At 38.2% G+C, this 57671-nt stretch carries 47 protein-coding genes (2 of these 47 running past the window's edge); 14 read left to right on the forward strand and 33 right to left on the reverse strand.

Annotated elements, in window-relative coordinates; all coding sequences use genetic code 11:
- The 10 genes from ACIFUW_RS13435 to ACIFUW_RS13480 all read right to left on the reverse strand — a co-directional run.
- A protein-coding gene (locus ACIFUW_RS13435; protein ID WP_010729277.1) for an ABC transporter ATP-binding protein crosses the window boundary here: on the reverse strand, positions 1 to 725 show its beginning. 1018 nt of this gene lie to the left of the window's left edge; the window shows 725 of its 1743 coding nt (coding positions 1-725); its start codon is at positions 723 to 725; its stop codon lies off the left edge, out of view.
- Positions 709 to 2463, reverse strand: coding sequence for an ABC transporter ATP-binding protein (locus ACIFUW_RS13440; protein WP_010729813.1), 1755 nt, complete (start codon positions 2461 to 2463; stop codon positions 709 to 711). Before ACIFUW_RS13440 ends, ACIFUW_RS13435 begins: the two co-directional genes overlap by 17 nt.
- A 109-nt stretch (positions 2464 to 2572) precedes the next feature.
- A complete protein-coding gene (locus ACIFUW_RS13445; RefSeq protein ID WP_002302405.1) occupies positions 2573 to 3142 on the reverse strand; it encodes an MptD family putative ECF transporter S component in 570 nt (189 codons plus the stop codon).
- Between the two features lie 17 nt (positions 3143 to 3159).
- On the reverse strand, positions 3160 to 4575 hold the full coding sequence (locus ACIFUW_RS13450; protein ID WP_002303655.1) for an ABC transporter ATP-binding protein: 1416 nt from the start codon (positions 4573 to 4575) through the stop codon (positions 3160 to 3162).
- Between the two features lie 10 nt (positions 4576 to 4585).
- Positions 4586 to 5254 (reverse strand): energy-coupling factor transporter transmembrane component T family protein, encoded by a 669-nt coding sequence (locus ACIFUW_RS13455; RefSeq protein WP_010729275.1) that lies wholly within the window; start codon positions 5252 to 5254, stop codon positions 4586 to 4588.
- 129 nt (positions 5255 to 5383) lie between these two features.
- Positions 5384 to 5968 carry a TetR/AcrR family transcriptional regulator gene (locus tag ACIFUW_RS13460; protein WP_074394433.1) on the reverse strand — a complete coding sequence of 195 codons (585 nt, stop codon included), beginning with the start codon at positions 5966 to 5968 and terminating at the stop codon, positions 5384 to 5386.
- A gap of 330 nt (positions 5969 to 6298) precedes the next feature.
- Positions 6299 to 6532, reverse strand: a complete 234-nt coding sequence (locus ACIFUW_RS13465; RefSeq protein ID WP_002297302.1) for a metal-dependent transcriptional regulator — start codon at positions 6530 to 6532, stop codon at positions 6299 to 6301.
- Positions 6533 to 6546: 14 nt separating this feature from the next.
- The gene (locus ACIFUW_RS13470; RefSeq protein WP_010729812.1) at positions 6547 to 7497 is read right to left on the reverse strand and encodes a metal ABC transporter substrate-binding protein; all 951 of its coding nucleotides are present in this window, start codon (positions 7495 to 7497) and stop codon (positions 6547 to 6549) included.
- Complete coding sequence (locus ACIFUW_RS13475) at positions 7494 to 8336, reverse strand: metal ABC transporter permease (RefSeq protein ID WP_010729271.1); 843 nt, start codon at positions 8334 to 8336, stop codon at positions 7494 to 7496. The genes ACIFUW_RS13470 and ACIFUW_RS13475 overlap by 4 nt, the downstream gene beginning before the upstream one ends.
- 1 nt (position 8337) lies before the next feature.
- Entirely contained in the window at positions 8338 to 9057 is a 720-nt protein-coding gene (locus ACIFUW_RS13480; protein WP_010729270.1) for a metal ABC transporter ATP-binding protein, read from the reverse strand.
- A 453-nt stretch (positions 9058 to 9510) separates the two neighbouring features.
- On the opposite strand from ACIFUW_RS13480, the gene ACIFUW_RS13485 reads away from it, so the two are divergent.
- From ACIFUW_RS13485 to ACIFUW_RS13495, 3 genes are all read left to right on the forward strand, one after another.
- On the forward strand, positions 9511 to 10698 hold the full coding sequence (locus ACIFUW_RS13485; RefSeq protein ID WP_002296840.1) for an IS256-like element IS16 family transposase: 1188 nt from the start codon (positions 9511 to 9513) through the stop codon (positions 10696 to 10698).
- A 380-nt stretch (positions 10699 to 11078) separates the two neighbouring features.
- A complete protein-coding gene (locus ACIFUW_RS13490; protein ID WP_010729269.1) occupies positions 11079 to 11381 on the forward strand; it encodes a helix-turn-helix domain-containing protein in 303 nt (100 codons plus the stop codon).
- A gap of 71 nt (positions 11382 to 11452) precedes the next feature.
- Positions 11453 to 12679 carry a tyrosine-type recombinase/integrase gene (locus ACIFUW_RS13495; protein WP_010729268.1) on the forward strand — a complete coding sequence of 409 codons (1227 nt, stop codon included), beginning with the start codon at positions 11453 to 11455 and terminating at the stop codon, positions 12677 to 12679.
- Positions 12680 to 12766: 87 nt separating this feature from the next.
- On the opposite strand, the gene rpsI is transcribed toward ACIFUW_RS13495, so the two are convergent.
- The 4 genes from rpsI to ACIFUW_RS13515 all read right to left on the reverse strand — a co-directional run bounded on the left by rpsI (position 12767) and on the right by ACIFUW_RS13515 (position 16262).
- A complete protein-coding gene (rpsI, locus tag ACIFUW_RS13500; RefSeq protein ID WP_002287505.1) occupies positions 12767 to 13159 on the reverse strand; it encodes a 30S ribosomal protein S9 in 393 nt (130 codons plus the stop codon).
- Between the two features lie 15 nt (positions 13160 to 13174).
- Positions 13175 to 13603 (reverse strand): 50S ribosomal protein L13, encoded by a 429-nt coding sequence (gene rplM, locus ACIFUW_RS13505; RefSeq protein WP_002323724.1) that lies wholly within the window; start codon positions 13601 to 13603, stop codon positions 13175 to 13177.
- 533 nt (positions 13604 to 14136) lie between these two features.
- Entirely contained in the window at positions 14137 to 14604 is a 468-nt protein-coding gene (locus ACIFUW_RS13510; RefSeq protein WP_002297290.1) for a Dps family protein, read from the reverse strand.
- Positions 14605 to 14723: 119 nt separating this feature from the next.
- On the reverse strand, positions 14724 to 16262 hold the full coding sequence (locus ACIFUW_RS13515) for a gluconokinase (protein WP_002288118.1): 1539 nt from the start codon (positions 16260 to 16262) through the stop codon (positions 14724 to 14726).
- Between the two features lie 79 nt (positions 16263 to 16341).
- Between ACIFUW_RS13515 and ACIFUW_RS13520 the strand changes: the two genes are divergently transcribed.
- A complete protein-coding gene (locus ACIFUW_RS13520) occupies positions 16342 to 17028 on the forward strand; it encodes a prepilin peptidase (RefSeq protein WP_002288144.1) in 687 nt (228 codons plus the stop codon).
- Positions 17029 to 17228: 200 nt separating this feature from the next.
- Here ACIFUW_RS13520 and msrA read toward each other — a convergent pair whose 3' ends face one another.
- The 11 genes from msrA to ACIFUW_RS13575 form a co-directional block, all read right to left on the reverse strand.
- Positions 17229 to 17756: a peptide-methionine (S)-S-oxide reductase MsrA gene (msrA, locus tag ACIFUW_RS13525; RefSeq protein WP_002288119.1), complete on the reverse strand. Its 528-nt coding sequence runs from the start codon at positions 17754 to 17756 to the stop codon at positions 17229 to 17231.
- An 83-nt stretch (positions 17757 to 17839) separates the two neighbouring features.
- Positions 17840 to 18517, reverse strand: coding sequence for a beta-phosphoglucomutase (gene pgmB, locus ACIFUW_RS13530; protein ID WP_002288121.1), 678 nt, complete (start codon positions 18515 to 18517; stop codon positions 17840 to 17842).
- Complete coding sequence (locus ACIFUW_RS13535) at positions 18514 to 19644, reverse strand: glycerate kinase (RefSeq protein WP_002288122.1); 1131 nt, start codon at positions 19642 to 19644, stop codon at positions 18514 to 18516. Before ACIFUW_RS13535 ends, pgmB begins: the two co-directional genes overlap by 4 nt.
- Positions 19644 to 21827: a glycoside hydrolase family 65 protein gene (locus ACIFUW_RS13540; RefSeq protein ID WP_002288124.1), complete on the reverse strand. Its 2184-nt coding sequence runs from the start codon at positions 21825 to 21827 to the stop codon at positions 19644 to 19646. The genes ACIFUW_RS13535 and ACIFUW_RS13540 overlap by 1 nt, the downstream gene beginning before the upstream one ends.
- On the reverse strand, positions 21824 to 22849 hold the full coding sequence (locus ACIFUW_RS13545; RefSeq protein WP_002288127.1) for a Gfo/Idh/MocA family protein: 1026 nt from the start codon (positions 22847 to 22849) through the stop codon (positions 21824 to 21826). The genes ACIFUW_RS13540 and ACIFUW_RS13545 overlap by 4 nt, the downstream gene beginning before the upstream one ends.
- Positions 22850 to 22893: 44 nt before the next feature.
- Positions 22894 to 23721: a sugar phosphate isomerase/epimerase family protein gene (locus tag ACIFUW_RS13550; RefSeq protein ID WP_002288129.1), complete on the reverse strand. Its 828-nt coding sequence runs from the start codon at positions 23719 to 23721 to the stop codon at positions 22894 to 22896.
- The gene (locus ACIFUW_RS13555) at positions 23718 to 24785 is read right to left on the reverse strand and encodes a zinc-dependent alcohol dehydrogenase (protein ID WP_002288131.1); all 1068 of its coding nucleotides are present in this window, start codon (positions 24783 to 24785) and stop codon (positions 23718 to 23720) included. Before ACIFUW_RS13555 ends, ACIFUW_RS13550 begins: the two co-directional genes overlap by 4 nt.
- A 25-nt stretch (positions 24786 to 24810) precedes the next feature.
- Positions 24811 to 25647 carry a carbohydrate ABC transporter permease gene (locus ACIFUW_RS13560; RefSeq protein ID WP_169040313.1) on the reverse strand — a complete coding sequence of 279 codons (837 nt, stop codon included), beginning with the start codon at positions 25645 to 25647 and terminating at the stop codon, positions 24811 to 24813.
- The gene (locus ACIFUW_RS13565; RefSeq protein ID WP_002288134.1) at positions 25644 to 26513 is read right to left on the reverse strand and encodes a carbohydrate ABC transporter permease; all 870 of its coding nucleotides are present in this window, start codon (positions 26511 to 26513) and stop codon (positions 25644 to 25646) included. Before ACIFUW_RS13565 ends, ACIFUW_RS13560 begins: the two co-directional genes overlap by 4 nt.
- Positions 26514 to 26582: 69 nt before the next feature.
- Positions 26583 to 27866, reverse strand: a complete 1284-nt coding sequence (locus ACIFUW_RS13570; RefSeq protein ID WP_002288135.1) for an ABC transporter substrate-binding protein — start codon at positions 27864 to 27866, stop codon at positions 26583 to 26585.
- Between the two features lie 13 nt (positions 27867 to 27879).
- The gene (locus ACIFUW_RS13575) at positions 27880 to 29565 is read right to left on the reverse strand and encodes an alpha-amylase family glycosyl hydrolase (RefSeq protein WP_002288137.1); all 1686 of its coding nucleotides are present in this window, start codon (positions 29563 to 29565) and stop codon (positions 27880 to 27882) included.
- 274 nt (positions 29566 to 29839) lie between these two features.
- On the opposite strand from ACIFUW_RS13575, the gene ACIFUW_RS13580 reads away from it, so the two are divergent.
- Positions 29840 to 30865, forward strand: coding sequence for a LacI family DNA-binding transcriptional regulator (locus tag ACIFUW_RS13580; RefSeq protein ID WP_002288139.1), 1026 nt, complete (start codon positions 29840 to 29842; stop codon positions 30863 to 30865).
- A gap of 704 nt (positions 30866 to 31569) precedes the next feature.
- Positions 31570 to 32865 carry an ISL3-like element ISEfa11 family transposase gene (locus ACIFUW_RS13585; protein ID WP_002297218.1) on the forward strand — a complete coding sequence of 432 codons (1296 nt, stop codon included), beginning with the start codon at positions 31570 to 31572 and terminating at the stop codon, positions 32863 to 32865.
- Between the two features lie 116 nt (positions 32866 to 32981).
- Here the strand turns inward: ACIFUW_RS13585 and rpoC are convergent, their stop codons facing one another.
- Together rpoC and rpoB are read right to left on the reverse strand one after the other, a co-directional pair.
- Complete coding sequence (rpoC, locus tag ACIFUW_RS13590; RefSeq protein WP_002340553.1) at positions 32982 to 36635, reverse strand: DNA-directed RNA polymerase subunit beta'; 3654 nt, start codon at positions 36633 to 36635, stop codon at positions 32982 to 32984.
- A gap of 78 nt (positions 36636 to 36713) precedes the next feature.
- Positions 36714 to 40331 (reverse strand): DNA-directed RNA polymerase subunit beta, encoded by a 3618-nt coding sequence (gene rpoB / locus ACIFUW_RS13595; RefSeq protein WP_002340554.1) that lies wholly within the window; start codon positions 40329 to 40331, stop codon positions 36714 to 36716.
- Positions 40332 to 41058: 727 nt separating this feature from the next.
- Between rpoB and ACIFUW_RS13600 the strand changes: the two genes are divergently transcribed.
- The 4 genes from ACIFUW_RS13600 to ACIFUW_RS13615 all read left to right on the forward strand — a co-directional run bounded on the left by ACIFUW_RS13600 (position 41059) and on the right by ACIFUW_RS13615 (position 44878).
- Entirely contained in the window at positions 41059 to 42027 is a 969-nt protein-coding gene (locus ACIFUW_RS13600; RefSeq protein ID WP_002289394.1) for an ABC transporter substrate-binding protein, read from the forward strand.
- A 17-nt stretch (positions 42028 to 42044) separates the two neighbouring features.
- Complete coding sequence (locus ACIFUW_RS13605) at positions 42045 to 42950, forward strand: ABC transporter permease (RefSeq protein WP_048946534.1); 906 nt, start codon at positions 42045 to 42047, stop codon at positions 42948 to 42950.
- Positions 42947 to 43753, forward strand: coding sequence for an ABC transporter ATP-binding protein (locus tag ACIFUW_RS13610; RefSeq protein WP_002289388.1), 807 nt, complete (start codon positions 42947 to 42949; stop codon positions 43751 to 43753). The genes ACIFUW_RS13605 and ACIFUW_RS13610 overlap by 4 nt, the downstream gene beginning before the upstream one ends.
- A 156-nt stretch (positions 43754 to 43909) precedes the next feature.
- Positions 43910 to 44878 (forward strand): biotin--[acetyl-CoA-carboxylase] ligase, encoded by a 969-nt coding sequence (locus ACIFUW_RS13615; protein ID WP_002297289.1) that lies wholly within the window; start codon positions 43910 to 43912, stop codon positions 44876 to 44878.
- Positions 44879 to 45194: 316 nt separating this feature from the next.
- Here the strand turns inward: ACIFUW_RS13615 and ACIFUW_RS13620 are convergent, their stop codons facing one another.
- Entirely contained in the window at positions 45195 to 45719 is a 525-nt protein-coding gene (locus ACIFUW_RS13620; protein WP_002289384.1) for a DinB family protein, read from the reverse strand.
- A gap of 286 nt (positions 45720 to 46005) precedes the next feature.
- Between ACIFUW_RS13620 and scm the strand changes: the two genes are divergently transcribed.
- The gene (gene scm, locus ACIFUW_RS13625; protein ID WP_014748741.1) at positions 46006 to 47817 is read left to right on the forward strand and encodes a collagen-binding MSCRAMM adhesin Scm; all 1812 of its coding nucleotides are present in this window, start codon (positions 46006 to 46008) and stop codon (positions 47815 to 47817) included.
- 154 nt (positions 47818 to 47971) lie between these two features.
- On the opposite strand, the gene ACIFUW_RS13630 is transcribed toward scm, so the two are convergent.
- The 4 genes from ACIFUW_RS13630 to ACIFUW_RS13645 form a co-directional block, all read right to left on the reverse strand.
- Positions 47972 to 48958, reverse strand: coding sequence for a polyprenyl synthetase family protein (locus tag ACIFUW_RS13630; RefSeq protein WP_002289380.1), 987 nt, complete (start codon positions 48956 to 48958; stop codon positions 47972 to 47974).
- 22 nt (positions 48959 to 48980) lie between these two features.
- A complete protein-coding gene (locus tag ACIFUW_RS13635; RefSeq protein WP_002289378.1) occupies positions 48981 to 49547 on the reverse strand; it encodes a Gx transporter family protein in 567 nt (188 codons plus the stop codon).
- Between the two features lie 13 nt (positions 49548 to 49560).
- Positions 49561 to 49977, reverse strand: coding sequence for a NusG domain II-containing protein (locus ACIFUW_RS13640; protein WP_002294810.1), 417 nt, complete (start codon positions 49975 to 49977; stop codon positions 49561 to 49563).
- A 456-nt stretch (positions 49978 to 50433) separates the two neighbouring features.
- On the reverse strand, positions 50434 to 52368 hold the full coding sequence (locus ACIFUW_RS13645; RefSeq protein WP_002289023.1) for an NAD(P)/FAD-dependent oxidoreductase: 1935 nt from the start codon (positions 52366 to 52368) through the stop codon (positions 50434 to 50436).
- Positions 52369 to 52669: 301 nt separating this feature from the next.
- Between ACIFUW_RS13645 and pplA the strand changes: the two genes are divergently transcribed.
- The 3 genes from pplA (at position 52670) to menA (ending at position 55764) form a co-directional block, all read left to right on the forward strand.
- Entirely contained in the window at positions 52670 to 53605 is a 936-nt protein-coding gene (gene pplA / locus ACIFUW_RS13650) for an extracellular electron transfer flavoprotein PplA (protein WP_002289025.1), read from the forward strand.
- A gap of 89 nt (positions 53606 to 53694) precedes the next feature.
- Positions 53695 to 54798, forward strand: a complete 1104-nt coding sequence (locus ACIFUW_RS13655) for an FAD:protein FMN transferase (RefSeq protein ID WP_002294811.1) — start codon at positions 53695 to 53697, stop codon at positions 54796 to 54798.
- 12 nt (positions 54799 to 54810) lie between these two features.
- Entirely contained in the window at positions 54811 to 55764 is a 954-nt protein-coding gene (menA, locus tag ACIFUW_RS13660) for a 1,4-dihydroxy-2-naphthoate polyprenyltransferase (protein WP_002289029.1), read from the forward strand.
- A gap of 934 nt (positions 55765 to 56698) precedes the next feature.
- Here the strand turns inward: menA and gor are convergent.
- Positions 56699 to 57671: the 3' portion of a glutathione-disulfide reductase gene (gor, locus tag ACIFUW_RS13665; RefSeq protein ID WP_010729809.1), read on the reverse strand. Its footprint extends 374 nt past the window's final position; the window shows 973 of its 1347 coding nt (coding positions 375-1347); its start codon lies off the right edge, out of view; its stop codon occupies positions 56699 to 56701.

Below are 57671 nucleotides of genomic sequence, written 5' to 3' on the forward strand. Positions count from 1 at the left end.
ACTGAAAAAGTACTTAATTCTACCTTTAAATGAATCCTTTCACTCTCTTCCATTTTTTTGAAAAGTCTGTCTTGAACTTTTTTAGATAGATTAAAGCTATTAATCTCTTGCTGCAATTCTATAGTTTCTTGAAATTCTTCCGAGTTTTCTCTCAAAGTATCGTAATATTTAGTATTGGCTTTCGTTTGGGATTTCTTTGATAACAAGATTAAGACAAAACTAAATAACGTTGGCAAAATAACAGCTAATCCCATTTTGACATTACCAACCAAAAGCATCACTGAAATAAAAGGGAAAAACAGAGCCATACCGCCGGCTTTAGGTATTGCATGACTCATCGCATGCTCAATACCTTCAACGTCAGACATGATAGTTTGAGATAAATCTGATAAATTATGTTTTGAAAAATAGGATAATGGTAAATTTGACAAATCGTCTGCAATTTGCACTCTTAAATGCGCACTTTCTTTATAAGTACTATTATATAAGTTTTCATACTCCCTATCTAACAACCAATACATGAAAAGCAAAGTAACAAACGATACGGCAAAATAAAGCCAACGGGGCTTTGTATTTTCTAAAACTAATTCGTCTATCAGCATCATTATAATGAATGCTGGTACCATATTAATGCAGTATACAAAAAAACTAGAAATAGAAGCTTTAGTTAAAGCTTCTGCGCCCTGATCACTTAAAGCAAATTTGTTTTTATAAAAACTTTTCATTGTCAAGCCTCCAATCATTTGCATTCTCATAATTAGTGACCAATTGTTTATACACTTGATGTTTAGCCATTAATTCATTATGATTTCCACGTTCTACTATTTTCCCTTCTGACAAGACAAGAATTTCATCTACAGATTTAATGCTGGATAATCGATGAGCTATCATAATAACTGTTTTTTCTTTTATCAGATGTTGAAAAGCCTTTTGTAGTTCATACTCATTATCTGGATCAATAGATGCACTGGCTTCATCCATAATAACAATCTTTGCATCTTTTAAAATTGCTCTGGCAATAGCTATACGTTGTTTTTCTCCTCCTGACAGATAAACTCCTTTACTACCAATTAAGGTATGCTCTCTTTCGGGAAATTTTTCTAAAATCGATTCGCAACCGGCTAATCTTAGCGCGTCAAATACTTTACTTGCTGGCGCTTGAGGATTTGCTATAGAAACGTTATCGTAAATACTCTGATTGAATAGTTTCGTATCTTGAAAGACAAAAGCAATTGTGTTAATAATTGTGTCTTTTGAATAGTGATTTAAAGGCTTACCACCAATTTTAATCTGTCCCTTATCCACATTGTAGAAACCTGAAATTAGTTTAGCTATCGTACTCTTTCCGCTTCCTGATTTTCCTACTAATGCATAAATTCTTTTTTGTTCTAAAACTAAGTTGAAATTTTCTAAAACACACTCTTCTTTGTATGAAAAGCTGACATTTTCAAATGCAATGTCACAATTTTTAATCTGTGTCTCGTTCCCATATTTTAGTTGGTCTTGCTTCATTTCTAAATAAAGGGAGTCTAGTGTTTCGACTGCATATCTTGCTTCAAACAAGTGCATACTTACATACATTATTCTCATGAAAGAAACAAAAATAATTCCACTTAAAAAAAACAACATCAACAAGTCAACAGCTAATATCTTGGGAGTGGTAAGAGAAGTTATAAAAAAGGTTATAGGAACTATCAAAATGCAAACTATGCCAAAAAATAGCCATTGAAAAAGAACAAAAGGTGTTTTCCCACTCAAAGAATACTTATATGCAAACTTAGCATAATCGTTAATTGCTTTATTCAAGGCTTTAAATGATGTTACTTTAGCACCAAATATCTTTATAACTTGAATTCCGCGGATATATTCTACCGTTTCAGAGCTTAACACATCTAACGATTCTTGATATTTTTGAATAAAATTTGTATTCTCTGTCATTTTCTTTAACAAGAATACACCAATTACTAACATGGCGATTAGAACCAATCCAATTTTAAAGTTAATGAAAAAGCCTAAGGCAACTGATAAAACAGGTGTTACTATGGCTTGAGCACTATCTGGAATCAAGTGAGCAATTGCCATATGTGTTTTAGCCGCGTTGTCATCAATTGTCTTTCGAATATATCCCGAAGAATTTAAATCAAAAAAACGAAAACTTGCTTCTGTTAAACCGCTAATTCCCTTTTTTCTCAAATTAGTCTCTAAGCGAAACCCAAGGATATGAGAAAATAAGCCAGAAAAAATATAAAATAAAGCTCCTAAAGTTAACCAAGCAACAGTTTGAACCGCATAACTCTTAGCTAAATATTCATCTCCTACAATAATTAGAGACTGAAGAAATTTGTAAATACTGTAATATCCATAGACTGTTAATACGACAGAAAAATCAGAAAATAAAGTGGCTAACCATCCGTAGTATTTCATTTTAGGGACATAACTAAATAATTTTTTGTATACTTTCATTTTTTCCTCCCCCGCATTCAATTTCTTCTCTTATTCGTTTACAACTGTTAATGCTTTCCGTAATAGCGTAAATTAGAGATGTACAAACAGATAAAAGGTAAACTACGTTCTATTTTTTGTATTTTTTTAAGACTTTTCTTCCAATCAATACACCAATCATAGATAAACTTGCTACAACTAACACTGAAATGATTCCCCATATACCTACCGCATAGTGGATCATTGCATCCATTGTTGCAGCAGATTGTCCTTTATCTATCCAATCTTGACGAAAACGATCTGTAAAGAACCATATAGGAATCCACTGTCCGGCAGCACTGCCTAATTGCATTAGAGCCCAAGACGCAACTTGAGGAATTGCTCGATCATATCCAAATACAGATAGAATAATATCAGCTAAGATCGCCATACTAATCGAACTGATAAACCAAGGTAAGTACGCCCCGCCCATTAACGTAAAAAATAACAATAAAACAATTGTGTAAATAGTAAAAATTCCTTTTCTAGGGTAGTTATAGCTAATATAAACAAATATGATTCCAGATAATAATCCAAAAATCCCGGGGGATATGCTGTGACCAAACGCCCCACCAATACTACTAACCATTATTGAAAAAAAGTAAATTACTAGGGAAATAACTGTAGCTAAACCAATAAAAATATAATCTTTTGTTTTCATATATATTCTCCTCAATTCTATTTCGTTATGTCATTAAAAATCTGTTCTATCAAAGTTGAATCTTCTACTCTAAGTTTTATATCTTTTTTTATTCCACCATTTTTTAAATAAATAATTCTATTGCATGTTTTATAAAGAAATTCCGGATCATGAGTAGCTATAACTACTGCACCCTTTTCTTTTAAGTCTTTAATAAGGTCAGCAATCCTTTCCATATTAATATAATCCAACCCACTTGTAGGTTCATCAAATAGAAATAAATTAGTTTTTGACAATGAAGCTATAGAAACCAATAATCTTTGTTTTTCTCCACCGGATAAATCAAACGGTAATTGATCTTTCATTTTATAAAGTTCCATTTTTTTTAAAATTTTTTCTTGCTGATCTTTACTAACTATTTCATTCCCCAGGGCTAACTCGCTCCTCACTGATTCTGTGAAAAATTGGTAATCCATTTCTTGCATTACTAAAAACGGCGATGACAAATTTTTTTTATTTTCGATTATCTTTCCTTTGGTAGGGCGAATAATCTTCATGAGTATTCTTAGTAAGGTTGTTTTCCCCACACCGTTTTTCCCTACCAAACCAATAACATCTCCAACTTTGACATCAAAATTTATGTCTTTTAGAATATTTTCATAAGTAATTTCTTCAACTTTTAATACATCTGCACTTACCTTTTCGATATAGGGAACTTCAATCGAACTATTAAAAATGTCAAATTTCCTTAATGCGTTATTGTTTTCAGTTTTTAACAACTGAATAGTTGTAGTTTTTACAGTTCTATTTTTAACAAATAGAACTTGATCAATTAATTCTTTCAAATAGTAAAAACGATGTTCAGCTATAACAATAGTAAATCCTTTATTTTTTAAATCACAAAGTAAGTCAGCAAGTTTCTTAGTCGCTTTGAAGTCCAAATTTGAAGACGGTTCATCCAATATAATTAATTTAGAGTTTAGCGATAAACTACATCCAATAGAAATTTTCTGCCGTTCACCACTTGATAGCGAAAAAATGTTTTTATCTAATATATTTGAAAGATCTAATAATTCAGCTAATTCATTGATTCTTTTATCCATATGCTCTTTTGTAAATCCAAAGTTTTCCATCGAAAATACTAACTCACTCGTTGTATTTGTTGTAAAGAATTGTCCTCTAGGATCTTGACTTACGTAGCCAATATTTTTTGATATACTTTCTTGTGTTAAGGATTGTAGCGAGTTATTTTCAAATAAAATTTCCCCAACCAATTTTCCGTCATAAAGTCTTGGAATAAGTCCATTCATTAACTTTAATAGTGTGGATTTCCCACTCCCAGAAGAACCAGTAATCAATGTAAGACTGCCTTTTTTTATTGAAAAATTAAGGTCAACAAGCGCTTGTTCCTTAACATCCTTATATGAAAAAGAAACATTGTTAAATTCAAACAATTCTTTCACCTCAAATCAAAATACTTAAGAAAAAAATAGTAACGGAAAACAGGATGATATAGTCTAATAAGCTCATGTTTGTTTTATAGTAAGAACTTCTTTTCACAGGAGATTCTATCCCCTTTGTTATTGCATTAGCGGTCATTTCTTCAGCAATCATAGTTGCACGTATAAGAACGGGAACTAACAGAAATTCCAAATATTGCAGAGGCTGAAAAAAAGACAAGCGAATGTTTCTCATTTTTAAAGATTCTTTAATCATTCTTATTTCAGAACGATAAGTCGGAAAGAATCTGATCACTACTGTAATACTTAACATTATTTTTTTCGGTAAATGTATTTTTTCTAAAGAGGATAATAATTCATTGCTAGTATAGACACTAACCAACAACCATGAGATCATTACGACCGGCAACATTCGAAATACAATATATAAGGATGTCGCAAAAAATATAGTAAAAAACTCTATCTTGATAGCATCAATAATTTTCATTACTAAAAACAGAACTGAATAAATCAAGATGAAATAAATACATGTCTTTATTTTACGAAACATCAATACTAAAACTGTAGCAATAATGAAACACCCCACTTGAAATATATTTCCCTTTCCTAAAAAAATAATGACCGGAAAAAAAATATTTAAAGTAATCAAGGTTAACGGATTGATTTTTGACACTCTTTCACCTCCAAAAAATAAGATCGCACTGTTATCTTAAGCTGATAAAAATGCACCGTTATTCAGATAACAGTGCGATCTTATCAAAAAGCATAACTGAGAACAATTCTCAATGCAAGCTTTTTTTAATTAACTCAGTAATTCAATCCACCCAGGAACAGAAAATTGATACAATCTTCTGGTTAATAGCATAGTCTTTTCTTTTGAATAGCTATGCTTCAATATATCATAGAATGTAGCGTAGAATGAGTAAATGTAGAAGTGGATTTCTTCTTCATTAAAGACTAAATTTTGATTGATCATTCCGATAGTCTTTAACTTATCTAGACAACAGACTGTCTTTTTCGTCACAAATGATGTAATTTTTTCAACAATATCTTGATATTTGGTTCCAGCTGATTGGAATAAAATCAAATCGAATATACGTTTATTCTCAAAAATATAATTAATAAATGGATCTAATTCATTGAAGTTCTCTCTCCAACTTTTCTCTATATCTATATTTTCTAAGTTTAAGAGGTATTTGGTAAACTCTTCATTATACATATTAATAAGCGCATTAATATGCGGCTGAATAATTTCTTCAAATAACGCTTCCTTAGAAGTAAAATGTTTATAAAAAGCACCCGTAGTTACGCCTGCGGTCAGGCACAGTTGCCTTATCTTAGTTTGCTGAAATCCTTCTTTTTCAAAATGGCTTAGTCCACTTTCTATTAACTTTTGGTGAGTTATAATATAATCTCTGGTTTCTATGGGTACTTCCTCCTAATAAGATGAATTAACTTTATTATCTTACACAGGACTTGAAGTTTCAATCGTTAACGTTTATTACTGAACTCATTCCTTAGAGCTAAACTAATGAGAAAGAGCAGAATAACTGATACAAAAAGCAATCCTACAAGAATTAATAGACTCATCTAAATCATTCACCTTTTCTAAAATAATCCGAGAAAGATTTAAAAAAATTATATCCAGCTATTAGGATAAGTCCTATCATAATCACTCCAATAGCCATTTTCTTATCCTCCCTAAAAATAAAGTCTTTTACTTAAAACCTTTTTTGTAATCGTCAATAAATTTTTTCCCTTTATCAGTTAATTGAAATCCTATATCTAAATAGTCCTCATATCTAAGTTTAGCCAGCATCTCACTTACAGATGCTGGACTAACACTTAGAACTTTTGCTAAATCATTATTTTTTAATTTCTTTTTTCTTTTTGATAATTCCTGAATTGCTAGTAAATAAATTAGTATAGTAGTCGTTTTAATTTGTACCATACCTACCCTCCAAATTATTTCGAAAGGCCTTCAGCAATTTTATCCAGGTTCCATTTCATCATCGCATAGTAACTATCACCATCTTGTCCTTTTTCTGCAATTGAATCAGTAAAAATCGTTGAATAGATAGGAATATTGGTATCTTTTGATACTGTTTTCATTGGTCTATCATCCACACTGCTTTCTACGAATAAGGAGGGAACTTTTGTTGTGCGTAATTTTTCAACTAAGTGTTTTATTTGATCTGGTGTTCCTTCTTCTTCAGTGTTGATTTCCCAAATGTAAGCAGAAGGCACATTATACGCTTTCGAGAAATATTTAAAGCATCCTTCACTTGTAACAATCATTTTTTTATCATTCGGAATTGAAGCAAATTTAGATTTAGCTTCTTTGTCTAGAGAATCCAATTTTTCAATATACTTATCTAGATTTTCTTTATAGAATTTTTTATTATCAGGATCTTTTTCCGCTAACTGTTTTTCAATATTTTTAGCGTAAATAATACCGTTTTCTAAATTTAACCAAGCATGAGGATCTTCCTTCCCTTTCTCACTCTGACCCTCTAAGTAAATAACATCTATGCCATCACTTGCTGCAAAATAGTCTTTGTTTTCCTCTTTGTTCGCATTTTTAACTAATTTTGTAAACCAAGCATTTCCTCCAGTTTCCAAGTTAACACCGTTATAAAAAATCAAATCTGCTTTTGAAGTTTTTTGAACATCTTCAGGCAAAGGTTCATATTCGTGGGGATCTTTCCCAATAGGTACGATACTGTGTAAATCAATTTTATCTTTTGCTATATTTTCGGTAATATCTGCTAAAATCGAATTAGTAACTACTACTTTTAATTTTTCGTTCGAAGCCACTTTATCTTTGTCTTTACTATTTATTGAACATGCCCCGAATATAAAAAGAGCAATCAAAATCCCCAGACTTCCCAGTACTGCTTTCCATTTTCTCATCATAACGATCTCTCCTTCTTTCTTAAAAATTTTTGTTTTGGTGAGATTAGAAAACTAATTACAAATAAGAATGCCGCTGTTAAAACAATACTTGATCCTGCTGCTATGTTAAAACTATAACCAATAAACAATCCAAGCAATGATGAACTTGCTCCGACTGTTGCAGAAATAAATATCATAGTTTTCAAGCTATTTGCATATAAATATGCTGTAGCTGCTGGTGTAATTAACATTGCAACAATTAATATAGTTCCCACACTTTGCATAGCTGTTACTGCTACTAAAGTTAATAGAACCATCAATAGATAATGATAAAAACTGACATTCATCCCTATTGCTTTTGCCATTAATGGATCAAAAGAAGTGATTAATAATTCTTTAAAAAATAGAACTACTATAACCAACACTAAAACCGAAACGCCAATTGTAATCCACTTATCAATATCTTGTACAGCTAAAATATTTCCAAATAAAATATGAAATAAATCCGTTGAGCTATTTGCAACTCCTATAAGGATAACTCCTAGTGCTAAAAAAGAACTGAAAGTAATACCAATTGCTGTATCTCCTTTTATTACACTATTGCTTTTTATAAAAGTAATAATGATAGAAGCTAATAGACCAAATACAATCGCACCAATAAAAAAATTAATACCTAAAATATAAGAAATTGCTACTCCTGGCAAAACAGCATGAGAAATAGCATCACCCATAAGAGACATTCCTCTTAAAATAATAAAACAACCTACTGTTCCAGAAACAATCCCTATAACTACAGATGTAATTAGAGCATTCTGTAAAAAGTGAAAGTCATACAGACCATTAATAAAATTTTGAAGCATATTATTCCCCCTCTCCAATAAATATAGTATCTCCATAGGCTTTTTTTAAATTTTCTTCATTAAATACAGATTCTACACTTCCGTGAGCAATTAGATTTCGATTCAAAAGAATAATATTATCAAAATACTTCTTTACCTTGCTTAAATCATGATGCACAATTAGCACTGTTTTTCCCTGATGTTTCAATTTTTTTAACGTATCCATAATTATTCGTTCACTAACTAAGTCTATCCCTACAAATGGTTCATCTAAAAATATGAAATCCGCATTTTGAGCAAGACATCTTGCTAAAAGTACACGTTGAAATTGTCCTCCAGATAATTCTCCTATTTGATGATTAGAATATTTTCCCATATCGACCTTTTCCAAAGCCTTTGAAACTCTTTGCCATTCTGCATTTTTAATTCTTTGAAAAACTTTCATTCCGGCATATGTTCCCATAGATACACATTCTTTTACTTTTATTGGAAAAGTAAAATCAATATCAGCTTTTTGCTCTACATATGCAATCTTCACCAGTTTTTTATTGATATCTTCATTATTAATGGAGACCTCTCCCTGATGAGGGATAATATTTAACATTGCTTTAAGCAATGTGGATTTTCCAGCACCATTTGGACCAATAATACCTGTTAAAGCACCTTCTTGTATTTTTAAAGAAATCTCGTTCAATGCTAAAAAATCGTTATAACAAACATTAAGCTTTTTCACTTCTAACATAACTTTCTCCTTCTAAATGATAATGATTATCACGATCATATGGTATACAAAAATTATATTTTAGTCAACCCTAAATTTTATAGTTTAGATTTTTTTCTGTTGCTGAAGATTAGAATGACAAAACTATTTGAAACTACGCGTATAGTAAGTAGCTTTCAAAATATATAAAAAAGGAGCGTTCTCAAATGAGAACATGCTCCTAAAACTACTTTATTGGCGTATGGAAAAATTATACTTGAAGTGGATAGCGGGTTGAATAAGTTGATAAGCATCAAAACATTTATAAAAATTATTCAAGACTATGTCTGTTCCATATACAAATATGAAAATCAGTAAACTCCATTTGATTACGTCCATATAATTGTGTAAAAGTGAAGCATCAAAAAAGCCATTGATCTCAGTTAGGAGTACAATGTTTTTTGCAGAAAACATACTCGAATAGGACTGATATCAATGACTCAAGTACATTTTACTTTTGAAAGCGAAGAAATTCAAGCAATTATAAACGAAAGCGGTGCGAATGATACCGCAAAAACACTTATGACTATCATGTTTAATCAGCTGATGGAAGAACAACGAAATCAATATATTCAGGCAAATGCCTATGAACGTTCAGAAGAACGGCAATCACAAAGAAATGGTTACTACGATCGTTCGTTTACAACTCGAATTGGTACGTTAGAACTTCATGTTCCACGAACCAGAGACGGTAAGTTTAGTCCTACTATCTTTGAAAGATATCAGCGAAGCGAAAAAGCTTTGATCGCTGCCATGATTGAAATGGTCATTTCTGGTGTCTCCACTCGCAAAGTAACTAAAACAGTTGAACTGCTAACGGATGGTGCGACTGTTTCTAAATCATTCGTTTCAAATCTGATGAAACAGTTGGATCCATTTGTTTTTGAGTGGAGAAACCGGAGCCTAGAAGGCTCGGAATATCCATTTTTCATGTGTGATGCCCTGTATATGAAAGTAAGGGAAAATCATCGTATTGTCTCAAAAGGTGTATATATTGGTATCGGCATTGATTCTGATGGACGACGTACGATTCTTGGTTTTGATGTTCAAGACGGCGAATCGGAAGATAATTGGGATACCGTTTTTCAATCGTTCGTTCAACGAGGTTTGTTCGGTGTAAAACTGGTCATTTCTGATGCACACAAAGGGTTAGTTAAGGCTGTTCGCAAGAACTTTTTAGGTGCGAGCTGGCAAAGATGCCAAGCCCACTTTTTGAGAAATATTTTTGATAAGCTGCCAAAGAAAGTTTCTTCTGATGTAAAAGACGAGTTGAAGAGTATCTTTAAAGCCTCTGAACTTGAATTGACACGTGAAAGAAAAGAGCACTTCTTGGAAAAATATGGTTGTGATTCAAAATTAAGTGCTGCTTGCGACATTTTAGAAAACGGCTTTGAAGATGCTATTCAAATTTTGTCTTTTCCTGAAAATATCCGCCGAAGGATTCGTACAACCAATGTGTTGGAACGGTTGAACGAAGAGATTCGCCGGAGAGAACGAGTGATTCGGATTTTTCCAAATATCAATTCCATCACTCGGATAATTGGAACACTTTTGATGGAAAAAGACACTGAGTGGCTGGCTTCTCCACGAAAATATTTAGAATTTAATTCGAATAACATTTAGCACCATGAACCTGTGCGAGTCTCTTCTTTCTGAGGAGAGACATCAAGAGTCGCTGCGCTACTGCTCCTGACCTCTCTCCTCAGAAAGAAAGGCATGGCAGTTAGGTTCACAACGCAAAACATTGTGCTTTTGATGAGGTTGAACTTTTACACAAGATTGTGGACTTGACTCTCCATTTAACTTTTTTCGTAGTGTGTCTTTTTATACATGTTTATCGTTATTAATAGTGAATAGGAAAAAAACTATTTTTGATCATTGACAATTAAATACAATTTTTGAATAACGATCCCTGCTATTCGAGCTAGAAACTCAAGTACGCCATGACCTGATTAGCGACAAATACTTAGAGATTTCTTTTTGTTCTGGGAAAACAAAATGCCATGACAATAGCAGCAAATAATGATACTTCCGTAAGGCTCGCCGTAAACTGGGGAGAGGTGAAATTCCTATGTGCTTACCCAAAGCAATTCAAAAATTTCATAACTACTATTTTAGGAGATGATTTTATAGAATCCAGAGTCTACCTGAATAAAAAACAAACCTGTGCATTTCTAGGAATCGATAATAATACTCTAGATAAGTGGATTCGTATATATAATTTCCCAGTAATAAGAGTTGGTGGTGTAGTTCGCTTTGACGTAGAAGATATTAAAGACTTTATGAATACATTTAAAATAACTTGAAATTTTCTTCTCGCCGCATATACTAAAATTAGTGAAATATACTGCCTTACTTTTTTTAAGGAGTGAGGATTTTGCCTACAAAGCTTTCAAATGGGAAATATAAAACTAATCTGAGATATCCAAAAAGGTTTAAAGAAATAACAGGAATTGCATCAGAAAAGTATCAAAAAACATTTCCAAATAGGCAATTGGCGATTAAAGCCGAAAATGATATGAAGAAGAAAATAGAAAAAGTTTTGAGAGAGGAGAATGCAAACTCATTAGAATTAAAAGGAAAAATAACGTTTAAAAAATTTTACGAATCTAAATGGCTTCCTAGATATGAATTAGGTCAAACAATTAGATCAAACAGGCCTCCTAGTGATATAACCATTAGTAATACAAAAGATATATTTCGGTTGCATATTTTACCTATGTTTGGTGAATACGCAATGAATTATCTAAATATCAATACTGAGATAATATCAGATGAATTAACCAAAAAATCGAAAGAATATGCAAATATAAAAATCATAAAAGGATATGTTCGTTCCATGTTCGATATTGCAGAAATACTAAATTATATCGAATTTAATCGAACTACTAAAATTATTCAAAGTATCACTGCACCTAAAAAAAATGCTTTAGAAGAAAAAAGAATACAAGAAGGTAAGCAAGCACTATCATCAAAAGAACTTACTAATTGGATAGAAGCAGTAAATGATGATTTTAATAATCATTTACTTACTTTTCATGATTACACACTTTTTATGATTACCCTGTATCTTGGTGATAGAAAAAGTGAGACTTACGCTTTGCAATGGAAATATATTGATTTTGAAAAACAAACGGTCCGTCTTAAACATACTTTAGATAAATATCAAAGAAAAAAGTTTACAAAAGGTCGAAAAGATACCGTCATTCAAGTACCAGAAGTTGTAATGACATTGCTAAGTGAATGGAAATCGGTACAAGCTGATCAATTGTTGAAATTAAAAATTAAGCAAACGTTAGATCAGTATCTCTTTACTTATACTAAACCATCTGGAGAAGTAAATTGTCCTGTTCATGCCGATTACCTAAACTATCGAATCAATTCAATTAAAAGAAGGCATCCTGACTTAGTTCATTTATCTCCACACAAACTCCGTCATACTTATGCAACTATAGCTAGACAAGGTGGAGCAGATATGAATCAAATTTCAAATGCTTTAACACACTCAGATATTTCTACAACAAAGATATATGTGAACACACCAGATATAGTTGATAAGGCTGTTTTTGAAGCTTTTCAGAGAGGATTGAATAAGTGTGATTGATATGTGTTCTTAAATGTGTTCTTAAAAACAAAAGAAGCACTTTCCAAATAATTGAAAAGTGCCAGAAACGTTGATATATAAAGGATATTAACGTTTTGAGAATTGTGAAGCTTTACGTGCTTTCTTAAGACCTGGTTTTTTACGTTCGACCATACGTGCGTCACGAGTAAGTAAGCCAGCACGTTTAAGAGCTAAACGGAAGTCAGGATCAACTTCTAGCAATGCACGAGCGATACCATGACGGATAGCTCCTGATTGTCCAGCGTATCCTCCGCCGTTTACGTTAACAAATACGTCATATGCGCCTTTTGTTTCAGTAACAGCGAAAGGTTGATTGATTACTTCACGCAAGTCAGCATGTGGAATGTATTCTTCAACATCTTTTTTATTTACAGTAATTTTGCCAGTTCCTGGTACTAGACGTACGCGAGCAACTGCGTTTTTACGACGGCCTGTGCCGATATATTGAACTTGTGCCAATGAAATTCCCTCCTATTAGATTAAGTTTGTGATGTCTAAAACTTCTGGTTGTTGTGCTGCATGTGGATGTTCTGCTCCACCGTATACGTTCAATTTTGTAAATTGTTTGCGGCCTAAAGTGTTTTTAGGAAGCATACCTTTTACAGAAGTTTCGATCAAACGACGAGAATTTTTAGCACGCAATTCGCCAGCAGTGATTGATTTCAATCCTCCTGGGTAGTTGCTGTGACGGTAATAAATTTTGTCAGTCGCTTTTTTACCTGTTAATTTCACTTTGTCTGCATTGATGACGATGACGAAATCGCCAGTATCCAAATGAGGTGTGAAAGTTGGTTTATTTTTACCACGTAGTACAGATGCAACAACTGTTGAAAGACGTCCCAATGGAACATCAGTTGCGTCTACTACATACCATTTACGTTCTACTTCGCCTGGTTTGGCCATATATGTTGTACGCACGTTATTTTCCTCCAATTTAAGTTCTGATGTTTGACATACACTTCGAGTTTCCGGGGCTCTTTGTGGGGCAAACAATACCATTTAACATATTACCCGCTAATCTAGTCAATGTCAACGTTTTTCTGCTTGATTGAAAAATTTATATGAAACTTTACTTCTTTTCTTTCTTTTATATAAAAGGGTCGTTTCCTGTCAAAATGAAAAACAAAAAGAGGCTGTGACAAAAGTCTTGTCACAACCCCTTATTTTGAATAAACGGTGTTCTCCTGCCAACTCCTCGGTCACAAGTCACAATATCCATAAAACATAAGAAGCTGTTTTTTAAAATTGTTTCTTGTGACTCGGAGCTGAACGGCAGGCTTACAACCTCTTGGTAAACGGTGTTCAATCAGCTGACCCTCGGTATTAGCTCAAAAAACGGCAAAATATGAGGAACTATTTTGACGTTTGTTTCTCTAATACTCAGGTCAAAACGCTGATTTCACAACCTCTTTTTCGGTCAAGTTCAACAACAGTTTTTACGCGTCGATCTCTGGCGCTTTGCCCAAATGAGCTTGGATCATCCAGATACGTTTTTCTGTGGCTGTTTTGAATTCGATAAAGATATCTTGTGTTGGATCGTCGCCTTCTTCTCCAGAAACTTCGATTCCTTTTTGGTAAAGATCTGCTAGATAACGATAGCCTGCAACAAGTGTTTCCAAACGTTCTGGAATAGTACGATCCCAGCGGCCAATTTCATCAGGGATTTTTGTGTTATCTGCAAATTCACGCAATGTAGAATAAGGTGAACCGTCTAATGTGATCAAGCGTTCGGATACTTCATCTAACTGAGCGTTCAAATCATCCATGAACTCATCCATCATTGGGTGCAATGTAAGGAAACCTGGTCCTCTCATGTACCAATGTGTTTGGTGAACAACAACAGACATTTGGCTTAGATCTGCAACTAATTGATTTAATACTTCTTTGGTTTGTTGGAATTTCATCTTTCTTGCCTCCTAACATTTTCTTACACTTAAAATAATAGTAGACTTTCAATGAAAAGTACAACAAAATCATTTACCTGAGAACGATTTTCAGTTCGCTTTTTTATCCGTAAAGCCAATCATTTTTCAGAATCAGCTAATTCTTCTCGCAGTTGAGCAAATTGCTGATAAGTCTGTGCTAAATGCTTTTGTGTCGAAACAAATAATGGATAGATTTTCTGATATTTTTTATGATCAGTTTCTTGTACTCCAACTTGCTCTTTCAATTCTATCAATTCCTGTGCTTCACTGATACTTTGGATCTTTCCGATGCTTCTCCAGCCTAAAATCACAGCTCCTAATGCGGATGCTTCTGTGACAGTAGGGAAAACAAGCGGGTAACCCAGTACATCAGCCATCATCTGACGAAAAATCGGAGATTGAGCAAACCCGCCTGTAGCACGGATCTCTGTGAGCTGATTTTCCTGGCAAACTCCTTTTAAAATCCGATAAAGGTTGAGACAGATCCCTTCTAGAATCGCCTTCATCATTTCTTTTTCTGTATGTTGCCGCTGTAAACCGATAAAACTGCCAAACGCATCTGCGTCCCAAAGCGGTGCTCGCTCACCAAGTAAATAGGGATGAAAAATCAGACCATTGGCACCCGCTGGCACAAAAGCGATAGCCGAAAGCAGTGCATCATATGGATTTTCTCCTTTTTCTTTAGCAGATTGAACGACTTCCTGTAAAAATGTATGCCCTGCCCAATCAAAGATGCCAGCACCATTGCTAGTCGCTCCTCCCACTACCCAATGTTTCTGATCCAGAACATAACAAAACGTCTCCATTTCTGGATGGAACTGAGGCTGAGTAGTAATAAAACGAAGTGCTCCGCTCGTTCCTACGGTCAAAGCGGCGATCGTATCACCAAAAGCACCTAACCCTAGATTAGAAAGCGGCCCGTCTGCCCCTCCCAAAACAAATGATATATCATTTGGCAAACCTAGTTCTGCTGCTGTTTTTGATGGTAGACCTGTTACTTGATAGGTGGAAGGAAAGACTTGCGGCAATTGCTCTATTCGAATGTTCAAGTAGTCAAGCACTTCTTCTGCCCATTGGAATTCATGGATATCAAAATATCCAGTTCCTGAAGCTGTTCCGTAGTCGCTGATCAGTTCGCCAAACAATCTATAAAAGATATAGTCTTTGATACCGACAAAATAAGCAGTTTTTTTGAATAATTCAGGTTGGCTGTTTTGCAGCCACTTGATTTTGTTCAATGGTGTCATTGGATGAATCGGCGTCCCAGTCTGCCGATAAAATTCTTTGCCAAGCACGGTATATTTCAGTTTTTCTGCTTCGTCCGCTGCTCGGTTATCTGCCCAAGTGATCATTCGAGATAACGGTGTTTTCTCTTCATCCAACAATATCAGGCCATGCATCGCAGAGGAGAAGGAGACAAATTGAATGATTGTGTCTGAAGGCAACTGTTTAATTACTTCTTTTATAACGGTGCAGACACCTTGAAAGATCAATTCCTGATCTTGTTCTGCCATCCCTTGTGTTTCTTGGATCAAAGGGTAGCGAAAATAAGCGGATGCTGCTTCTTGGGCTTCATCTGTGAAAGCAACTGCTTTGGTTTGTGTGGTTCCGATATCTAATCCGATTGAAACGTTCATTTTTTCACCTCAAATTTTATGTATGTACAAAAATTTAGTTTAAGCTTGCGTATCTTGGTTTTGAAAAGGGGGAGATGGCGTGTTACTTTATTTTATCATTGGTTGCTGTATCGGATCATTTTTATGTTTAACCGCCCAGCGGATTCCGTTAGGTCACTCTATTATTTATCCTAGATCTCATTGTGTCAAATGCTGTCGTTCGCTTTCTTGGTATGAATTGATTCCGATTCTCTCGATCATCGTCCAACGATTTCGCTGCCGCTATTGCAGGTGTCGGTTGCCCTTCTACTATTTGTTGGCAGAAGCCTTATGTGGTGGTCTTTTTGCCTGGTTCTTTACTTTTTCTTCCGCAAGAAATTTTTCGACGTTCATATGGATGCTTTCGGCTTTGCTATTTTCGTTGATGGATTTATTTTACTTCATGGTCCATTCTCACACGCTATTCTGTTCTTGGGCAATTTTATGGATTTTTTGGTTGCAGGCCGGCGTCTTCCAATGGCAAAGTGTGCTGTTAACGTTTATCGTAGGCGGTGTGTGCCTTCGCTATGGTCAATCCTATCTCGGAGCTGGCGATACTCTGTTGATGCTTTCTTGGAGTGGTGGCTTGTCTCTAGAAGAGTTGCTTCAGATCTTGTTTCTTGCTAGTCTGTTTGGAATATCCGTTTTTTCTGTTTACTTTATCTGTCATAAAAAAAAGTTGGAAAAGCTGCCTTTCATTCCTTTTTTGAGCAGTGCGTTGCTGATTGTCCTTCATCTTAGGTATTGAAAAAAGGTTGTGACAAACGACTTGTCACAACCTCTGATATATAGTGTTCTCTTACCAAATCCTTGTGACTTGGAGCTAGGCGACAGGTTCACAACCTCTCCACTAAATGGTGTTCAATCAGCTGACCCTCAGTATTAGCTCAAAATGCTGGTTTTACAACCTCTGATATACGGTGTTCCATAAGTAGCTTTTTCGGCTTCTTATTTCTTGACGCCCCAATGTCGACGAAGGAAACCTGCACGTCCAGAACCTTCTCGATAAAGATTGTAATGGAGCTTGTTTTTCTTGTAATAATCCTGATGGTAATCTTCTGCAGGATAAAATTCGCTTCTTGGTTCGATTTTTGTCACGATTGGCTTATCGAATCGCCCGCTGTCTTGCAATGCTTGTTTTGAACGCTCTGCAATATTTCGTTCTTCTTCATCATTATAGTAGATCACTGGACGATAAGAATCACCGCGATCAGCGAACTGTCCTAATGCGTCAGTCGGATCGGTTTGCTGCCAATAGATTTCCACCAACTGATCATAAGAAATAACTTCTGGATCATATTCGATCTCTACTGCTTCTGTATGCCCTGTTGTGCCTGTTGTTACTTGTTCATAAGTTGGATTTGGTACATGCCCGCCAGTATAACCGGATGTCACAGAAATGATCCCTGGCTGCTCTTCAAATGGTTTGACCATACACCAAAAGCATCCGCCTGCGAAAACTGCTTTTTTTGTCATATAAAATCCCCCTTTTTTCTCATCATACCTTGATTTCCAAAAGGAGGATAACGTTTTGCTTGTGACAGAAAAAACGGAAACTATTATATACGTGATACGGCTTCTGATAAATGCCAAAACGAACGTACTTGATCAAAAACGGTTAAATCAGGAATCACATATTCAGCAGAAGGAAGATTTATGTTTTCACCTATTCCCAATACATGCATGTTACCAGCCAAAGCTGCTTGACAACCAGCTTCTGAATCTTCAATGACCAAGCATGCATTTGGCGGTACATTCAATTGCTGTGCTCCTTTGAGAAAAACTTCTGGATCAGGTTTTGCTTTTGATACTTGCGTGCCGTCAATAAGGACATCAAAATAACTTGTCAAATTCGTTTTTTCTAAAATGAGGCGTGCATTTTTGCTTGCTGATCCCAATCCGATCTTGATGTTTGTTTTTTTCAAGTACTCAAGAACAGCTATTGCACCAGGCAAAACGGATGTTTCATCCATTTTTTGAATCGCTTGAAGATATAGATTGTTTTTTTGCTCAGCAAAGGCTGATTTCTCTTTTTCTGAGAATTTCTGTTCCATTTTTCCAAATGACAGCAATCGCTCTAGTGACTCGGTTCTGGATATTCCTTTCAGTTGCTCGTTTTCTTTCTCAGTGAATGGAATGGACAGCTGGTTAGCTAAAACCAGCCACGCTTCGTAATGATAACGAGCTGTGTCTACAAGAACGCCATCTAAATCGAATAGTGCTGCTTTGATTTTCATCGATTACCTCCTTGAAAATGAACGACTTGAAGTAAAGATGCGATGTTTTTAGCTGTGCGATGAAGATTATCAGTGGCTTGCTGTAAAGCTTCTTGTAAAGGCACAGCTGCAGGAAGGATCGGAAAAACGGCCGAAATGCCAACATCTGCTGCTTTTTCGCTTCCTTTACCAACACTTCCGCAAATAGCTATCACAGGAACGCCCTCTGGTACTCTTCTAGCAATCCCAACTGGCGCTTTTCCTTTTAGACTTTGTCCATCTAGACGTCCTTCGCCTACGATTACGAGGTCTGCTTGCTGTACCCGTTTATCGAACTCCAGTAAATCCAATACGTAGTCGATGCCAGAGACTATTTTCCCTGAAGCAAATGCTAACAGTCCTGCACCCATTCCACCACCAGCACTACTGCCCGATGCCTCGATTACTTGAGGGGCAAATCTCATATAAAAATCATGCATGGCTTGGTCAGCCACTGCTAATTCATTTTCTTTCAAGCCTTTTTGTGGTCCGAAAACAAAAGAAGCGCCTTCTTTTCCGCATAAAAGATTAGTAACATCAGTAATGACAGTGATTTTGGCTTTAATCAGCTCAATAGGCACGTTCGTTTTATCAACTGTAGCAATTTTACCTAGATTTTCTCCCAGTGCTTCTACTTTTTGATTATCTTGATCGTAAAAAGCATAACCTAGACCTTCTGCCATGCCGATGCCGCCATCGTTGGTACTACTTCCGCCAACGCCGATGATGATGTGTCGAACACCTTGTTGCAACAATTGTCGTATCAGTTCTCCTACTCCTCGCGTGGATAACCTAAGTGGCTGTTGTTGGTTTAGTGGGACATCTTTCAATCCGACGATTTCTGCCATTTCAAAAATCGCAGTTTGACCGTCTGAAGCGTACTGGATTTCTTTGTTTTTGCCAAATGCATTAGTAACGACTGCTGTTTGCCGCTTCAACCTTAAACTGTCTGCTAATGATGAAACCGTTCCTTCTCCTCCATCGCCTATAGGTAGCAGATCATATTCAGCCTGAACAAAAACTTCTTGAAAACCTGATTGAATGGCTTGTGCTGCCTCTAAGGCTGTCAGACTTTCTTTGAAAGAATCTGGCGCAATCAGAATACGCATTATTTTCCCCTCCGTTCCAAGATCAGTTCTTTTTCCAGCTGGTATTGGTCTCCATTGACAAAAATAGGTAATGTTTCTTTCGTCTCTTTTTTTATTACTATTTGTTTTTTTGTCAAAACAAATAGCAACCTGTGATTTTTCCAAATAAAAGGAAAAGAAATTTTTTCCCATGCTGAAGGAAGTCTTGGAGAAATAGAAAGAGTTCCATTCGTTACTGTAATACCTGAAAAACCAAATATAACTGCTAGCCATAGTGCTCCTAATGAAGCAGCATGAATTCCGTCATCTGATGAATGCGGATCTGGTCCTAAATCAATCAGGCACGCTTCTTGGAATAAATGATACGCCCATTCCATTTCTTGGATACGGCAAGCCTCTATGGCGTGAATCGCTTTACTCAACGATGAGTCGTGGATTGTTTTGTTTTCATAGTAATGCAAATTCTTAGAAACGATTGGTTGAGAAAAATACTCAGGTAATAAGTATAACAGCATGACAAGATCTGCTTGCTTGCTGACTTGGAGTTCATTTACTTCGCTACGGGCATAATCAAGTAAAATAGACTGGCTGCCAGGACGTTCTTTGTAAGTGGTCAAATCAATAACTGGCTTACTGAGATACGTGTCATCTTGCGGAATCAGCTGTTCTTTGTTAGGCACTGGCAAATATAACTTATCTAAAAAATTTTGACATTCTTTCAAAAAAAGCGGATCGCCAGCTTGATATTTAACAGCTAAGGCCACATTATAATGCGCCAGATAGTTCGTATATGCATTATTGTCGATATATTCTGTGTATTCATCTGGACCAATGACTCTGTGTATCTCTAAATGATCATCGACTTTTACAGCTCTGCTCAGCCAAAAAGCTGCTGTTTCATGAATGAGCGTTTTTCCCTTTGTTTCTAAAAACGATTGATCCTCTGTTGCTTGGACATACTCTTGAACGGCATAAGCAAGGTCTGCACTGATATGATGTTCTGCGGCAGCTGAAGCAACTTCTTGTCTTGTTCCGGTTTTGATATTCAATGCAGCAAATTTGGGTGTCTCTTCCTGACCAGTGTGTGCGCTTTCCCATGGGAAAAGTGCACCTTGATAGTGATAATCTCTTGCTTTTTGCCGTGCGCCTTCTAATCGATCATAACGGTACAGCAGCAAATTCTTTGCTACTTCAGGAAACTGATATAAAAAGAAAGGCAGGATAAAAATTTCCGTATCCCAGAAAACATGCCCTTTATAACCTTCGCCAGTTAGTCCCTTCGCCCCTACACTAACACTTGGATCATTGCGGGGAGTCATAATCTGTAAATGGTAAGCAGCGAAGTCCATCGCTAACTGATCGAAAGAAGAATCGCCTTGGATCGTTATCCGATGCTGATGCCAAAAATCTGTCCAATAAGACATCGACTGCTCTAAAATTTCTGTATAACTAACGCTTTTCTGGGCTTGGGCAATACTTTTCTTAAACGGGTCTGTTTGCTGAAGAGAGGTAGAGAGCACGATGATCTTCTCCAGCGTAAAGGACGTATTTTTTCTGATCTTTTCTGAAAAGGAAGCGGTGATCCGGCGATTTTTTGCTTGGAATACACCTGCTTTATTGAATTTAGCTGCAATCCCAATATCAATTTTACTTTCTGTTGTCTGGTAGGATGCACTGATCAAATCGTCACCAAATACTCGCAGTTCTTTTTCAACCAACTGCTGTGTACCAAAATTGGTTTGCTGTCCATCGATACCCGTTTTCACATCTACTTGGCAGTCTTCGGTCAACGGCTTGATGACCACTTTCAGGGCTGCCTGATGGAGATTATTTTGATCAGCAACACGACAAGTAATGACTTCCACTTTTTTTCCTTGAGCAGTTTCAATGAGCGCATAGCGTTTAAGCTCTCCCATTTCTAAATCTAGTGCCCGCTCGTATGCAAGAACTTTCATCGTCTCAAGAGAAAAATGTTCACCGTCGATTTTTATTTCCCATCTGATGACATCTGGGAGATTCACTAACTCGGCTGATTCTGCTCCTAAAGGTCGGTTATATACACCAGCTGCAAACATTCCCCTTACTTGATTCCGATAGTCTTCCTCCTGGCTTCCTCTGATACCAAAAAATCCATTTCCAATGGTCATCTGACTCGCATACTTATTGATATACTCTAAATCAAACTGTTTTTCTTCTACTTTCATAAGGTAATAACTTCTCCTGTTTCTGCCGAACGATATAAATTTTCCACCAGATTCTGGATGACATATCCTTGCCAGCCATCTGCAATCATCTGAGTCTGGTCACCGAGCGCCCGATTCACAAAATGAGCCATACTTAGTTCATGTGGGTCATTAACTGGCGTGGTCTTTTGTAAGGAAACCAGCTTTCCATCTACATCTTCGAATAGTTCGCCTGGATACAGATTAGCACCTGCCTGATCGCCACAAAAAGCCACATTCAGTTTGTCTTCTCTGATATTCAAAGCAAACGAAGTATTCAGTTGGATGATCTTGCCGTTTTCTAATTCCAGTGTGCCAAAAATTGCATCTTCTACTGTGAATTTGCTTGGATCCCATTTCCCGAATTTCCCTGAATTTTTTTTCGTACCAATTTTTTGGAAGCTGTACGCCCGAACGCTTTTTACTTTAGGAAATCCAGTAATATACATCGCTGTATCAAGCATGTGAATGCCATAATCGATCAAAGGCCCGCCTCCTTGAAGTTCTTTGTCGATAAACGTTCCCCAGCCTGGAACACCAGACCGACGAAGCGCATTCGCTTCTACGTAATAAATATCCCCGAGAACATCAAGATGATTCTTGATCATTGTTGCTTCGTCAGAAAAACGATGCTGGAATCCATAAGCCAAAATCTGCCCGTTTTTATCGGCTGTCTCTGCCATCTTTCTTGCTTGATCAGCTGTCATAGCTGGTGGTTTCTCGCACATCACTGAAGCATTAGCTTCGAGGGCAGCCAATACATGTTCGAAGTGAAAGCGATTGGGTGTACAGACACTCACGATATCGGGAGAAATCTCATTCAGCATTTGTGTAACTGATGTATACGCATGAGAAAATCCTGTACGTCGGCAAAAGTCTTCTGCTCGCTGGCTGACTGGATCAACCACAGCGGCCAATTCTAAGACATCTGATCTTTTTTGATAATAAGCAGCATGTACTTTTTCTGCTACTTGTCCAGCGCCTATGATTGCTACTTTCTTCATTTATTTCTCCCTCCTTTGCTTATTTACTTATTGTTATTCTTTCTCTATTCTTTCTCTAAATCATTTAAATGACGCGCTGTTTCCAGACAGTTTTTCAAGTATTGCAATGATTCCTGATAAATTTTCACTTCATTTTCTCCTCGCAAACGACATTCATATACCATATAACCTTCATACTCATTTTGAAGTAGCGTTTGAAAATGGCGAGTAAAATCAATTGCGCCAGATCCTGGTTGGTAGCGATGATTATCTGCTAAATGGATATGACCCACATACTCTTTTTGCGTAGTCAATGCTTTTGAAATATCATCTTCTTCAATATTCATATGATAAAAATCAGCGATGATCTGCACATGTTTCAATTGATTAGAGTCAATGTAATGACGCGCATCCGCTAACAAATTGATCATATGGTCTTGGTATCGGTTCAAAGGCTCCAAATAAATAACCGTACCTGTTTCTTCGGCTACTTTATCTAAATAACGAAGTGATTCGCTGACTGCTTTATAGTCTCCTTCTTTGCTTCGGGGTGAAACCATCGGCGGTAATCGATAAGTGAACATTCCCCAAGCTGCTGGGATAACGATTCCTTTGCCTCCAACCTCGCTTAGTGCACGCAAAATCTCAGCAATTTGACGTACACCATTAAGACGCCGTTCTTCGATAAAGTCACCGATCCACCCATCGTAGCCGTTACAAGCTGTCACTACTGGGATCCCTGTTTCTTTGATTGCCTGTTTGACTGTGTCGATATTTTCTATTAACAACTTACCGTCGATTTCGTATTCTTCAAATCCACAGTCTTTGATAAATCTAAATTTTTCTAAAATGTCTCTTGGGAAAAATGCTTGATCTTGCGTACCGAATTTCATTGTTCTCCTCCTCGGACTTGAACGCCCATTTTGATACTTTCTTCTGGGTGCTGGTCTACATAACGCATGTAAGCTTCTGCGCTTTCTGCAAATGGCACAACTGGATCAATGATTTCTTCACAATCCAAGTAACCGTTCATCAATAATTCCCAACATGTGTCCTCGATTCGTTTACGGTTCCATCTTGGGTAATCTGGGTTTGGTTCACTAGATGCTCGAGCAAAGACGATTTTTGCATTATTGAAATGTGCTTCGCGACCAAGATTAAACCCAGCTGGAAAAGGTTTAGCAAAGGCAACATAAGAAATGATCCCGCCATAGCCGATCCCTCTTAAAGAAGCTTGTAATGCGGCAGCACTGCCACTCGTTTCAATAACTGAATCTACTCCACGTTTATCTGTCAATTCCTTTAGACGAAAACCGACATCTGCTTTCATAGGATCTAGCGTGTAATCGGCACCGTATTTTTCTGCTAATTCTCTACGCTGCGCTATGGGATCGATCCCAACGATGGTAGTAGCACCTGCTTTTTTAGCTAATTGAATCGCAATTTGCCCGATAGCGCCTAAACCGAAGATTGCTACAGCATCACCTGCTCGAACATGTGCTTCCCGGATACCACCTAAAGCGAATTGAGCAGGATCGTAACATACTGCATTTTTCCATTGATCCAACCGATCAAGTTTACGTAGTTTATAATTATCAACACCGTTTGTAATCAGCGTTTCACGAATGGGTCCATAAGTGCAGACTAACTCTCCTTTTTGATACTCTGTCACCAAACTGCCCGTTTCTTCGATCGTACCGACAATCATATTTCCTAATTGAAATTCGCCAAATACCACACCGCGTTGGCTTCCTTCTTCTCTTGGCAAGAATAGGCGCCATTCTTCTGAAAATTCTTCATCGATAAATGGACTTAATCCTCTAAAGTCGACAATTTCTGTTCCTGGTTTTGGAGTAGCGAAAATTACTCGGATACGTACTTCGTTCTTTTCGATCTCACGGTCTTCGTAATCTTTGAATCCGGCTATTCTTGGTTCTAATGCAACTAATTTTTTCATCTTTTCTTTCCTCTTTCTTTTCTTTTTATCCTTTTACGCCGCCTTCGACTAAATCACCTTTAATAAATCGTTCAGATAACGCATACATAATGATGACTGGTAAAGCGGTCACCAATGAAGCGGCCATCATTCGTCCCCAAATGTAGTCTGGTGTACTGAATAATGTGTTCAAACCGATTGGTAAAGTAAATTTTTCGGAGGTCGACAGGAAAATCGAAGCAAATAAATAATCATTCCACGAAACCATAAAGCAATAAACGAAGACAGAAATGATTCCAGAAATAGCCAATGGTATAATGATCCGAATAATGATCTGGATCCGGCTAAGACCATCGATCATTGCTGCTTCTTCAATATCAGTCGGAATCGTGTCAAAATAACTTTTTAGCATGAATATCGCAGTAGGAAGTGTTTGAACGACCATCGTGATAATCAGTGCTGTATTGGTATCATACAAACCTAGACCGGAAATGATTTTAAATAATGGAACAACGATCAAAATACCGGAAAACATATAAACGGTGTAAAAGCTAGCATTGATTTTCGAGCGAACTTTGAAGCGTAGTTTTGACAAAGCGTATGCCCCGCTGATCCCAATCACTACTGCAGTTACGGAGGCTATCAAGGAGATCACTAAACTATTTTTGAAATACATGATGAATGGAAAAATCTCAGCATTGAAAATATCCTGATAATGTTCAAAAGTCCATTCTTTCGGAAAAATAGTTTGTGTCGTTGCAATTGCTTCTTGTGAATCCTTGAATGATGTCATCAGCATGATCAAAAATGGAAACAAATTGACAGCTAATAGCAACAAAATCGTCGCGTAAAATAAGATTTTCCTGCTCTTTTTATTTTTCATTTCAAGTCCACCTTCTTTCGTGAGAGCAAGACGACCGCTGCAATAATGATGAACAATAGAATCGATATAGCTGCTGCTTTTCCAAGATCATTGAACGCAAAGGCTGTCTGATACAAATAAACGCCTAAGATATTGACTTTATTCGTCAGTAGATAGACATCTGTAAACATATAGAACATCCAGATAGATCGTAAAACAATCACAGTTGCTAGTACTGGTTTGATTGCCGGCAGTGTCACGATCTTGAACTTCTGCCAAGCATTTGCACCGTCCATTTCAGCTGCTTCATAAAGCGTTTTGTCGACTGTTTGCAAAATAGCCAAAAATGAAATAAACGCATACGGATAGTATCTCCAGATAGCAAACAAAACGACCATAAAGAAGCTAGCAACTGGCTGGTCGAACCACAGCGGTGCTTCGTTGAAAAGCTGCAACCTATCTACTAACAGATCATTGACGATTCCATAACTATTATTGAACATATATTTCCAAGCAAAAATCAAAGAAATAGATGGCGTAACATAACTTAATAAAATCAGTGAACGCACCGTTTTCCTAAATCTGAACTTGCGGTTAAGCAAAATAGCTACGGCTAATCCTAAAGCTGTACTGCCTGCTACAACTAAGAATGTGTAAGCAACTGTTAAACCTAAAGAACGATAAAATTCACTATCACTTAAAATTTCAAGATAATTGCTTAATCCGATAAAAACGGCGTCTGAGTTAGGATTCAGCGGCATATCGAAAAAACTGATCTGAATATTGGAAAGCATTGGAATCAGCACTAAAACAGCTAATAAAAGCATGCTTGGTGCTAAAAGTCCCATGGCTAATTTTAAGTCAGAATGTTTCCTTGGACGATTCATTGAAACCTCCCCCTGATAATCTGCCAATAGCTATCTACTTTTTTCGAACACCATTGGCAGAACTTCTTGTTATTTCGTATTTTTTTGTGCGTCAGCTAAAGCTTGATCGACATCTTCGTTTCCGACAGTTACTTGGTTCACTGCTTTTCCGATCACACCTGAGCTTGTGATATCTCCCATTTTCGTGAAATTCTTTTCCCCGACTAGTCCAAAGACTTGTACTTCATCAAAAGCACTAGCAATCTCAGATGGCAGCTCGCCAAAAGACTTGATGACTTCATTTTCTTTGTAACCATCCAGTTCGACTACTTGTTTATTCACTGGTTGAGCACCACCAGGAGACATCAAGACCCACTTTTCCATGTTTTTCGGTTGAGATAAGAAAGCTGTGAATGCTTCAGCAGCCTCTTTTTGTTTCTCGTCTAGACCAGAAGAAATCGTCAATCCAGATACTGTGCCATAGACAGCTTGATCTTTTTGTGTTGGGATAGCAAAACCGATATTTTCTGAGTTCCCCGCTTCATAAACAGAAGGCAAAATGTAAGTTGAATAGATTGCCATTGGTGCTGTTCCATTCATGAAAGCATCTTTGATTTCTGTCACATCATTAGAGCCTGGCATCGTGTATTGGGATAAGTTTTGATAAAACGACAATGCTTCTCTCATCTTTTCCGTATCGATCGTTACCTCGCCTTCATCATCCAAAACATTTGCTCCATTTGACAAAGCAAATTGAGAGAACGCTTGCTCACTCATTGTTCCTTCAGCAGTAGGCATAGCAATTCCATATTGTTTATTCTCTTTATCTGTGAAATGTTGAGCAATTTTTAAAATATCATCCCAATTTTCTGGTTCTGAAAAACCAGCTTCTGATAATTTTTCTTTGTCATACCAAATACCTTGAACCCAGCCGCTAATTGGTGCAGCAATATAGCTTTTTCCATCTTCTGAACGAACAAGGTTTTTGGCTCCGTCATAATAATTATCTTCTCCAGCTTCCTCGATAACGTTTTGGACTGCCGTCTGATCAATCAGTTCATCTTTATCCATCACTTTAGCAAAATCCTGACTGACTTCCATTACTTCTGGTAATTTACCGGAACGAGCTAACGTAACGATTTTTGTATTGAACGCTGATTCTTCTACCGGCACTTGCTTGATTTTGATGTCTGGATTTTCTTTTTCAAAATCAGCAACCAGTTCATTGATCACACTTAATCGTTCCTGTTCGACAGAAGAGTGCATGAATTGAATCGTTGTCTGTTGTGATTCGTTAGAGCTTTGACTTTCACCACAAGCAGTAAGAAGAAATCCAGTAGCTAGCAGACAGGTAGTAACAATAATTTTTTTCATTTTTTTCCACCTCTTATTTTATTATTTTCAGCCACATATATTCATACGGCTGGAATATCAACTTTCGTTCTTGACTGCAATGGATAATTTGTCCAGAAAACAGGTCTAGGTAATCTCCTTTTGGTAAAAGATAACCTGCTGATTGATTGGAAAAATTATGGATAACTAAGACTTTCTCTTCCTTCGCTTCGCGAATAAAACTGATAAAAGAATCTGCTGAGTCCAGTAAGTAAATCAAACTATTCGGATGGAAGGCTTTTTCTTTTTTTCGAATAGATAGCATCTGGGTCAATTCACCATATACTGCTGTTCTTAATGGATCTGTCTGCAACTCTTTCTCAATATCTGCTAACAAAAATTTTTGCCGATTGATTTTTCGATTCTCTCCTGTTTTTTCTACGCCTTTGTAATCATTTCGACTTCCCAGCACACTTTGAATATAAATTGCCGGCACGCCTGGTAACGTTACCAAAAATGAATGAGCAGCTAAAAAGCGTTTGCTTCTCCATTCCGTCGTATCTGTTGGAGAACTTAACGCATCTAGATACGTAGCGTTTATCTCATATGGACTGGTCGTTCCATCTGGGTTTTTCTTGTAGTTTACTCGGGCACCCTCTTTCTTCAGCTGTTCCACTAATTCAAGGATCGTTTTTTCCGGCAGAATACCTCGTACCGGATTCAATCCGATACCGTCATGGGAGGCTAAAAAATTAAAAAAAGTTGTTTTTTTCGATGCGAAATCGATGGTTTTTAACCATTCTTTCAACTTACTTGTATTACCCGAACGAATCGCTTGAAGGGTCAAAGGTGGTAGCGAAAACTGATAGACCATCTGTGCTTCATTCTCGCCATTCCCAAAATAACTGATATTATCTTTGTGTGGCACATTTGTCTCAGTGATCAATACCGTTCCTGGAGCTGCTTCATCAGCGATTGCACGGAATAATTGGATGATTTTATGCGTTTCTGGCAGGTGTATACAAGAAGTTCCTAGTTCTTTCCATAAAAATCCCACAGCGTCCAAGCGAATAAATGAAGCGCCTTTTTCTAAGTAAAACAAAAGAATATCGATCATTTTCAATAAAACTTCTGGATTTTTAAAATTCAAGTCTACTTGATCTTCGCTAAAAGTCGTCCATACGTGTTTTTCTTTCCCGTTTTTGTCAATGAACGTTGTAAGTAACGGGCTGGTCCTTGGTCTAGTCACGCTGCTTGTATCTGTATCCAGTGGCAAATCAATAAAAAAATCTTTGTACGTATCATTCAAGTTTAAATATTCCTGAAACCAAGTACTTTCGGCAGACATATGATTGCAGACAAAGTCGAACATTAACCGTGTTTCGCTTCTCATTTCTTCTATATCTTCCCATGTGCCCAAACGGTCGTTGATTGCCTGATAATTTACAACGGAGAAACCATCATCAGATGTATATGGGAAAAATGGCAAGAAATGTACAACTCTAAATGTATCTGCCAAATACTTTTGATAAAATTTCTTAAATGTACGCAAAGTTGGTTGCTGCTCTTCAAAAAATTGATCCCCATAAGTAATCAAGAAAATATCTTCTTCGTCCCAATGCAGTTTGCCTGCCTGGCCTTTCTTCTGCTGATAAACACTGACTTTTTGTTCAATCATAGAGGCGGTTTTCTCAGACAAATCTGAGTCGCGATAAATCGCTTGTAAAAGTTTTGTATACATCGGATTCCCCTTTCTTTTTTGGGAGCGTTCCCAACGATTTGATCATATTATGGAAAACGCTTACTGTCAATAGCATTTTTTTAAATAATTTTGATATACACAAAAATACAAATAAGAAAGCTTATGTATCAATAATTAATAGCTTCTTAAAAAAATATGGTCTCTCATGATCATGCAAGCTATTCCTAAATTTTCAAAATCATAGACAAAAAAGAATGTCTATTGTACTATGGAATTATTCTAAAACGCTCCCAAAAAGGAGGTGCATATAAAATTGAAACCTACTATTTATGACATTGCGAAAAAAGCTAATGTCTCAAAATCAACTGTCTCCAGAGTATTAAATAACCAGCCAAATATCTCTGATAAAGCAAAAGCAAGTGTACTTCAAGCAATCAAAGAATTGAATTATGAACCGAGCAAAATTGCAAGAGGACTGTCAGGAAATGGTTTTGACGCGATTCTAGCATTATCTCATCGTACTTCTCATACGACCTATGGCAATCCTTTTTTTTCAGATGTTATTCAATCCATTTCTGCCGTTTCTGAACAAAATAACTTCGACTTGATTCTACAAACGGCAAAAACACCAGAAGAAGAGCTAGAAAAATGCGCGAAAAAGATCCAAGAAAAAATGATCCGAGGAATTATTATTTTAAGCTCTACGATGGATGAAACACTTCTTTTTGAATTGGATCAATACAATATTCCTATTGTGGTAATCGGAAAAGTCGGAAACGACTACACGAACATCTACTCAGTGGACACGGATAATTTCCAGGATAGTTACGATTTGGTGGAAACACTGATCAAGAATGGACACCGTCATATCGGCTGTCTCCATGCTCCGACAGAAGTTTATGTATCCAATGATCGTCTCAATGGTTACCGTCAATGCTTATTTGATCACCACCTAGATATCCGTAATGAATGGATTATAGACGGCGGCTTTCGCTTAGAAGATAGCATGGCAGCAATGAATGATTTAATGAAGCTACGAGAAAGACCAACTGCGATTTTTTCTACCGATGCATTAAAATCATTGAGTATTTACAAAGTGGCAGAACAATCTGGAAAGCAGATACCTGATGATCTTTCGATCGCAGGATTCAGTGATCCCTTATTGTCCTCCCTATTTTCGCCACAGTTGACTCGGATAGACATTCCGACAAATCAGTTAGGAATCAAAGCCACAGAACTTTTATTCCAACTAATCCACCACCAATACCCTGAAGAAAAAAGAATCATTCTTTCAACCGAGATTACTCTCACAGATTCGATCCAACAACAAGAAATGTAGAACAGAATTATAAAAGAACAGAAACACTGAGGATAAGTCAGTTACTCTGTTCTTTTTTCAATCACTCATCCCTCGTTACCCCCTCCCGGTATTTTAGCGAATTTTTCTTATTTTCCATCTGTTTTAGATAGCTGTGGATAACTATAATGTTTGTGTTAAACTATTTTTTCCACAGGGAAGAAAAAACTATTTTTAACCACGTTGTGTATAAGTTTTTATAGTTCGTTTTTTTAAACACATTTACCCTTATTTCAATCCATGTTATTTGGGGATACTTATCTCTAAAACATAAATAGAATAACAGACATGTCTACTGGTTTTGTTTTATTCGAGGAATTATTCAATAATAGCTAGCAAAATATTAAAAATAACCGCTCTATCTTCCCATCAATTTATTTTGCATTCAAAAAATGATCTATCTTTACTTTTGTTGATTGACTTCTCTTGGAAGATGATCGTTCCGATACCTTAATTGGATACGAACCGATGTTGTTAAGATCCTTTCCCACTTTTCTTCTAGTTAGACAAATTATTTTAGACAAACCAAAAAAGAGGTTGTGACAATAATGGCTCTATAATTTATGGGACTGATGAATCAGAATTGATTCTTCAGCCCCATTTTCATTTTAGGTATTAAAAAACATATCGTTCTCTAGTATGATTAAATCACCACAAAATAAACAACTGAGAGGACGATACGCTATATGAATGATTCTATCAAAAAAATGCTGAGAATAACAGAGAAAGATTTGATGATTACAGAGGTCTCTTACGAGACCCTTCAGAAGAAAAAGACGTTGGTCGTCGATGCTGTTCTCTCGCCTACTCCTCGTGCTTGTAGAAGTTGTGGTTCTACTGTGGTAGATGGAAACGGGAAAGCAATTATAGTGAAAAATGGAAAAAAGGAAACGATTGTCCGTTTTGAACAATACAATCATATGCCTTTGGTTATGCGCCTAAAAAAGCAACGCTATACCTGTAAAAACTGTCGCACCCATTGGACGGCTCAAAGTTATTTTGTCCAACCCAGACATTCAATCGCAAATCATGTTAGATATAAAATTGCTTCTTTACTGACTGAAAAAGTATCTTTATCTTTTATTGCGAAAAGCTGTCAGGTATCTTTGACCACCGTTATTCGTACATTGAAAGAGTTTAAAAGCTATTTACCAAAGCAATCTAAGAAGATCCTCCCCAGAGTATTGATGGTTGACGAATTTCGTTCGCATGCTTCCATAGAAGATAAGATGAGCTTTATTTGCGCGGATGGCGAAACAGGAAAATTAATAGATGTTTTGCCTACGCGTAAATTACCTCGATTAACAAGCTATTTCTTAGGTTGTACCAATCCAGAAGAAGTAGAATTCTTGGTGACAGACATGAACGCCGCCTACTTCCAGCTCACCAAACGTGTTCTGCCAAATGCGAAAGTCGTGATTGATCGGTTTCATATTGTCAAACACATGAATCAAGCGTTCAATGAGTTGCGTATCCGTGAAATGAATGAACTTCGTAAAGCCGGACAGAAAAGCCAGGCAGAAAAACTGAAAAAGAACTGGCGCTTTTTGCTAAAAAATCGTGCAAACATCAACCATTATGAATACAAAACATGGAAAAGTTTCCGAGCACCAAAATACCCATTTCTTACTGAAGCAATGATGATTGATCGATTGCTTGAGTTTTCTCCGCCCCTAAAGGAGGCGTATCCCTTTTTTCATGAATTAGTTGAAGCCTTTCGAGACAAAGACCCTGACTTATTTTTCTCCTTATTGGCAGAACTTCCCGAAACGTTAGATGACAGCTTTCGGGAAAAGCTTCAAAACCTTCTGACCTATGAAGAAGGCATCACCAACGCAATGATCTATCCTTATTCCAATGGAAAAATAGAAGCGAAGAATACCCACATAAAGACAATGAAACGAGTATCCTACGGATTTAAATCATTTGAGAACATGAGAATTAGAATCTTTTTGATCAATCAATTAATCAATGTAAGATAACAAAAAATCTGAGCCAGAATGTGGTTCATTCTGACTCAGATTTGATTTTGCACAACTCATCAGTCCTTATTGACAAAGAGCCACAATAATTTGTCACAACCTCTTTTTTAAAATATCTATTTTGTTTGATTGTTCATTGCGTCTTCTGCAGCCATTTGCGCTTCAATATCTGAAATACTGTAGACATTTTCGCTTGCTACACCGACTTCTTTTGGTTCCATGTCACGATAACGTTGCATACCAGTACCAGCTGGGATGATCTTACCTATAATAACATTTTCTTTCAAACCAAGAAGAGGATCTTTCTTACCGCGGATCGCAGCATCCGTCAAGACACGAGTTGTTTCTTGGAATGATGCAGCAGATAAGAAACTATTTGTTTCTAATGATGCTTTTGTGATACCTAGTAAGACAGGTCGAGAAGTTGCAGGAACGCCTCCTGAGACTAGCGTATTGTAGTTTTGATCTTTAAAGTCTGCGATGTCTAATAATGTACCTGGTAAGATATCTGTATCACCTGGATCCATTACACGAACTTTACGCAGCATTTGACGAACCATTACTTCGATATGCTTGTCGCCGATTTCTACCCCTTGCATACGGTAAACACGTTGTACTTCACGAAGCAAGTAGTTTTCAACAGATAATACATCGCGAACTTGCAACAATTGTTTTGGATCGATTGATCCTTCTGTCAATGGTGCACCACGGTGGATCATATCGCCTTCTGCTACTTTCATACGTGCTGTATAAGGAACAGTATACGTACGTGTATCTGTTTTTCCTTTGATTGTTACTTCTTTGGTACGTGTTGCAGGATCTTCTGAGATATCGATGACATCCCCTGTTACTTCTGTGATCACTGCTTGCCCTTTCGGATTACGTGCTTCAAAGATTTCTTGGACACGAGGAAGACCTTGAGTGATATCGTCTCCGGCAACCCCACCTGTATGGAATGTACGCATCGTCAACTGAGTACCAGGTTCACCGATTGATTGAGCGGCGATCGTACCAACTGCTTCTCCGACTTCAACGTCAGAGCCAGTTGCAAGGTTGCGTCCGTAACAATGTTTGCAGACACCATGTTTTGTATTACATGTGAAGACAGAACGGATTGTCACTGTTTCGACACCTGCATCAACGATTTGTTTTGCGATGTCTTCGGAAATCAATTGGTTTCCTGCAATGATCAATTCATTTGTTTCAGGATGACGTACTTCTTTACGGGTGTAACGTCCCACTAAACGATCTTCTAATGATTCGATGATTTCATTTCCCTCGCGGATGGCTTGGATTTCAAGACCTCGGTCAGTACCGCAATCTTCTTCACGGATGATTACATCTTGGGCCACGTCAACCAGACGACGAGTCAAGTAACCTGAATCGGCAGTCTTCAAGGCTGTATCGGTCATCCCTTTACGAGCCCCGTGAGTTGAGATAAACATTTCCAAGACGGATAGTCCTTCACGGAAGTTCGAAATGATTGGCAATTCCATGATTCGACCATTAGGAGCGGCCATCAAACCACGCATTCCGGCAAGCTGTGTAAAGTTGGAAATGTTACCACGAGCTCCAGAATCAGACATCATGAAGATTGGATTTTTCGCTTCCAAACCTTCCATCAGTTTTTGTTGGATGCTGTCTTTTGCAGCATTCCAAACAGCAATGACACGTTCATAACGTTCGTCATCTGTGATCAGACCACGACGGAATTGTTTTGTAATAGTTTCAACTTGTTTATGGGCATTTTCAATGATTTCTTGTTTTTCATTCAGTACACTGATGTCAGCGATCCCTACTGTGATACCGGCATGTGTCGAATGTTTGTACCCTAAGTCTTTCATACGGTCAAGCATCTTAGAAGTTTCTTTTACTTTGAATCGTTTGAAGACTTCTGCGATGATGTTTCCTAAGTTTTTCTTCTTGAACGGTAATACTAATTCTTGCTCTTTGATATGTGCAGGAATATCAGTACCAGCTTCAACAAAGTATTTGTCCGGTGTTTGGACGGTCAAGTTGAAGTCTGTTGGTTCATTCAGATAAGGGAATTCAGGAGGCATGATCTCGTTGAAGATGATCTTACCAACTGTTGTGATCATCGTACGTTCTTTTTGCCATTCAGTAAATGGTTTTTCACCTAATGAGTTAGGGTTCACACCGATACGTGAATGTAAATGAACATATCCGTTGCGCCATGCGATAACGGCTTCGTTTTGATCTCTGAAGACCATTCCTTCGCCTTCGCGTCCTTCTTCTTCCATTGTCAAGTAGTAGTTACCTAGAACCATATCTTGAGAAGGAGTAACAACTGGTTTACCATCTTTAGGGTTCAAGATGTTTTGAGCAGCTAACATCAACATACGTGCTTCTGCTTGTGCTTCTTCATTCAATGGAACGTGGACAGCCATTTGGTCTCCATCGAAATCGGCATTATAAGCTTCACATACAAGTGGATGCAAACGGATTGCGCGTCCTTGTACTAAAACTGGTTCGAATGCTTGGATACCAAGTCGGTGAAGCGTAGGTGCCCGGTTCAGCAATACTGGGTGTTCCTTGATTACGTCTTCTAAAACATCCCATACTTCGTCTTCTTGACGTTCGATTTTACGTTTCGCATTTTTGATGTTTGAAGCTAGTTCGCGTTGAACAAGCTCACGCATCACGAATGGTTTGAATAATTCAATGGCCATTTCTTTTGGAAGTCCACATTGGTACATCTTCAAGAAAGGTCCAACAACGATAACGGAACGACCTGAGTAGTCGACACGTTTACCTAGCAAGTTTTGACGGAAACGACCTTGTTTCCCTTTCAACATATGAGAAAGAGATTTCAATGGGCGGTTACCTGGTCCAGTAACTGGACGTCCGCGACGACCGTTATCGATCAATGCATCTACTGCTTCTTGCAGCATACGTTTTTCATTTTGAACGATGATTCCAGGTGCATTCAAGTCTAACAAACGTTTCAAACGGTTATTACGGTTGATTACACGACGGTAAAGATCATTCAAGTCACTTGTTGCAAAACGTCCACCTTCTAATTGAACCATTGGGCGTAAATCTGGTGGAATAACAGGGATAACGTCCATAACCATCCAGCTTGGTTGATTTCCTGAAGCGCGGAATGCTTCTAAAATATCCAAACGGCGGATTGCACGTGTACGTTTTTGTCCTTGTGCAGATTTCAATTCTTCTTTCAATTCGGCTGCTTCTGCATCTAGATCAACATTATCAAGTAATTGTTTAATCGCTTCTGCACCCATAGCAGCTTGGAATTCTTGTCCATATTGTTCACGTTTTTCGCGATATTCGCGTTCTGTCAACAATTGTTTTTTCTCTAAATTCGTATTTCCTGGTTCGATGACTACATATGAAGCAAAATAAATGATTTCTTCCAAAGCGCGTGGGCTCATGTCTAATACAAGACCCATACGTGAAGGAATCCCTTTAAAGTACCAGATATGTGAAACAGGAGCTGCTAATTCAATATGTCCCATGCGTTCACGGCGAACTTTCGAACGAGTAACTTCCACTCCGCATCGATCACAAACGATTCCTTTATAACGGATACGTTTGTATTTTCCGCAGGCACATTCCCAGTCTTTTGTAGGACCAAAAATCCGCTCACAGAACAACCCTTCGCGTTCAGGTTTTAAGGTACGATAGTTAATCGTCTCAGGTTTTTTTACTTCACCGTAAGACCAGCTTCTGATTTTTTCGGGAGAAGCCAAACCTATTTGCATACTTTCGAATTTATTTACATCGATCAAAAGGGGTTCCCTCCATTTCATTTAATGGCAAACCGCAAGACGGCTGATCTTCGACCGCCTTGCAGCTCATAGACCGGATTAGTCTAAATTATCTTCTGCGGTTTCAAAGTTTTGGATGACATCGTCTTTTTCATCTTCCACTTGTTCAGCAGCTTTCTTTTCTAATTCTTTGGCAGTTTGCTGTTCGGCAAATTTTGTCAAAGCATCAACAGTGATCAAATCGTCGTCTTCATCGTCCATGTCGCGAAGTTCGATCTCTGTTTCTTCGATATCCAAGACACGCATGTCCAGACCTAGTGATTGCAATTCTTTCACCAATACGCGGAATGATTCCGGTACACCTGGTTTTGGAATTGGTTCACCCTTGACGATTGCTTCGTATGTTTTCACACGTCCGACTACGTCATCTGATTTGTATGTCAAGATTTCTTGTAAAGTATAAGCCGCACCGTAAGCTTCCAGTGCCCATACTTCCATTTCACCAAAACGTTGTCCACCAAATTGAGCTTTACCTCCCAATGGTTGTTGTGTAACCAATGAGTAAGGTCCGATTGAACGTGCATGCAATTTGTCATCGACCATGTGAGCAAGTTTGATCATGTACATCACACCGACAGACACACGTCCATCAAATGGTTCACCTGTACGTCCGTCGTACAGAACAGTTTTCGCATCGCTGGCCATACCGGCTTCACGAACTGTTTCCCATACGTCTTCATCACTTGCACCATCAAATACTGGCGTTGCTACGTGGATACCTAACTGACGTGCAGCCATACCCAAGTGTAATTCCAATACTTGCCCGATGTTCATACGTGAAGGCACCCCTAAAGGATTCAGCATGATATCGATTGGTGTTCCATCAGGTAGGAATGGCATATCTTCTTCCGGCATAATACGGGATACAACCCCTTTATTTCCGTGACGACCGGCCATTTTATCCCCTTCATGGATTTTACGTTTTTGAACGATATAAACACGAACTAACATGTTTACGCCTGGTGACAATTCATCTCCAGCTTCACGAGTAAAGATTTTCACATCGTGAACGATACCGCCGCCGCCATGTGGTACACGTAATGATGTATCGCGGACTTCACGAGCTTTTTCGCCAAAGATCGCATGCAATAGACGTTCTTCTGCAGATAATTCTGTTACCCCTTTTGGCGTGACTTTCCCTACAAGCAAATCGCCATCTTGGACTTCTGCACCAATACGGATGATACCCATTTCGTCTAAATCTTTTAATGCGTCTTCCCCGACATTAGGGATTTCGCGTGTGATTTCTTCAGGTCCTAATTTTGTATCGCGGGCTTCTGATTCATATTCTTCAATATGGATAGAAGTGTATACGTCATCTTTTACCAAACGACGGCTCATGATGATCGCATCTTCATAGTTGTACCCTTCCCAAGTCATGAAACCAACTAAAACGTTTTGGCCTAGAGCCATTTCGCCTTGTTCCATAGATGGTCCGTCTGCCAGAGTATCCCCTTTTTCGACTTTCTCACCCAAATGAACGATTGGACGTTGGTTGTAGCTTGTTCCGGAGTTTGAACGACGGAATTTTGTTACATCGTATTTATCTAATGCACCGTTGTCGCGGCGTACGCGGATTTCAGAAGCATCAACGTATTCAACGACACCATCATGTTTACATAACAAAGCAGCTCCTGAGTCATGCGCTGATTTGTATTCCATACCAGTACCAACCCATGGTGCTTGAGGATTGATCAACGGCACTGCTTGACGCTGCATGTTGGCACCCATCAAGGCACGGTTGGAGTCATCGTTTTCCAAGAAAGGAATACATGCTGTCGCAACGGCAACTACTTGTTTAGGTGATACGTCCATGTAGTCTACTTTATCAATAGATACTTCTAAGTTTTCACTTTGAGCACGAGCCATAACAACGTCTTGAGCAAATGTTCCATCTTCATTCAATGGGCTGTTTGCTTGGGCTACGATGTAATGGTCTTCGATATCAGCTGTCAAGTAGTCGATTTGGTCAGTAACACGACCTGTTTCACGGTCTACACGACGATAAGGTGTTTCGATAAATCCGAATTTATTTACTTTCGCATAACTGGACAAACTATTGATCAACCCGATGTTTGGGCCTTCAGGAGTTTCGATCGGACACATACGGCCATAGTGGGAGTAGTGAACGTCACGAACTTCATAACCGGCGCGGTCACGAGTCAATCCGCCAGGTCCTAAGGCGAAAAGACGACGTTTGTGTGTCAATTCGCCAAGAGGGTTTGTTTGATCCATGAACTGTGACAACTGAGAAGAACCAAAGAATTCTTTGATACTTGCCACAACTGGACGGATATTGATCAATTGTTGAGGTGTCAATGTTTCAGTATCTTGGATCGACATTCTTTCACGAACCACACGTTCCATACGTGCTAGCCCGATACGGAATTGGTTTTGTAAAAGTTCACCGACTGAACGGATACGACGATTTCCTAAGTGGTCGATATCATCGACATTGCCGATACCTTCCATCAAGTTCAAGAAATAGCTCATTGAAGCAATGATGTCGGCTGGACGAACCGTTTTTACAGCTGCTTCTGGATAGCCGTTTCCGATCACGTTTACTTCACGTTCAGGGTCTCTTGGTGAAAATACTTTGATGACTTGGACAGTCATTGGATCTGTGACCACACCGTCTTCTGATGGATAGTAAGTCACTGAATTTAGGCCATTATCAATGAAAGGAGCTAGTGTTTCCATGACTTGGTGAGTCAGAACTGTTCCTTTTTCAACGATGATCTCGCCTGTTTCTGGATCAACTAATGTTTCAGCTAATGTCAGATTCAATAGACGTGTTTTCAAATCTAATTTTTTGTTTACTTTGTAACGACCAACGTTTGCTAAGTCGTAACGTTTTGGATCGAAGAAACGAGCATTCAGCAAGTTACGTGAGCTGTCTGCTGTTTTTGGTTCGCCTGGACGCAAACGTTCGTAAACGTCTTTCAAACCTTCTTCTGTTCTTGAGTCGCTTGCGTTTTTATGCAAGTCTTTTTCGACTGTATTGCGTAATGTTTCGCTGTCGCCGAAGATTTCAAAGATCGTATCATCGGAACCAAATCCTAACGCACGAACTAATACGGTTAAAGGAATCTTACGTGTACGGTCGATACGTACATAAGAGATGTCTTTTGCATCAGTTTCCATTTCTAGCCAAGCTCCACGGTTAGGGATAACAGTAGAACCGAATCCTTCTTTTCCGTTTTTGTCGACTTTTCCATGGAAATAGACACCTGGTGAACGGACTAACTGAGAAACGATTACTCGCTCTGCCCCGTTGATGATGAATGTTCCTTGTTCTGTCATTAATGGGAAATCACCGAAGAATACTTCTTGTGCTTTGATTTCGCCAGTCTCGCGGTTTGTCAAACGCAATGTTACATGTAATGGTGCAGAGTAGTTTGCATCATGCGCACGAGCTTCTGCTACTGTATACTTTGGTTCTTTCAATTCATAATCTACAAATTCCAAAGATAGATTGCCATTGAAGTCATCGATTGGCAAAATGTCTTCAAACATTTCTCTAAGTCCCTCATCTAAGAACCATTGGTAAGAGTCTGTTTGAATTTCGATCAAATTTGGTAATTCCAACACTTCACTGATTCTTGCGAAACTTCTACGTTCGCGATGTTTTCCGTATTTTACTACGTGTCCAGCCAAGCTCTTCACCCCTCTAAAATGTCATTCAAAAAGACTACCCGATCAATTGTTACAATAATATTTCAAATATTATTTTTAGGTAACAACAGACATTTTTTGCGGCTTTTAGGCAAAAAAAAACCAAAAATAGAACATTCTCTTGAAACCTTACTTCGTGAGCTTCTACTTTTGTTTCCTTATATTAAAGCCGAAACGGACAATATTTCGTTTCTGCCTTTTCTTCATCAGATAGTTTTTGCAACTTCATATACTACACTTATTTTCTATAAAAGTCAACACTTCCTGGCGTTTCTTCTGCTTTTTCGCAACATTTTCTTAATGTTTTCAATTTTATGTTTTCAATTATCTGACAATTCTTAATTGACAGACCTTTTTATCTCGGTTATACTTTAGAAAATTCATTTTGTGGAGGAACTTCTATGCGAACCAACATCAACCAAATCGCACCAACACAACTGAATAACTTTTACTTTAGCTACTTTAGATAGGTTTGTATTCATCATGATGGATACAAACGTTAAACGACAGTTTGTATCTATGATGGCTAAAGAACTTTGTATTGCAGCAAAAAGCCACGTAGACAAAATGCTAAGTGGCTGAGCAGTGAAAATACAAAGTAAAAGTATCAAGCATTCTACTTTTTCAATTTATTTTCCGACTTTTCAATCCATTTGGACATTTTGTCTGAATGGATTTTTTGTTTCCCAAAATTAAGGAGGAAAAAGAAATGAAAAAAAATATAATCATCGGATTAGGCGCTGCCCTGCTACTAGCTTTAGGAGGTTGCGCACAAAAAGACAATTCCGCAGAGGCATCAGATGGACAAAAAACAATTGGCGTATTGCAACTTGTACAACATAACTCGTTAGATGCTGCCTATAAAGGATTCAAAGAAGGATTAGCAGAAGAAGGGTATAAAGAAGGCGATAATCTAACAATCGATTATCAAAATGCCCAAAACAATCAAGACAACCTGAAAAGTATGAGTGAGAAACTCGTCAAAGAAGATCCTGATTTGCTACTTGGAATCGCCACTCCAGCAGCACAATCTTTATTAAATGAAACAACCACTATCCCGATGACTGTCACAGCGGTCACAGACTTGGAACAAGCCCATTTAGTCACATCCAATGAAAAACCTGGCGGCAATGTGACTGGCACGACAGATATGGTGCCAATCGAAAAACAAATCGGCTTACTGTTAAATATCGTGCCAGACGCCAAAACAATCGGCATCATGTATAACAACGGTGAAGCAAACTCTAAGATCCAAGCTGATTTGGCAGAAAAAGAATTGAAAAAAGCGGGCGTCAAAGTCAAAGTACTGACAGCAAATTCCACAAATGATGTCCAACAAGTGACGAAAAGTCTAGCTAAAGATGTAGATGGAATCTATATTCCTACTGATAACACGTTCGCAAGTGCGGCAAGTGTTGTCGGTGAAGTCGCAAAAGAAACAAAAACACCTGTCGTTGCTGGCGCAGTTGATCAAGTCAAAGACGGCGGTCTAGCAACAGTAGGAATCGACTACGAAAGCTTGGGCAAACAAACAGGGATCATGGCAGCAAAAATCTTAGACGGCAAGAATCCAAGTGAACTTCCTGTCGAAACAGCGAATGATTTGGAACTGTATGTCAATAAAGACATGGCCAAAGCATTAGGCATCAATCCAGACAGCATCAAAGAAGCTGAATAAAACACAGGAGGATTCTCATGACAAATTTGCTCTCTCTTTTCTTATCATCTGCATCGCAAGGGGTCTTATGGGCCCTACTTGCGATTGGTGTATACGTCACTTTCCGTATCTTGGACATTGCCGACTTGACTGCTGAAGGAAGCTTTCCTTTAGGTGCAGGGATCGCGGCAGTAAGTATTACAAATGGCTATCATCCATTGACAGCTTGTCTTCTAGGCTTTTTAGGGAGTGCGGCAGCAGGGCTTGTTTCCGGACTGCTTCACACAAAATTGAAAATTCCCGCCCTTCTTGCAGGGATCATCACCATGACTGGTTTATATTCTGTCACATCCCGTGTGATGGGTGCGCCGAACATCTCTTTATTGGGTCAGCCAACGATCTTTCATTGGGTCGAGTCATTCGGCATAACAAAAGACAACGCTGTACTGATCGTCGGTCTGCTTTTTGCTTTGATCGTTGTATGTTTACTTGTTTTGTTCTTACGTACAGAAACAGGACTTGCTATTCGTGCAACTGGCGATAATCTGGCAATGAGCGAAGCAAACGGGATCAACACAGATAATATGAAGATCATCGGTTATATGATTTCTAATGGATGCATTGCTCTTTCTGGCTCCTTGCTTGCGCAAAACAACGGCTTTGCTGATTTAAATTCTGGTATTGGAACGATCGTAATTGGACTTGCTTCTATTATCATCGCAGAAGTTTTGTTACGTAACCAGCCACTATTTCTCCGTCTCTTGACTGTCGTTTTAGGTGCGGTCATTTATCGTTTTATTTTAGCGTTAGTCTTCGAACTGAATGTTGAACCAAGTGATTCGAAACTTGCTTCTGCTTTCGTGCTAGTGATCTGTCTTTCTTTCCCGCAGATCCAGCAAAAATTCCATTTACCTCAAAAAAAGAAAGGCGGTAGTGTCAAATGAATGACGTCTTAACATTGGAAAATCTCCATCATACCTTTGAAAAAGGAACGATCAACGAAAATCATGTCCTGAAAGGCATTAATCTTTCCTTAGATCCCGGCGACTTCGTGACGATCATCGGTGGAAATGGGGCTGGTAAATCTACTTTGCTGAACAGCATCGCCGGTACATTTTCTGTCGATCAGGGTCAAATTTTATTGAATGGAAAAAATATCACGAAAAAATCTGTTGTCGAACGTTCGAAATCCATCAGTCGCGTATTCCAAGATCCTAAACTAGGGACAGCCGTTCGTTTAACGGTAGAAGAAAATCTTGCTCTTGCTATGAAACGAGGAAAAAAACGCGGCTTCTTCCGTGGTGTCAAACCACAAGACCGAACATTTTTCAAAGACCAGCTGGTTCGGCTAAATTTGGGGTTGGAAAATCGTTTATCCTCAGAAATCGGTTTGCTGTCTGGAGGACAACGTCAAGCTATTACGTTATTGATGGCCACATTACAGCGTCCAGAACTGATCTTATTAGATGAACACACTGCAGCGCTTGACCCTGCTACTTCCAAAACGGTGATGGAATTGACAGAAAAGCTGATCACTGAGCAGAATCTCACTGCTTTTATGGTCACTCATGACATGGAAGACGCGATCCGCTATGGGAGTCGACTGATCATGCTGCATCAAGGAAGGATCGTCGTAGATATCCAGCAAGAGGAAAAACAGCAGCTCACAGTGCCCCAATTATTAGCGTTGTTCAAACAAAACAGCGGCACGGCATTAAAAGACGATCAAGTACTTTTATCTTCATAATCAGAAAGAGGATGGGACAAAAAATGAACGCCCACCCTCTTCTTTTTTCTCTTTCCTTCTTTCGTTTTTGCTTTATGTATCAACCGTTGTTTCTTCGAAAACTATTTTGTTCTCTCCTTCTTCCTGATAGAATGGATGGGAAAGGAGCTTGATGCCATGACAACGAAAGACAAGGTACTTCAATTATTGAAAAAGACACCAGATTTTCTTTCCGGAGAAAAGTTGGCACAGCAACTGGAAGTTTCCCGGACAAGTATTTGGAAAGCCATCAAAGAATTGGAAAAGGCAGGCTATCGTTTTGAGCACGGGCCTACAGGGTATCGTTACCTGCCCTCTGACGTACTAGATGCAAAAGAAATCCAGCAAGAGCTACGGTCGTTTATTCCTGATTTGAAAGTACAAACGATGTTGACTTCTGAATCTACGATGAAAGATGCCAAACTGGCAGCAGCTCAAGGAGATTCTGTTTCGAAGTTATTTGTTGCTGATACACAAGAACAAGCTCGTGGACGTTTTGGACGGCCTTTTTTCGCTGAACCTGGACGAGGAATCTACATGAGTCTCTTGCTCCATCCAGACAAACGGTTTGATGAATTGCCTCAATATACGATCATCGCAGCCAGTGCCTGTGTGAAAGCCATTGAATCTGTAACCGGTCGTTCTGCTTCGATCAAATGGGTCAATGATATCTACATGGATGGAAAAAAAGTCTGTGGGATTTTATCTGAAGCAGTCAGTGATATGGAAAGCGGCAGGATCAGTCATATCATCATTGGGATCGGGCTTAATTTTTCTGTTCCTCAAAATCATTTTCCAGCTGATCTCCAAGAAAAAGCCATCTCTGTCTTTCCCGACGGACAAGCTAGTGTCACAAGGAATCAGCTAATCAGCAAAATCTGGCAAGAATTGTTCACTTATCTTTCTCACCCAGAAAAAGCGTTGGACTTCTATAAAGAAAAATCATTCGTATTGGGAAAAACCGTGTCGTTCAATCAAAAAGGAACGACTTATGTCGGTCTTGCAAAAGAAATCGGTGATCATGGCGAACTGATCGTCCAAACAAATGAACAGAAGATGAGTTTGTCTTCTGGCGAAATCAGTCTCACATCTATCCGTACGCAATAATTATCAGATTTCACAAAAGGACACCTGATCTCATACAGTGTCCTTTTTTCTGAATTCTCTTCAAAAGACTCTCCTTATTCTATCAGCTGACAGTTTCTCTATCCTCTAGAAAAAGGTATTCTAAAAATATCTATAAAGCATGGTACACTTTCTTTAAATGAATCAATGCAAAAAACAAGAGAGTCATCAGTTTACACGATCAAAAGAGATAGCAGGCCGCTTCCTTTTTCAATCTTATAGATAGACCATGGGTAACGATAAAAACAAAAAAGAACTTGCGACTTATTTTGCCGTAAGTTCTTTTTTAGCTAGTGCCTTAATCTCTTAATCCCAACAAACGTCTCGCATAGATCACCTGACCAGAGTGCATAGCAGCATCATCAATAATAGAAACGAGACGCATTCCTCGTGTGACTGGTGGTGTCCAGTTCTCGTCAATTACTTCATCTAGCTCGGAAGGTTCCAGCCTTCTTAAGTAAGAAATAGCAAAATCAGCAGCTCCTCGCAAGTATCCTAGCAGATCTTCTATTTGATTAGCTTGGATCTGCTTTGCTTGTTCCAGACTATGCTTCCAATCTTGTTCGTTATCTGCTATCGTCATCGGAAACCGGCTTTCCCAGTCTTGACTATGCCAAATTGGAGAAGTTCCTGCTAAATCAGCAATCTGGAAATCTAATTCTCGAGCGGTATGCCAAGCCAGCCAAGTCATTGATTTGATCTGCGGGGCTCTATCTTCCACTGGAAAACGATTGGCCTCCTCAATAGAGACGCCTTCAAACAAACGTTCAAACCGATCGTATGCCCGATCCACACTCTCGCATAGCATATCTAAATAATCCATTTATTTTCCTCCTTTTTATTTATCCTACTTACTTTTTCCTAATTCTAGGATACCTACTTATATGTTACTACACACCCTTATTTTTTACACTTTAACAGTCACCATCATCAATAGTTTGGAGATTGAAAGAAAAAGATAGTGTCGAACTATCAATTGAACAAGAAGCAACAATATGAACGTTTCATTAATATTCTTTAAATAAACAATGATTTTTCAAACGAACAGTTTAAGACTAGGAGAAAAAGAGTATAATAGGAAAATGTTTGAAAGGAAAGGAAGGGGAAAAATGAAAAAAAGGGCAAGTTTACTAGTCCTAGTTGCTTTGTTGTTCAATATCTTTTCGTATGGTGTGGCCGTTTCAGCGGAAACATACATTCCTAAAGACCCTGGGAATATTTATAATGATCTAACTGGTAACTATGGCTTGTTAGGAATTGCTAGTCAATTCCACGTATTTGCTAAAAATAAGACAACTGTGAATGCACATACAGACGGAAATATAGCAACACATGAACTTGATGCAAAAAATAATTTTGGTACAGAGCTTCATGAAGGTTTATTGAACCAAGAAATAAATTATATACAAAAAACTGATTCTTTCGCTAATTCTTCAGGCATACCTACAGGTAGCACAAGAATGAATAAATTTGTCGTTGGCAGTAACGTGGATGTAGCACTTCAAGATGGTCATCCTACAGTCAATGGATCCAGGCTTGATCACTTAACTCCAGATGATTTTTATAAAGATCGTGCTGGGCATGAATATATTGATTTCGAGCAGGAATTTGCTAAATTGAATGTAGCAGCAAATGATCTTGCAACGATCACTCCAGCTAAAACATATACTGCTGCAGATTTTCCAGACATGAACAATCGGACAATCGATTTAACTGATTTATCAGATACCGGGTTTTTATTGGTAAATATCGATGCAGAAGTGTTAACGATGAATACGCCACTTCAAATCATTAATCCAAATGATCAAGTAGTTGTATTTAATGTCATCAACAGTTCTTCTGCATTGAACGTACAGTCACCAATCAAATACAATGATCGTTCAAATCATGAAACAGAAGATTTTTCGGATGCGAATATCTCTTGGAATTTTGGAAATGAGATGACTGATTTGACAATCAGTGCTCCTTTTCAAGGAACAATCCTTGCGCCTAATGCTACTATCCGCATTACTCAAAACCAAGACGGAACGATTATAGGAACAAATGTGATTTTAGATGCAGCTACCAATCGTTGGGATCCTAACGAAATATTTATCAGCGACAATGGTACAGATACGACAGACACAAGCGACAGTACAGATACATCTACCACAAGTGATAGCTCAGATTCATCAACTTCAAGCGACAGTACAGATACTACCTCTACCACAAGTGATAGCACGGATACATCAGCTTCAAGCGACAGTACAGATACTACCTCTACCACAAGTGATAGCACGGACACATCAGCTTCAAGTGACAGTACAGATACTACCTCTACCACAAGTGACAGCACGGACACGTCAGCTTCAAGCGACAGTACAGATACTACCTCTACCACAAGTGATAGCACGGACACATCAGCTTCAAGTGACAGTACAGATACTACCTCTACCACAAGTGATAGCACGGACACGTCAGCTTCAAGCGACAGTACGGATACATCTACCACAACAAGTGATAGCACGGACACGTCAGCTTCAAGTGACAGTACAGATACTACCTCTACCACAAGTGATAGCTCAGATTCATCTACCACTACAAGTGATAGCACGGACACGTCAGCTTCAAGTGACAGTACAGATACATCCTCTACCACAAGTGATAGCTCAGATTCATCAACTTCAAGCGATAGTACAGACACGTCGTCTACCACAAGCGATACACGTCATGCAAGTGTCTCCTTCTCAAAAACAAGTTCGGATAACAGGACGAACTTTAACTTAACTAATAAAACAAGCAATGACAATGGAAACAAATCAAAAAGAGCACTTCCTAAAACTGGAAGTCAATCGAATAATTGGATAACACTCGCAGGCGTTATATTACTTGTAATCGGTTTAAGAATCACTTTTATGAGTTATAAGAAATCGAAAAGGTAAAAAAATATTCAAGATAAAAAAGAGCAACGTCGCTAACGGACGTTGCTCTTTATTTTTGCTTTTTATCATAAATACAAGAACTACAATTCAATTTGTCAAAAAACACGTAGATTTCCTTCTGAGAAATTTATTTACGTATCGAACCTTTCCCTATTCAGTCTTTGCGATCCAAAATCAGTTGGGTAAGGGAAAAGAGATTCTCTTTTGTTCGAAGAGAGGTGGCAGGTAATTTCTTTATTTCCTTCAAAGCCTTTTCTGTGTAAGAGGCCGCTAACTTCCTAGCTTCTTCCACGCCTCCTGTATGTTCAACGATTTTGCGTACGGCGTCGACATCTTCTTCTGTCATTGCCGCTTTCTTCTCTAAATAAGGTAGTAGCTTTGGTTTGTTTTTTTGCAAAGAGTAGATCAACGGTAAAGAATAGACCCCTTGACGCATGTCTTCTAGTACAGGTTTGCCGATTTCCTGGCTCTCTTTTGTATAATCTAAAATATCATCGATAATCTGAAAGGCCATCCCGATAGAAAGTCCGATATCTCCTGCTTTTTTTGCGAAGCGCTCGCTTGTTCCACTTTCAAAAGCGCCAACAGAACAACTTAATTGGAACAGTTCAGCTGTCTTACCTGAAATATTTTCCAAATATTCTTTTACAGAAAGTTCATAATTATAGCGATCATCCATCTGACCTAATTCGCCATTCAATACTTTTTCCATACTGCGAGAATTCAATTGGAGACTTTTCAAGGAAGTGGAGTAATCAGACAATAGTTTAAAACAGCAGACAAATAAATAGTCTCCTGCATAGACAGAAACGACATTACCAAACTGACTACGGATATTAGGCTGACCACGTCGCAGATCCGCTTCATCAACGATATCATCATGGATCAGTGTGGCCGTATGGAGCATTTCGATAGAAGCTGCCAAAGCGATGGCTTTGTCTCGATCTTGCTCTGGTCCAAATTGTGAGAACAATAGCTGATAGGCAGGACGCAACAGCTTTCCGCCGGCATGGATCGTTTCTTTGATTGCTTGTTCGACAGGTTTGTTTTTCAGGCGGACAGTTTCTTCCATCCGTTTTAGTGTTTCTGTCAATTCTTTACTTAAAGCAGGATAGTTTTCCCACATTGGATGTAGCTTCATAAAAAAACTCCTTGTGTGACGATTATTTTTTGGTAAACATTGGGCTCCATTTTTGTTTGGTTCCCTGCTCATAATCTTTTTGGAATCGTTGAAGTGTCTGCACATGTCGTAAAAGATAATTCGCTGCGATCCCGATTGCAATCCCTGATAAAATCCCTAAAACTGAAAGGACTGGCAAGTACAACATGACTGTCCATGATTGTGCAATGAAAGAAGCCATCAAAAGCTGTCCGACATTATGCATGAAACCGCCGGCCGCACTAATTCCGATGATACTGACACGTTTTGGTCCTAATTGCTTGACCAATAACATTCCAAAATAACTAAGCAAAGCACCACTCATACTATAAAGGAATGTGGAAATCGTTCCGCCTAGCAAAGTAGTCAGGAATAGTCGTAGCCAAAGTAGTAAGAAGCTGTCTCGTTTTTTCATGGTAAAAATGGCAACGATCGTGATTAGATTGGCTAAGCCTAGTTTTGCACCAGGCGCAAAAGAAAAAGGATAAGGGATCATATTTTCCAATAAACCAATGATCACTCCTTGTGCAACAAGTAGCGAAATATAAATCATTTTTTGTAATTTACTCATGGTGTGTGAAGGTCTAATAAATCAGACTGTCTTCGTCACCTCCATCTGTTGAACGGACTTCGATCACTAATTTATGTGGCAAACAGACGATGGTTTCGCCATTTTTCGTTGCCCAGCCTCGACGTACGCAGATCTGGTCATCGCAATCTGCTTCTTTTATCCGTACTCGATCGCCATCTATCTCGATCAAGTTATAATCTCCGTGTTCATCTTTGTAAGTATATGTGTTGCTCTCTTCTCCAGCCATCAAAGGGAATGTTTTGATTTCTGTGCCATCCACACGCAGTACCGCTTCTTTTTCTGCTGTTGCGGTGTTTTGCTGAAGACCAAAAATCATGACTGGTAAAAAAGAAAGAACAGTCAAAAGCAAAATAATAAAAACATCCCAAGGTTTGAGCAGACTTTTTTCAGCAAATTCTTTAAGGCTCATTTTTGTTCTCCTTTTTCCAGATTAACTCACCCAATTTTAGCATAAAAACAAGAGGTTGTGACACCTGTGTCTTGCTTTGAGTAATAAGAACGAAGAATAGAAAACAGCTTTCCATGTTTTCTAATTCTTTGGGCTTATTACCGAGAAGCAGCAGGTGGAACACCGTTTATAACAAGAGGTTGTGACAGAAGTGGGCAACTTCAAGAAATAAGAAGGAATTTACGAAAATTACTTTTCAAGTTTTTGTGAAATTTCGGCTTATTTTTCGAAGAAGCTACTTCTGGAACACCGTTTATAACAAGAGGTTGTAACAGAGGTTGTGACACCTGTGTCTTGCTCATGGAGGCTTATCTCGGGCATCTTATTCCTTTAATTTTACATAAAAAGGAGGCTGTGACGGTTTGTCTCAGCCCCTTTCTATTGAAATCTTGCATTCAAATAACGTTCTTTATCTATTTATTTCTTGCCGTACTGGGAACTTGGTCTACCGTACCACCAATTACCTAGTGTACGTTGTAGCCATGGAATTACCCAGCGATCCAACCCAATCGCACGTCCGGAACCGTTCATCAATGCGAAAGCAACAAAAATGAACCAAATGTTTACCCAGTAAAACATGCCTGATAAGCAGAACGTGATCACCAATACAATCGTTGTCGCACTGCATAGCCATGTGAATAATCCAGCAATCAATGCTAATGCCAAGGCAATTTCAAAGAATACCATGAATTTTTGGAAGAACATTGCTACATCATTGTTTGGCATGATCACTTGCATGATCTTTGTGAACCAGTCTGGTGACTTCTCAATCACAGCCATTGGTTCTTCACCGTATGCATAACTCAAACCAAAATGTGCAGCTTGAGTCGCTGCTTCTCCGGCACTTGCCCCTGCTCCGCTGGCAGCTGTGGTTGCATCACCAGCAGCAGAAGCACCACTGGCAACATCTGTTACATTGTATTCCCATGTCCAAGGGAACACACTGTTTCCAGTGAACCATGATCCTTCACCAAACCAAGTACTTGGTTTGAACACTTCACCATTCCCAATGATTTTTTTGGAAGCTTCAACGAACCAAACTAAACCATAGAAAATACGAAGTGGCACACTCCATAAGACATTGCCGTAACGAGAAGAATGTCCTCGAGTCACGTTGCGATCATCTTTGATATGGAAAAACTCATGCATTAAATATTGGAACATATAATAACCAGAACGAATATCAAAGAAGTATTTCAAATTCACGATATGTTTCATTACGATAGCTAAAAATCCGCTTAAATGGATCTTATCAAATAGGTTAGCTACCCCCCATTTGGCACCAATAGAAACCATAAATCCTTGATAGTTTCCTTTAAATTTATGCTTTTCTCCGCCTTTGATCGAAGCCACGATATTCGCTGCGGCTGTGTGTCCTGTTTGTTCAGCAGCTTGAACGATCTGCGGTGTCGGTGTTCCTGGGAATTCTTCATAAAAGACTAAATCACCAATGATATAGATGTTTTTATCTTCGTAGCCTTTTGCCTGCATATATTCATTGGCGATCAACCGCTGTCCGCGTGCTGATTCTAATCCAAAGTCAGCAGCGTCAGAAGTTCCTTTGACACCAGCTGTCCAAATCAGTGTGTGAGTCGGAATGTTGCGTCCGTCTTTCAATTTGATATGATCAGCAGCCACTTCTACGATTGGTGCATTCAATAATAATTCCACGTTGTGCTTACGCAAATAGCGTTCAGCTTTTGCAGCATCATTTCGATCCAACATATTCAAGATCGTCGGCATTGCCTCTACGACCATCAGTGTGATTTCGTTTGGATCTAATTTATAATCTTTGGCTAGGCGATTTTTCCAGTCGATCAGTTCCCCAATCATTTCAATACCGGTAAATCCAGAACCACAGACAACGAAAGTCAGCATGGCTTTACGCAGTTCATCATCTGGTTCCAATGCAGCTTTTGCTACTGTCTTCTCAATATGTTCCCGAATCCTTACAGAATCTTCAAATGACCAAAGGGTGAATCCGTGTGCTTTGACACCAGGTGTACCAAAGTCATTCGGCTCTCCGCCCATTCCAAGGATCAGCTGATCAAAAGGATAGGAACCTAATTTGGTCTTGACGATTTTTCGTTCTTTATCGATACCGATTACAGTGTCTGTGACAAGTTGTACATTCTTTTGACGAGCAAACAAATGCTGCAGATCGTATTGGATTGCTTCTGGTTCTACACGTCCGCCAGCTACTTCATGCAACTCGGTCATCATAGTATGGTACGAATGACGATCGATCAGAGTAATTGCTACATCTTCTTTTTTCAGTTTCTTTGCCAAGTATTTTGTAGCTGAAACACCGGCATATCCTGCTCCTACAACGACAATATTTTGCTTTGCCATTGATCATCCGCTCCTTATAGACTATCTATATAATGAATATATGATAATTCTTTTAGTTTGATACTTATTACACAATCTCCATATATTATATAGATGTTCTGTTCTTTTGTCTAACTCCTTTTGGATTTTTTTCAAATTTTAAAATAAAGCGTTTTTTCACGAAATTTGCTGAAAGAAAACGTTTGAAATATTACATGGGTTATTTATCAAAAATAGTTGACTTATAGGCTAAAAAGATTAGAATGTATAATGAATCACAAAGAAAAATTGTGGACTAGAAATGGAATGGTGGGGTATTAAAATGAAGAAAAAACGTTTTGTAACTGGATTTGCCGTATTAGCATTTTCAGCTCTAGTGTTAGGCGCTTGCGGCGCAGATGACAACGGAAGCTCAAACTCTTCTTCTGAATCATCTACAGCACAATCTTCGACTGCAAAAAGCACAACAGAATCATCTGCAAAAGTTGTAGCTGGCGGAGATTTGCAAGACGGCACATATAAATTAGAAGAAAAAAATTATTCAAATGGTTACCGTGCAGTCTTTGAAATGGTTGTAAAAGACGGCAAAATCACTGAATCAAAATATGATAACGTCAATGAAAACGGCGAATCAAAAACAAAAGATGCAGAATACAACAAAAACATGGAAGCAAAATCTGGCACAAACCCAGAAAAATACATTCCTGAGTTGAATGACCAATTCTTAAAAGCACAAAGCGCAAGCGGTGTGGAAGTCGTAACTGGAGCTACTCACTCATCTGAAAGCTTCCAAAACTACGCACAACAATTGATCCAAGCTGCTCAAGCTGGTAACACAGATACAATCGAAATCGACAATGGTGCTGATTTGAAAGACGGCACTTACAAGCTTGAAGAAAAGAACTACTCTAACGGCTACCGTGTGCAATTCGAAATGACAGTTGCTGGCGGCAAAGTAACTGAATCAAACTTTGATTATATCGACAAAGACGGTAAATCAAAACAAGATGATACAGAATATAATGAAAATATGAAAGCAAAAAGCGGTACAGAACCAAAAACTTACATCCCTACTCTGAACGACGAATTCGTCAAAGCAATGGGCGAAGAAGATGGCTCACCTGCTAATGTAGAAGTTGTTACAGGTGCTACACACAGCTCACATTCATTCATCATGTACGCACAACAATTAGTGAATGCAGCTGAAAAAGGCGACACTCAAACAATCGAAGTAGATAATATCGTAACAGAAAAATAATCACATAATCATACTAATAAAAGTTGGAGGGTGGGACGATAGCCAGATTAGGCAGTCGTCTCACCTTTCAAAATGAAGAGAGGAAAAAGATGCGGAAAAAACTACTATTTTCCTTAATCACACTGGGCATCTCTTTTATGGTGCTAACTGGCTGCAGCAACTCAGCAAATAAAACAACCACTGAAAGTTCAGCAGCTACCAAGATATTGAAAGATCCATATTCTGATGAACAGTTCTTGTTAGGGACTTACGTTCGTATCCGTGTGTATGATGAAGGCAAAGAATCAGCATTGAAACCTGCCTTCGATCGAGTAAAAGAACTTGGTGATAAAATCACGATCAATCAAAAAGGTTCTGAGATCGATGAAGTGAATGAGCAAGCTGGGATCAAACCAGTAAAAGTTTCTGATGACGTCTACACGTTAGTCAAGCGGGCCTACGAATATAGCCAAGATTCTCAAGGCGGATTCGATATGGCGATTGGTGCAATCACACAATTATGGCGAATCGGTTTTGATGACGCCAGAAAACCTTCCCAAGAAGAAATCGATCAGGCATTGAAATTAGTGGATTATCATAAGATCGAACTAAATGACAAAGAAAAAACTGTTTATCTAAAAGAAAAAGGAATGATCATCGATTTAGGTGCAATCGCCAAAGGTTACATTACGGACGAAGTAGTGAAAGTCTTGAAAAAACAAGGAGTGACCACTGCCATCGTTGACTTGGGCGGTAATGTCTATGTCTTAGGCCACAGCCCAAGAGGCGAAAACCAAGACTGGACAGTCGGCATCCAAGATCCGAACATGGCTCGCGGATCTGTTTTAGGTTCTATTAAAGAACGGAACAAAACATTAGTTACCTCTGGAATTTACGAGCGTTATTTAGAAGTAGATGGCAAAAAATACCATCATTTGTTTGATCCAAAAACGGGTTATCCGTTCGACAATGATATCGCAAGTGTCACGATCATAACAGATAAATCAATTGATGGTGACGGGTTGTCTACAGCAGTCTTTTCAATGGGTGTGAAAAAAGGACTGGAATACGTCGAAAGCGAATTGAATAACGGGACGGAAGCGATCTTCGTGACAAAAGACGATAAAGTATATGTGACCGATCCAATCAAAGACACCTTCAAATTATCGGAGGACTCCCATTACACGATGGGTGACCGTTCTGAACTAAAATAAGGAGTACGAACCATGACACTAAAAATCTTTTTAGAAGTAGTTGAAATACGAACAAAGGTGGCTAGTGTATTTCCTTTTGCGGTAGGGGTATTATTCTCTATCGCTTTTTTTCATGAGATACATTGGCTAAACACTTTTTTATTTTTTATTGGAATGCTAGTTTTTGATTTAGCGACTACCGCTATCAATAATTACATGGATTATGAAAAGGCTCATTCTGAAGTATATAAGTATGAAGAAAATGTCATTGGCCGCAGAAATCTATCTCCTGTATTGATTCGAAACATGATTTTAGCTATGATTGCATTTGTTTTTGTTATCGGCGTTATTCTAACGATCAATACGGGTTGGCTTTTACTTTTGATGGGATTTATCTGTTGTTTTATTGGAGTATTCTATACATTCGGACCGATTCCTTTATCTCGAATGCCTTTAGGGGAAATTTTCAGTGGGGTGACTATGGGCCTTGGAATTTTTGCCATGGTCGTTTATGTCAATACATTCGGTTCAGATGTCTATGATCTGACAGTCAACTTTTCATCTGGACAATTTGCTTTGGTAGGAAATCTTTGGGCTATAGCAGCAATCGTATTAGCTTCCTTACCCTTGGTGTTTACGATTGCCAATATCATGTTGGCTAATAATTTGCGGGATCTTGACCGTGATATTGAAAATCATCGCTATACACTAGTTTTTTATATCGGACGTCCTGCGGGAACAGTCTTATTCCAGCTATTGATGTATGCTTGCTATTTCGTGATTTTAATGGGGTTGTTGAGCGGTATCTATGAATGGCCGATCTTGGTCACCTTCTTGACCTTGCCAATTGTGAAGAAGCATTTGGATCAATTCAAGCAAACGTTACCCCAGCCTATCAGTTTCAGCTATTCCATCAAAAATATGGTCTTATTCAATGCCAGTTATGTATTGGGGCTATTACTAACAATCATTATGCAAGCCATTTAACAGCATGAAGAGGTTGTGAAAAAACTGCCCTGCATCAAGTAATAAGAACAGCCAAATAAAAATAGCTCCTTATATTTTTCGTTTGGTTGGGCTTATTACCGCAGATGCAAGCTTTTGAACACCGTTTATCAGGAGGTTGTGAAAAAGTCGCTTAGTTTCGAGTATTAAGAAAAATTTTGTGAAAATGGCTTTCCACATTTTTGCATAAATTTGGCTTAATACCGAGAAACTGGCTTTTGAACACCGTTTATCAGAGGTTGTGAAAAAGTCGCTTAGTTTCGAGTATTAAGAAAAATTTTGTGAAAATGGCTTTCCACATTTTTGCATAAATTTGGCTTAATACCGAGAAACTGGCTTTTGAACACCGTTTATCAGAGGTTGTAAAATCAGTGTTTTGTCCTGAGTATTAGAGAAACAAATGGAAAAATAGTTCCTCATATTTTGCCGTTTTTTGAGCTAATACCGAAGGACAGCTGATTGAACACTATTTGTTCGGAAAAAGTGACTAACTATGACACAATTTTTTTCACAGTCCCTTTTTTCACTTGATTTGATTCGTACCAGCGAACTTGACGAGAACTTTCTTGGTTTGGTAACTATATGGTATTCTTTTAACATCCTCGTTTGCTTCTTCTAATTTATTTATACAAAGTCACACTTTTTTAAACATCTGTTCTTCGATACATTTCTATTTCTTTTAAACATCGATACCAATATTTTGAACTTAAGAGTGCATACCAAATGGATTCATTTACTCTTCGTCAGTTACGAAGATAATCAAAATCTCCAACTTCCCTACTTATTTCGTTTTGAGAATTATCGAAGCAATCTTACATAAATAACTAAAAAACAAAAAACCAGAAAATCAGTATACTGATTTTCTGGTTTTACATGGTTTGTTCAATAAAAAGCTGTTGGAACTGTTAATATTAAATTATCGCATCGTTACGAATTCTTCCGCTCCTGTTGGATGGATGGCTACTGTATTGTCAAAGTCTTCTTTAGTTGCACCCATCTTGATAGCCACGGCAAAACCTTGCAGCATCTCATCGACACCAACACCAATAGCATGTAAGCCGACGATTCTTTCTTCTTTTCCGACACAGATCAATTTCATTTCGCATTTTTGGCGATAATCATTTAATGCAAAGTACATTGGGGTAAAGCGTGAACGATAAACTTTCAATTCATTTTCGCCATATTTTTCCAATGCTTCTTCTTCTGTCAAACCAATTGTTGCAATTGGTGGATGCGTAAAGACGACTGTCGGAACAAGTTTATAGTCAAGATAAGAATCTTTCTTTCCATTAAATAAACGTTCTGATAAACGTCTACCAGCTGCGATTGCAACAGGAGTCAGATCTAATTTACCGATCACATCACCAACAGCAAAAATATGTTCATCCGTTGTATTTTGGTATTTATCTACTTTGATAAACCCTTTTTTGTCCAATTCCACATTTGTATTTTCCAGACCTAATTTTTCGGTATTCGGTACACGTCCACCGGCAAAAAGTACACAATCACCAGTTAAGGTTTCACCATTTTCAAATAGCACCGTATATTCGTCATTGTTTTTAGTAATTTCTTTAGCAATATGATGTGCGTAAGTTTTTATTCCAGCTTCTTGGTACATTTGGATCAAATTGTCCGAAAGCATTTTATCAAACGTTCTAAGTGGTCGTTCTTTTCGATATGCCCACATGACTTCACTACCTAAACCACAAAATACACCTGAAAGTTCAGCCGCAATGTATCCAGCACCTAAAACGATTGCTCTCTTAGGTAACTCTGTTAATTCAAAAAATCCATTTGAATCAATTGCGTATTCTCCACCAGGAATGGTCATTTTACTTGCACGGCCTCCAGTAGCGATCAAGATTTTAGGAGCACGATAGGTTTCACCG

The sequence above is a fragment of the Enterococcus sp. PLH-Efm8 genome, assembly GCF_053011625.1.

Coding starts and splice junctions, on each gene's coding strand:
- ACIFUW_RS13440 (WP_010729813.1), bottom strand. CDS start 2,463: ATGAAAGTATACAAAAAATTATTTAGTTATGTCCCTAAAATGAAATAC.
- ACIFUW_RS13445 (WP_002302405.1), bottom strand. CDS start 3,142: ATGAAAACAAAAGATTATATTTTTATTGGTTTAGCTACAGTTATTTCC.
- ACIFUW_RS13465 (WP_002297302.1), bottom strand. CDS start 6,532: ATGGTACAAATTAAAACGACTACTATACTAATTTATTTACTAGCAATT.
- ACIFUW_RS13470 (WP_010729812.1), bottom strand. CDS start 7,497: ATGATGAGAAAATGGAAAGCAGTACTGGGAAGTCTGGGGATTTTGATT.
- ACIFUW_RS13475 (WP_010729271.1), bottom strand. CDS start 8,336: ATGCTTCAAAATTTTATTAATGGTCTGTATGACTTTCACTTTTTACAG.
- ACIFUW_RS13480 (WP_010729270.1), bottom strand. CDS start 9,057: ATGTTAGAAGTGAAAAAGCTTAATGTTTGTTATAACGATTTTTTAGCA.
- ACIFUW_RS13485 (WP_002296840.1), top strand. CDS start 9,511: ATGACTCAAGTACATTTTACTTTTGAAAGCGAAGAAATTCAAGCAATT.
- ACIFUW_RS13490 (WP_010729269.1), top strand. CDS start 11,079: ATGACAATAGCAGCAAATAATGATACTTCCGTAAGGCTCGCCGTAAAC.
- rplM (WP_002323724.1), bottom strand. CDS start 13,603: ATGGCCAAACCAGGCGAAGTAGAACGTAAATGGTATGTAGTAGACGCA.
- ACIFUW_RS13510 (WP_002297290.1), bottom strand. CDS start 14,604: ATGAAATTCCAACAAACCAAAGAAGTATTAAATCAATTAGTTGCAGAT.
- ACIFUW_RS13515 (WP_002288118.1), bottom strand. CDS start 16,262: ATGAACGTTTCAATCGGATTAGATATCGGAACCACACAAACCAAAGCA.
- msrA (WP_002288119.1), bottom strand. CDS start 17,756: ATGACAAAAAAAGCAGTTTTCGCAGGCGGATGCTTTTGGTGTATGGTC.
- pgmB (WP_002288121.1), bottom strand. CDS start 18,517: ATGAAAATCAAAGCAGCACTATTCGATTTAGATGGCGTTCTTGTAGAC.
- ACIFUW_RS13535 (WP_002288122.1), bottom strand. CDS start 19,644: ATGCGTATTCTGATTGCGCCAGATTCTTTCAAAGAAAGTCTGACAGCC.
- ACIFUW_RS13540 (WP_002288124.1), bottom strand. CDS start 21,827: ATGAAAGTAGAAGAAAAACAGTTTGATTTAGAGTATATCAATAAGTAT.
- ACIFUW_RS13545 (WP_002288127.1), bottom strand. CDS start 22,849: ATGAAGAAAGTAGCAATCATAGGCGCTGGACAAGTAGCAGAAAAAGTA.
- ACIFUW_RS13550 (WP_002288129.1), bottom strand. CDS start 23,721: ATGAAATTCGGTACGCAAGATCAAGCATTTTTCCCAAGAGACATTTTA.
- ACIFUW_RS13555 (WP_002288131.1), bottom strand. CDS start 24,785: ATGAAAAAATTAGTTGCATTAGAACCAAGAATAGCCGGATTCAAAGAT.
- ACIFUW_RS13560 (WP_169040313.1), bottom strand. CDS start 25,647: ATGAAAAATAAAAAGAGCAGGAAAATCTTATTTTACGCGACGATTTTG.
- ACIFUW_RS13565 (WP_002288134.1), bottom strand. CDS start 26,513: ATGAATCGTCCAAGGAAACATTCTGACTTAAAATTAGCCATGGGACTT.
- ACIFUW_RS13570 (WP_002288135.1), bottom strand. CDS start 27,866: ATGAAAAAAATTATTGTTACTACCTGTCTGCTAGCTACTGGATTTCTT.
- ACIFUW_RS13575 (WP_002288137.1), bottom strand. CDS start 29,565: ATGTATACAAAACTTTTACAAGCGATTTATCGCGACTCAGATTTGTCT.
- ACIFUW_RS13585 (WP_002297218.1), top strand. CDS start 31,570: ATGAATGATTCTATCAAAAAAATGCTGAGAATAACAGAGAAAGATTTG.
- ACIFUW_RS13600 (WP_002289394.1), top strand. CDS start 41,059: ATGAAAAAAAATATAATCATCGGATTAGGCGCTGCCCTGCTACTAGCT.
- ACIFUW_RS13605 (WP_048946534.1), top strand. CDS start 42,045: ATGACAAATTTGCTCTCTCTTTTCTTATCATCTGCATCGCAAGGGGTC.
- ACIFUW_RS13610 (WP_002289388.1), top strand. CDS start 42,947: ATGAATGACGTCTTAACATTGGAAAATCTCCATCATACCTTTGAAAAA.
- ACIFUW_RS13615 (WP_002297289.1), top strand. CDS start 43,910: ATGACAACGAAAGACAAGGTACTTCAATTATTGAAAAAGACACCAGAT.
- ACIFUW_RS13620 (WP_002289384.1), bottom strand. CDS start 45,719: ATGGATTATTTAGATATGCTATGCGAGAGTGTGGATCGGGCATACGAT.
- scm (WP_014748741.1), top strand. CDS start 46,006: ATGAAAAAAAGGGCAAGTTTACTAGTCCTAGTTGCTTTGTTGTTCAAT.
- ACIFUW_RS13630 (WP_002289380.1), bottom strand. CDS start 48,958: ATGAAGCTACATCCAATGTGGGAAAACTATCCTGCTTTAAGTAAAGAA.
- ACIFUW_RS13635 (WP_002289378.1), bottom strand. CDS start 49,547: ATGAGTAAATTACAAAAAATGATTTATATTTCGCTACTTGTTGCACAA.
- ACIFUW_RS13640 (WP_002294810.1), bottom strand. CDS start 49,977: ATGAGCCTTAAAGAATTTGCTGAAAAAAGTCTGCTCAAACCTTGGGAT.
- ACIFUW_RS13645 (WP_002289023.1), bottom strand. CDS start 52,368: ATGGCAAAGCAAAATATTGTCGTTGTAGGAGCAGGATATGCCGGTGTT.
- pplA (WP_002289025.1), top strand. CDS start 52,670: ATGAAGAAAAAACGTTTTGTAACTGGATTTGCCGTATTAGCATTTTCA.
- ACIFUW_RS13655 (WP_002294811.1), top strand. CDS start 53,695: ATGCGGAAAAAACTACTATTTTCCTTAATCACACTGGGCATCTCTTTT.
- menA (WP_002289029.1), top strand. CDS start 54,811: ATGACACTAAAAATCTTTTTAGAAGTAGTTGAAATACGAACAAAGGTG.